Source organism: Pseudooceanicola sp. HF7 (genome assembly GCF_011806405.1).
Lineage (GTDB): Bacteria > Pseudomonadota > Alphaproteobacteria > Rhodobacterales > Rhodobacteraceae > Pseudooceanicola.
Window position 1 is genome coordinate 1 of sequence record NZ_JAATOW010000029.1, and the last position, 54,456, is coordinate 54,456.

Genomic DNA, 54,456 nt, shown 5'->3' on the forward strand with positions numbered 1-54,456 from the left:
GTCCGTCGCCAGCCCCTCGAGCGCCGTCAGAAGCTGGCCGCGCAGCGCGGCAACCCGCACCCATGTGCCAGAGGTCAGCTTGAAATCTTCAGAGATGCGGCCATCGAAAGCCAGCCCACGGTCCGGGTCCTCGGGATCGACGAAGCGCACCGCGTCGCCCGTGATCAGCCAGCCCTCTGCATCGAAGCTTTCGGCCGTCTTCTCCGGATCGCCCAGGTAGCCGGGCATGATGTTGGGGCCCTTGCAGCGCAACTCGTAGCGCCCTTCGTCTTCCGGGATCAGCTTCACTTCCGCCCCCGGCACCGGCACGCCGATGATACCGGAGCGATTGACCCGCTCGTGCACCACAACCGTGCAGGGCGAGGTTTCCGTCATCCCCCAGGAAGAGATGAACCAGGGGGCCTCTCCGGTTTCTTCACGGCCCATGTCCTCAAGCCCCTGCCAGACCTCCTGCGGCAGGGAGGCCCCGGCGTAGAACAGGAATTCCAGCCCCTCGAAGAAGCTTTCGCGCAGGGCCTTGTCCGCCTTCATCGCGTCCAGCAGCCGGGCATAGCCCACGGGGACGTTGAAGCTGAGCGTGCCGGTGACCATGCGCAGGTTCTCGATGGTGCGCGGGAACAGCTTGTCGGTGGGCTTGCCGTCATCGATGTAGAGAGCGCCGCCATTGGCCAGCATCATGTTGAAGTTGTGCGAGCCGCCAAAGACGTGGTTCCAGGGCAGCCAGTCGACAAGCCGATGGACCTTCTGGCTCAGGACCGGGAAACAAGCCGCAAGCTGCGCCTGGTTCACGCACATCATCTTGTGCGTCGTCATCACCGCCTTGGGATGAGAGGTCGAGCCGGAGGTGAACAGCACCTTCGCCAGCATGTCCCCGGTCAGCTGCGCGCGCGCGGCATCCGCCGCCTCGGGCGCGTGGGCCATGGCCTCCGCCACCGGGGTGACGCCCGTGGCCCGTGGATCCGTGGCCAGGACATGGGTGCCCTGCAACACGGGCAGCGCCAGGGCGCCGGCGTAGCGATCCGCGTCATCGACCCAGACCAGCACCGGCTTCGCCGTCTCTATCACATGGGCCAGGCGCTCATGCGCGCCGGGGATCAGGCTGTATTGTTCCGCGATGGAGGTCGAGGCAAGGCCGACATACTGCGCCGCCAGCACCAGCAGCCCGTGGTCCACCGAATTGGCTGAAAGGCAGGCGATGATATCGCCCTTGCCGAAGCCCTGCGCCAGCAGCCAGGCGCCCATGCGGCGCACCGCGTCATGGGCCTGCGCATAGGTCACCTCGCGCCAGCCCTCGCCCTGGCGTTCCGCCAGGAAGACCCGGTCAGGCGCAATTTCGGCCCAGTGATCCAGCCAGTCCGCCGTTACCTCGGCCACCGGGCCAAGCGCGTTCTGGCTGCGCATCAGGACCGCGCCTTCGGTTTTCTCAAGTGTCACCGCATGTGGGGCAAATCTTGCTACATCACGCATTCCGGTTTCCTCCCTCCGGATGTTCCGGGCTTTCTGCTGCGGTCTCCATCCGCCGCAGAAGCCGGGTCAGTACGGCCCGTTCCTCGTCCGTTATGCCGGCCATGATCCGGTCTTCGTGCACGTCCAGCGCCCGGGTGGCCCTCTCCCACAGCTCCCGTCCCGCAGCCGTGGCCCGCAGCGCATAGGAGCGCCGGTCCTTGGGCACCTTGTGGCGCTCGATCAGCCCGGCGTTTTCAAGCGCATCGATCACCACCACGGTGTTGGACCGCTCGATCCCAAGGATCTGGGCCAGCTGGCTCTGGCGCAGGTCCGCGTTGTCGCAGATCACCGAGAGCGCCGAATAGGTCGACAGCCGCAGCCCGAAGCCATCCAGCACGCGCATCGCATCGGACTGGAAGCAATGGTAGGCGCGCTTCAGGCTGTAGCCCATGAAGGCGCGCAGCTGGCGGTCGCCCAGGTCCGGGGCCTCCGGCGCATCGGGCGCGCTGACGGAACCCGACCCGGCCATCAGCGGAACTCCGGCGCCCGTTTTTCAAGAAAGGCCTTCAGGCCTTCCTCGGCATCGGCACTGGTCTGGGCAATCGCGGCGGCCAGGCTTTCCGTGAAAAGGCCATCCCCGCGCGACATGTCCGAGATCCGCGAGATCGCGTGGATCATGACGTAGTTCGACAGGCTGGCGTTGCGGGCGATCTTGCCCGCCAGCTCCATGGCCATCGGCAGGGCCTCGCCCTCGCCCACGGCGTAGTGACACAGCCCCAGCCGCTGCCCCTCTTCAGAGCCGTACTTGCGCCCGGTCAGCATCATCTCGACCATGCGGTCCGGCCCAAGGATGCGCCCCACGCGCACGGTCGCGCCGCCGCCCACGAAGATCCCCCGCCGCCCTTCGGGCAGCTGGAAGATGGTTGAGGGTTCGGCGATCCGCACATGGGTAGAGGTCGCAAGCTCCAGCCCGCCGCCGATCACCGCGCCGAACAGGGCAGAGACGACTGGCAGGCCCGAATACTGGATCTTCTCCATCACCGCGTGCCAGCCACGGGAGTGTTTCAGCGTGCCTTCGGCATCGCGCGCCACGTGTTCCGACAGGTCCAGGCCAGAGCAGTAATGCCCCGCCGTCCCGGTCAGCACCACGACCTTCACGCCCTCGGGCGGGGCCGAAAAGAAACCATCCAGCGCCGCCAGCAAGCTGTCGTTCATCGCGTTGCGCTTGTCCGGGCGGTACATGGTCAGGATCGCGATGGGTCCTTCCACCTCGATCCTCAGGGCATCCTCGCTCATCGGGTCTTCCTTATTTAGGTGGCAGGCGCACCGCGCCGTCCAGGCGGATGACCGTGCCGTTCAGCATGGGATTGCGGATGATCTCCGCGGCAAGGCTGGCGTAATCCTCCGGATCGCCGAAACGCGACGGGAAGGGGATGGTGGCGGCGATGCTTTCCTGCGCCTCGCGCGGCAACCCCTCCACCATGGCGGTGTCGAACATGCCCGGGGCGATGGCCATGACCCGGATGCCGGCGCGGGCCAGTTCACGCGCCGCCGGCAGCGTCATGGAGGCAATACCCCCCTTGGACGCAGAATAGGCCGCCTGCCCGATCTGCCCGTCCTGCCAGGCCACGGAAGAGGTGTTGATGATCACGCCGCGCTCGTTGTCCGCACCCAGCGGTTCAAGCGCCTGCATGGCACGCGCCGCCGTGGCCAGGCAGATGAAACTGCCCGTCAGGTTGACCGCCAGCGTGCGCCGGAAGCTTTCGATCGACAGCTCGCCCTCGCGGTTCACGATCCGCGCGGCGGTTCCGATCCCGGCGCAATTGATCAGGATCCGCGGGGCGCTGCCGTGCCATTCGGCAAAGGCATCGAAGCCCTCGCCAACCATGCGCTCGTCAGAGACATCGGCCCGCACGGCCAGCCCCCCGATATCCCGCGCGATGCGCTCCGCCGCTTCAAGGTTGAAATCGAAGATCGCAACCTTCGCGCCCCGCGCCGCAAGGTCCCGTGCCGTTGCTTCGCCCAGACCGCTGCCGCCGCCGGTCACGACTGCGCCGATGCCCTCGATATCCATGCTGCTCCTTCCGATGCCAAAACCGCATCTTCAATAATTGATATATTTCATAACAAACTCGATGGCCGATTCATACCCCCGCCACGCCGCGCCTCAGTAGAAGAGGCGCAGCATGCCAAGCGTGATCACCGGGAAGATCACCATGAGTGTCACCCGCACGATATCAGAGGCCACGAAGTACATCACCGCCGCATAGGTCTGGCTGATCGGGGTCTCGCGATCCATCGAGTTGATGACGAACAGGTTCATGCCCACCGGCGGCGTGATCAGGCCCACCTCGACCACCACCAGGACGATGATACCGAACCAGATCGCGAATTCCTCTGCGCCCATGCCGAAATCCAGGATGGAGACGATGGGGAAGAAGATCGGGATCGTCAGCAGGATCATCGACAGGGAATCCATCAGGCAGCCCAGCAGCAGGTAGAGCACCAGGATGATGACCAGCACGGTCCAGGCGTTGAAGCCCTGGGCGACAACCCAGTTGGACAGCTCCTGCGGGACCTGGGTCAGCGCCAGGAAACCGTTGTAGAAGCCCGCGCCCAGCACGATGAAGAAGATCATCGCGGTAGAGCGCGCCGTGGCGTAGAAACTGTCGAACCAGGCCCGGCCCCGCAGCCCGCCGTTGACGAAGGCGATCAGCCCGGTGCCGAAGGCCCCCACGGCCGCGCCTTCCGTCGGGGTGAAGATCCCGGCGTAGATGCCCCCGACAACCGCGATGAAGACCAGCAGGACAGGCCAGACATCGACCAGCGCCCGCATCCGCTCGGGCCATGGCACGGGGCTGCGCACGCCGGCACTGTCCGGATGCAGCCGCACGTAGATGGAGATCGTCAGGATATAGCCGATCGCGGCAAGGATGCCGGGGATGAAGGCCGCCAGGAACAGCTTGGCGATGTTCTGCTCCGTCAGGATGGCATAGATCACCAGGATGACCGACGGCGGGATCAGAATGCCCAGCGTGCCGCCCGCGGCCAGCGTCGCGGTGGAAAAGCCCCCGGAATAGCCGTAGCGCTTGAGCTCCGGCAGAGCGACCTGGCTCATCGTGGCCGCGGTGGCCAGCGAAGAGCCGCAGATCGCGCCGAACCCGGCACAGGCGCCCACGGCGGCCATGGCCACCCCGCCCTTGAGGTGCCCCAGGAAGCTTTCGGCGGCCTTGAACAGCGCCTGGCTCATGCCGCCCAGCGTCGCGAACTGCCCCATCAGCAGGAACATCGGCACGATGGACAGGGAATAGCTCGAGAAGGTCGAATAGGTTTCGGACTTGAGCTTGGCGAAGGCGATGATCGTGCCCCCGGATACCCAGCTCAGCCCCACGAAGCCGACGGTGAACATCGCCAGGCCAATGGGCATCCGCAGGAAGATCAGCAGCAGAAGGGCCGGAAAGGACAGCAGCCCGATAACAAAGTCACTCAATGTCCTGCTCCTTCGCCCACGGGCAGGATCGCACGGGCCAGCACCAGCTCCGCCACGCGCGCCGCGGCGACGTAGATCGTGACGATCGCCGCCACCACCGCCGCCACCAGGGAGGCCGCATAGGCCCACCAGACCGGGAACTGCAGCAGGAAGGTGGTTTCGTTATATTGCATCTTGTTCAGCATGCCTTCGTAGAGCCGCCAGGCGATGATCACCATCACGACGGCAAAGACGACCTCCCAGAGGGCGATCAGGAAACGGTTCGCCGCGCGCGGAATGGCAGAGGTGAAGATATCCACCACCGCGTGGGATCCGGTGATCTGCGTCAGCGGCAGGAAGGAGAAGATGGTGAAGGCGATCCCCGCCTCGACCAGCTCGAAATCCCCCACGATCGGCCCGATACCCGCATCCAGCAGGTTCTGTGCCAGTCCCGGAAACAGGCTTTCGGCAATCCCGGAATGCAGGAAGGTGTTCATTGCCCGCCCCGCCACAGAGACCACGATCAGCAGGACCAGCGCAGACAGCACCAGCCCGCCTAGAACCGCCATGGCCCTGGACAGGAACAGGAAGAAGGCATGAGGTCTCATGGACGTCTCCCCTTGAGCGGCGCGCGGGCCCCGAAAGCCCCGCGCGCCGGGTATGTTATTGGGTGGAGTGCTTCTTGATCAGCGCCTTGGCCTCTTCGACCATGGTCGCGCCATCGATGCCCTTGCCGTCCATCTCTTCGATCCAGGCGGCTTCGACCTCGGCACCGACCTCTTTCCAGGGGGCGATCTGCTCCGGCGTCAGCTGGATGATGTTGTTGCCGTTCTCGACCGCCAGCGCGCGGCCGATCTCGTCGCCCTCGGCCATCACCTCGCCGAAGAAGGCAGAGGTCTCAAGACCGGAGTTGGCGTCGATGATCGCCTTCAGGTCGTCGGGCATCTTGTCATAGGCCCGCTGGTTCATCGCCATGATGAAGGTCGCCACGTAGAGCGATTCATCGGGGAACTCGGTGTGGTTATTGACCAGTTCCGGGATCTTGAGAGAGGTGGTGACCTCCCAGGGGATCACGGTGGCGTCGATAACACCCTTGGACAGGGCTTCCGGCACGGCCGGCACCGGCATCCCGATGGGCGTCGCCCCCAGATCAGAGAAGAACTGGTTCGTCACCCGGCTGGGCGCGCGCAGCTTGACACCGTTCAGATCCTCGACAGAGGTCACGGGGTCCTTGGAGTGGATGATGCCCGGCCCGTGGACCCAGAGCGCGATCATCTTCATGCCGCGGAACTCGTCTTCCATCATGTATTTCTCGCCCAGCTCCCAATAGGCCTTGGACGTGGCCACGGGATCACCGGCGATGAAGGGAAGCTCGAAAACCTCGGTAGAGGGGAAGCGGCCCGGCGTGTAGCCCGGCAGGGTCCAGATGATATCGGCCACGCCGTCGACCACCTGGTCGGCCAGCTGCGGCGGGGTGCCCCCAAGCTGCATCGAGGGGAAGCGCTGGATCTTGATCCGGCCTTCGCTTTCGGCCTCGACCTTGTCCGCCCAGACATTCAGGCCCAGCTTGGGCACGATGGCCTGCTCGGGCAGCATGTAGTGCATCTTCAGCGTGACGTCCTGTGCCAGTACGGCCATGGACGACCCGGCCAGGATGGCACAGGCGGCAACTCCGCGAATAGCGGTCTTGAAAAGTGTCATGTCTATCCTCCCTATGGGCGGGCCTGCTGGAACACTCCCCCTTCCTTCCCGTACGGCTTCTGAGAGTTTTCCCGAAAGCCGTCCCCCAGGGGGTGCATGCCCCGTCGCCACTGGCGCCGCGCAAGGGCACGATGCACGGGCCGAAGCGACCTGTCAAACATTGTTATGAGACATAGCAAACTTTATCGCCCCACCCAGGGGCGGGTCAGCCGGCCCTAGCGGTCCGGCTGCGCAAGGCTCAGGCCTTGTCGATCAGCGCCACCGGCGCTTCCTCGTCCTGCTGGAAGTCGAGCGGCGCCGTGTCACGGCTGGCGGTGGCGCGCTTGAACTCGTAGCGCATCTCGCCGTCTTCCTCGGCTGCTGCGACGATCAGGCATTGCGCGATCCGCTTGGGACCCTCGTAAAGGTCGACCAGACCGCGCAGATGCGGCGCGCCCTCGGCATCTACGGAGAAGCCCGTGCTCCAGTGGCGCAGCACGCTGAACTTGAGTCCATCGGCCTCTACCCGCAGACGAGAGGCTTTCGCCATCGCCAGTTTGCGGGCCTCGTGAAGGCCATCCGAAAGCTCCTTGGGCAGATAGGTGGTCATGGCAGCCTCGATTCGCAGCAGTGTCGGATCTTCAGGTTAACCTATTGAGGGCCAACCGCTTACCGTCAAGTTAACCTATCTTGTCCGCCGCTCGAAAGAGATTGATTTGCATCACCCTTTTGCCGCCACCGGGCGTAGCACATGGGGCACAGCCGGGTCATAGAGCGCGGAATCCTTGAAATCCTTGACCTCTCCCAAGACCGGGCCCACCAGGATCAGCGCCGTGCGGGTGATCTTTTCCGCCCGCACCTTGCCGTGGATGTCCGCCAGGGTGCCCCGGATGAAAGCCTGGTCGGGCCAGCCGACGCGATAGGCTACCACCACCGGGCAATCGGCCCCGTAATAGGGGGTCAGCTGGCGCTCGATCTCGCGCAGGTTCCGCACGCCAAGGTGAATGGCCAGGGTGGTGCGGCTGCGGGCGAAGTTTTCAAGCGTCTCGTGCTCCGGCATGGAGGTGCTCTTCATGCTGACCCGCGTCAGCACGATGGACTGGGCCACCTCCGGCACCGTCAGCTCCTGGCCAAGCGCGGCGGCGGCGGCGGCATAGGCGGGCACGCCCGGCACGATCTCATAGTCGATCCCGTCGGCGCGCAGGCGCCGGATCTGTTCCGCGATGGCGCCGTAAAGCGACGGATCCCCGGAATGCACCCGCGCCACGTCCTGCCCCCGCTCCCGCGCGGCCAGGATCTCTGCATGGGTGTCCTCCAGCGTCATCGGCGCGGTATCCATGACCCGCGCCCCCTCCGGCGCACAGGCCACGACCTGCGGCGGCACCAGGCTGCCGGCATAAAGACAGACCGGGCATTCGCCGATGATCCGCTGTGCCTTCAGCGTTAGAAGCTCCGGATCGCCCGGCCCTGCTCCGATGAAATAGACCTTCATGTCATCCCCTTGCCGCCGGGCGGCCTGTTCATTCCTGTTTCAACTGTCCCGCGGGGGCCTGGCCCGCCGGGGCCCCTTCCGAAAGGTCCCCATCGATCCGCCGGGCATAGCCCCTTGGCGTGAACATCCGCGGCCCCTCGCCCAGCTTCGCCAGGCGGGAGTTGGACGATCCCACCAGCACCACGGTCAGCATGTCGACCTCGTCCACCTGCAATGCGTCCAGCCGCCGGTAGACGATCCTTTCCTCCGGCCGGCCCAGGTTACTGGCCAGCATGACCGGCGTATCCGCGGGCCGGTGCTGCAACAGCAGGTCGCGCGCCTCTGCCAGCAGGGTGCGGCGGGTCTTTGACACGGGGTTGTAGAAGGCGATCACGAAATCGCCCTCCGCAGCCGCCTTCAGGCGCCGGTGGATATCGGCACGCGGAGTCAGCAGATCCGACAGCGAGATCGCGCAGAAATCATGCCCCAGCGGCGCCCCGGCGCGCGCGGCCGCCCCCTGCAGCGCAGAGATCCCCGGCACGCAGACGACCTCGGCCCGGCGCGCGTCATCGCTGACGCCCTTCTCGCCTTCCGGCCTGTCAAGCAGTTCAAAGACCAGCGCCCCCATGGCGTAGATCCCCGCATCACCCGAACAGACCAGCGCGACGTTGCGCCCCTCGCCCGCGCGTTCCAGCGCATAGCGGCAACGCGCCTCTTCCCCGCCCAGGGGGAAATCGCTGCGCTGCTTGCCGGCGGCCAGCGGCCCCAGCAGATCGATGTACAGCCCGTAGCCCACCAGTTCGTCGGCCTCCGCGATCAGGCGCGAGGCCTCTGGCGCACGCCAGCTGGCCTGCCCCGGTCCGATCCCGACGACCGAAAGCCGCCCGCGGGCCCGCCCGCGCAGCTCCGTGATCACCTGCGGGGCCAGGGCCAGCGCGCAGGTGGCATGTTCCGTCTTGCGCTTCACCACGGCCAGCTGCGCCGCGGGCCCCGCGCCGGCCAGCGCGGCGCCCTCGGCCACGCCATGGCAGCCGGTCTCTGCGAAGACCACGTCAGAGGGGGTCGCCAGACGGTCCGCCTCGGCCTCCAGCTCCGCGCCGGTGAAGACCCGCATGGGCAGGCCAAGATCGCGCGCCAGCTGGGTCACGGCTCGCTCGTCGGCCTTCAGATCGATGGAAAAGACACCCCGCAAGGCCCCCGGCGCCACGCCAGCCTCTGCCAGAACCTCGCGCACCAGTGCGGCCAGTTCCTCGGGCGGGCAGTTGCGCGACGCCCCGACGCCAAGCGCATATTTCTGCGGGTGAAAGGCCAGCACACCCGGCGCGGCGGGCGCAACGCTCGCCGCGATCGGCACCGGCGCGCCCTCACCCGATTGCGGCAGATCGGCCAGCCAGGCGGCCTCTGCCAGCGCCTCGCCCGACAGATGCGCCGGTGCGCCCGCCAGCAGGCCCGCCATGGCGCCCTGCGCCAGCTCCGGCGTGCCCAGCACCCAGCCTTCGGGTGGTGCATCCAGCGCCAGGCCCAGCGTGACCTCTCCGGCCGTGGTCAGTGCCGCAACGCCCCCGAGCAGGTCCGACAGGCCCTGCGCCATCCGGTTCGCGCCCCGGTGCCCGCCCAGCAGCGGCACCACGACGGAGCCGTCATCGCTGACGGAGATCACCGGCGGCTCACCGCGCTTGTCCCCCAGAAGCGGCGCCACGGCCCGCACCAGGATCCCGCTGGCACAGACACCGATCACGGGCCGCCCGGCAGCAAAGGCCTCGCGCGCGAAATCCAGCGCATTGGCAAAGCTCTCGTCCGCGCCGGAAACCCGGCCCTCCCGCCCATGCAGCGGCACGCCCAGGTGATCGGCAATGCGGCGGGCAATCGTGGCGCCCGCGCCGGAAATACAAAGAACGACAGGTGTCACAGCCATGGATCCTCTCCCTTGGTCAGGAGGATGAGTGAGAAATAGGGCGCGGGGTCCGGCGCCTCGGCAAGCGGCAGGATGCGCTCCTGCGCCAGGGTCGCTCGTTCGATGTAGAGGGCGCGCTCCAGCAGACCCATCCCGGCCAGTACGGCGCGGATGCGCCCCAGGTGGCGGCCCAGCTTCATGATCGCCACGCTTTCCGCCTCCGAGATCCGCGCCCGCAGCTCCCCGTCGGACAGCGGCCCGGGCAGAACGGCCACCCGTTCGTTGCGCGCCGAAAGCGGCCGCCCCGCCCGTGCAGAGGCGGCAGAGACCGATGTGACCCCTGGCACGACCTCGACCGCGAAACGCGCCGACAGACGCGCATGAAGATACATGAAGGAGCCGTAGAAAAATGGATCGCCCTCACACAGGCAGACCACGTCACGGCCGGCAGCAAGCACCTCCGCGATCCGCGCCGCGCCCGTGTCGTAGGCGGCCTGCGCCGGCCCCCGCGCGGGGGTCATCGGCACATCCATCACGATCTCCTCCACGCCGGCCGGGATCAGCCCGGCGGCGATAGAGCGTGCGAAACTCGGCTCACCGGGCCGCGCGGGATAGGCGATCACCTCTGCGGACCGGATCACCTCCGCCGCCCGCAGGGTGACAAGGCCGGGATCCCCCGGCCCCAAGCCCACACCATATAGTCTGCCCGCGCTCACGGCTGCCCCTTCTTCTTGCCTGGAAAACTCCCGCCGGAGGCTCCCGTCCCCGCCCCGCGCACCAACCGTCCGCTCATCGCTTGATCATGCTCCATTGCAGGACCGGCATCGCCGGCCGCCAGCCGTGCAGGCCGCCAATCGGCGCGGCCCGCTCGACAGAGACCCGTACCAGCTCGCCGCCATATTCCGCATGCAGGGCCAGCATCAGCGCCTCGCTTTCCAGCGTCACCCCATTGGCCACTAGCCGCCCGAGGGGCTTGAGCGCCGCCCAGGCGATGTCGAAGCTTTCCCGGCTCAGCCCGCCCCCGATGAAGACGGCATCCGGCGCGGGCAGGTCCGCCAGCGCCTCCGGAACCCGGCCTTCGACCAGCCGCAGGCCCGGCGCCCCCAGTTCCAGCGCATTGCGCGCCGCCAGGTCGCGGCGGTCCGCCCGTGCCTCGATCCCGATGGCGCGCGCATCCCGCGCCGCGCGCATCCATTCCACCGCGACGGAGCCGCAGCCGCAGCCGATATCCCACAGCAAGGCGCCCCGCATGGGCATCAGCTTGGCCAGGGTCACCGCGCGCACCTCGCGCTTGGTCATCGTCCCATCGCTGGCAAAGACCTCGTCCGGCAGCCCCGCGACACGGGGCAGAAGTGCGGCATCCGGTCCGGCCAGGCATTCCACGGCCATGATGTTGAAGGCCGGCACCGCGTGATCCCAGGACTCCGCGATCCCGTCAAAGCGCGCCTCGCCCGGCGCGCCCATCTCTGCCAGCACCGTGATGCGCGAGGGCTCATAGCCATTGGCCACCAGCAGCCGGGCGATCTGGCCCGGCGTTTCCCCCCCGGTTGTCAGGATCAGCAACCTTGCCCCCGGCGTCACATAGGGCAGAACCTGCTCTGCCGGGCGGCCATGGGCGGTCAGCGTCTCAAGATCCGCAAGCGACCAGCCCATGCGCACCGCCGCCAGCTGGAAAGCCGAAAGCTGGGGATGAAAGCGCAGGCCCTCCGGGATCTCCCGCGCGATCCGCGCACCGACGGAGTACCAAAGCGGATCCCCGGTGGCGAGCACGACGACCCGCCGCCCCTCAAGCTGTTTCAGCTCCGATATCAGCGCATCGAAAGGCGAGGGCCAGGCGCGCCGCTCGGCCTTCAGCCCCTCGGTCAGCGCGTGGTGACGCGCCCCGCCCAGGATCACCTCCGCGCTTTCCAGCAGCGCCTGGACTGCCGGCGAAAGAGAGGCCATGCCCTCTGCGCCAATCCCGACGATATGCAGCCAGGGCTCAGCCATCCCTGAGGCTCACCGCCAAGGCGTTGACCGCGGCCGAGGCCATGGCCGATCCGCCCCGCCGCCCCCGCAGGGTGACGAAATCGCAGCCGCGCGGCCGCTCGGCCAGTTCTGCCTTGCTCTCCGCCGCCCCGACGAAACCCACCGGGAAGCCCAGGATCAGCGCCGGTTTCGGCGCGCCGGCCTCCAGCGCCTCGAGCAGGTGGAACAGCGCGGTCGGTGCATTGCCGATCGCCACCACGGCCCCCTCAAGGTGCTCCTTCCACAGCTCCACGGCCGCGGCGGAACGGGTCGTGCCCAGCTCCTGCGCCAGCCCCGGCGTCTGCGGATCGTTGAGCGTCACGATCACCTCGTTGCCCGGCAGGAACCGCCGGATGATCCCCGCGCCGACCATCTCGCAATCGCAGAGCACAGGCGCGCCGGCCTTCAGCGCGGCCCGGCCGGCCGGAAAGGCCGCCTGGGAAAAGGCCAGCCGGTCCGCGACCTCCACCATGCCGCAGGAATGGATCACCCGTTCGGCCAGCATGTCGAGCCCGTTGGGAAACCGCTCCAGCCGCGCTTCGCGGCGGACCGTTGCGAAGCTTTCTGCGTAGATCGCAGCGGGGTCTTTCAGGTAGGGGCGCATGATCGGGCCTTTGGAAGGGCGGCGGGGGCGGGAGCCTCCGGCGGGAGTTTAACGGCAAGAAGAAAAGGCGGTCAGTCCGGTTTGCGCCGCGCGCTCTCGGGTCCATGCGGGTGTTTGGCATGGGGGTACTCGGGGTGGTGATGGTCATGCTCGTGGGAGTGGCCATGCGCATGACCGTGATCATGGGAATGCCCATGGTCGTGCCCATGGTCGTGGTCGTGCCCGTGATGGTGATTATGCCCATGGTCGTGATCATGGTGGTGATGGTGCCCCGCATCCAGCCGGCATTCGCCGGTGCAGAAGCTGTCGCACAGCACGCAATCCTCCACGTTGGAGCCGGGGGCGGATGCGCCCTGGCCTTCGACGTGGTGGTGGTGGCTTTCCTGGGGCGCGCCGACCTCGGCCTCGAAGCCCAGGACCTGGGTGCGATACTTGCAGGTGGCGCAATTGGGCGGCGGGATTTCCCCGACCTGTTCGGTCACGCGCTCCGCGAAGGTGGCCAGCACCTGCGGGTGGTCGTTGAGGTAGCCGGCCTTGACGAAGCTGATCTGCGGATGAGCCTCCGCCACGCGGTCGGTGAAACCGTAGATCCGGTCGATCAGGATGCCGGTGAACAGGAAGTAGGGGAAGACGAGGATCCGCTTGTAGCCCAGCTTGGCCGCATGGGTCAGGCAGGGTTCCACCAGCGGGAAGGTCACGCCGGAATAGCCCACCTCCAGCCAGCCGAAGCCCAGGCCTTCCTGCAGCATCCGCGCTACTTTGGCGACATTGCCATTGGCATCCGGGTCAGAGGCCCCGCGCCCGATGACCACCAGGCAGGTTTCCTCGTAGGGAACGACCTCCTGCTTGTCGGCTTCGGCCATGGCGATCTGCACCCGGTCGGCGGCGGCGGCGATCATCTTGGGATCGACGCCCAGCTCCCGGCCATAGGTGATCTCTATCCCGTGCTTGGCGGCATAGGTGTTGAGCACCGTGGGAATGTCGTTCTTGGCGTGCATGGCCGCGAAGAGCATCCCCGGCACCGCCAGGATCCTTTCGCAACCCGCATCGCGCAGCCGGTCCAGCCCGTCGCGGATCACCGGGTTGGCGAATTCCAGATAGCCATAATCCACCGGCCATTCCGGGGGCAGCAAACCCGGCAGCTTCTGTGCCAGTACCGCGAACTCATCCACTGCCGCCTGGCTGCGCGAGCCATGGCCGCAAATCATAACGCCCGTCTTCATGCCGGTCCTCTTTCCTTGATCTTTGACGCCCCGCGGGATCCGGCGGGCGGCCTGGGGGTCAGGCCCCGGTCAGCTGCTCTTTGCAAAGTTCTTCGCCCGCTTCTTCCTTGCGGCGCCCCTTCATGGCCTTCAGCGCGGAAAGCGCGATGGCCGCGGCAAGCGCAGCGACCCCCAGCCAGTGGCTGTGCCCCGCGACATCGGCCAGATGGCCCGGATGCGCTGCTGCCGAAAGCGGAAGCAGTGCAAGCGCAAGCCCGGCGCAAAGATATGCTGGCATCGATCCCTTGTCCTTTCCTGTCGGTCCTGGCCCGGCGCGAGAGGAAAAAAGACAGGGGGCCGCCTCTGACGGGCGGTCTCTCCGACGATGCGCCCCCGGCCCCCGGTCTGGGTCGGCCTTCGGACGCACTTCTTTCCGGCCTCATGCGGGCTCGTCTCCCTATTCCTTAGCGAAGCCGCCTGCGCCATGCAATGCGCTGCATCCGCGCGATCCGCCGCGGCCGGGCCGCCCCCGAACAGCCCGCCCGATCTGCACGGGCTTTGGCCCCCTGGGCCGCCCATGTGCACCCCCGCACCATCCCCCTGCATGAGCTTGGATTTTACAGCGTCGCCGCACGGCCTATCTATAGGCGCAACAGACGGTATCCTCCGTCATCACGAAAGGAACACGCATGGGACTTCTCGTAGACGGGAAATGGGTCGACAAATGGTATGACACCGAAAAATCGGGCGGCGCCTTCGAACGCCAGGCCTCCCAGTTCCGCAACTGGGTGACCGCGGACGGCAGCGCCGGCCCCAGCGGCGACGCGGGCTTCAAGGCGGAAAGCGGGCGCTATCACCTTTATGTCTCCTACGCCTGCCCCTGGGCCCACCGGGCGCTGATCTTCCGCGCGCTGAAGGGGCTTGGCGATCACATCTCCGTCTCTGTCGTGCATCCCCACATGCTGGACGAGGGCTGGACCTTCGACACGGATTTCGACGGCTCCACCGGCGATACGCTCTTCGGGCTCGACTACCTGAGAGAGATCTACCTGAAGGCGCAGCCCGATGCCTCCACCCGCGTGACGGTGCCCGTGCTCTGGGACAAGAAGACCGGCACCATCGTGTCGAACGAAAGCGCAGAGATCATCCGCATGTTCAACAGCGCCTTCAACGACATCACCGGCGACAGCACGGATTACTACCCCGAAGAGCTGCATGACGATATCGAGGCGCTGAACGACCGGATCTACGACACCGTCAACAACGGCGTCTACAAATGCGGCTTCGCCACCAGCCAAAAGGCCTATGACGCGGCGATCACGCCGCTGTTCGACAGCCTGGACTGGATCGAGGACATCCTGCAGCGCAACCGCTACCTGGCCGGCTCCAGGCTGACGGAAGCGGACTGGCGGCTGTTCACCACGCTCATCCGCTTCGACAAGGTCTATCATTCGCACTTCAAGACCAACCTGAAGCGCGTCGTGGATTACCCGGCGATCTGGGGCTACGTGCGGGAACTCTACCAATGGCCCGGCGTGGCCGAAACGGTCCACTTCGACCATATCTGCCACCACTATTACTACAGCCACGACACGATCAATCCGCACCGGATCGTGCCGATCACGGCAGAGCTGGCGCTGGACAGCTCGCATGGGCGCTCAGAGCTTCCGGCGGAAAGCTGACCGCGCCCCGGGCCGAAAGTTGAGCCTACTTGAGGCGCGCGTTCTGCTGGCGCGCCTCGGCTCCGAAATGCTCCACCATGGCGGCGATGTCAGAGGGCGGCGCCTTGGAGTTCATCAGCGCGCAGGCGTTCGTCGCGTGCTGGAAGATCGAGCCGTCCGAGAAGAAGCTGGTATTGGTGACAAAGATCACCCTGGTTGAGGGCTGTCGGTAATTGGCGAAATCCGCGATTGCCAGGGCAGAGCCCTCGGTCAGCACCAGGTCCAGCACGATCACGTCATAGGTTTCGTTGCGCAGGCATTCGATGGCCGCTTCCTGGCCATGCACCAGCCGCGCCGCGCTGCCGTGACGATCGAAATGGCGTTTCCAGATCCAGCCCAGCTGGGTTTCGCTTTCCACGATCAGCACCCGCATGGGGCTGACGGGCTCTTCCTCTGGCCCGGCATTCGACAACGGTTCGGACCGGTCGTCCGGGGCGGCCTCCGGCTGGTCTTTGCCGCCGGGAACCGCGGTCAAGTTCGCACCGGGCGGCGCCTCGTCGGGGGCCTCCATACGGTCATACCTACGGCGAAACCCGATCAAGAGAGGACTCCTTCCAGGCGGCCTGCCCGGCGCGCGGTTACGATTTGTTAAATCACTATGCGCCCCAATGGATAACAAAGTCTTAACGCGCCCGGTCCGAAAGGGGTGCTGCGTTAATGATTTGCAATTTTGCGCCACCTGCGGTGAATGGGCGCCGATGCGGCCCGCAAAGGGCCCGAACTCAGGCCCTGGATAGGAACGCGCATGACCACCTGGATCACGATCTGCGACACCTGCAAGCAGGAAGGCTGGGTGGCCGATGGCCGCCCCACCGATGGCGAAGCCCTGGCCGATCTGCTGGAACCCCTCGCCGCAGAACGCGGCATCCGCACGCGGCGGACCTCCTGCCTGATGGGCTGCACCCATGGCTGCAACGTCGCCGTCCAGGCAAATGGCAAGCTTTGCTACACGCTGGGCCGCTTCGGACCCGAGGCCGAGGATGCAGAGGCCATCGCCGATTACGCCCTGCTCCACCAGCAAAGCGACACGGGCCAGGTGCCCTACCGGCAATGGCCGCAGGGGGTAAAAGGCCACTTCGTGACCCGTCACCCGCCCCTGCCGGAGAACGATTGATGACCGCGCAGCCCGCGACCGCCCAACGCGATCACGGCGGCAACCTCGATGCCGCGATTGCGCGCTTCGGCGGGGCGCGGGCCGATTGGCTGGACCTTTCCACGGGCATCAACCCGGTGCCCTATCCGCTGCCTCCCCTGGCGCCCGAAAGCTGGGCGGCCCTGCCCGACCGCGCCGCGCAGGACGCGCTGATCGCCGCCGCAAGCGCCTTCTGGTCCGTGCCGGAGGGCGCCGCGGTGCTGGCCGTGCCCGGGGCCTCTGCGGCCATCGCGCATATCCCCCTGCTTGCGCCCGCGGCATCCGTCCACGTGCCCGGCCCCACCTACAATGAACATGCCGCAGCCTTCCGCCGCTGCGGCTGGCAGGTCACGGAAGATCCGGCCGGCACCACGGCGCGCGTCCTGGTCCACCCCAACAATCCCACCGGCACCCTGCATCCCGCCCCCGATGCGGCGGGTCTGAGCGTGATTGACGAAAGCTTCTGCGACATCGCGCCCGGTGCCTCTCACGTCGCGCTGGCCAACCGGCCCGGCACGCTGATCCTGAAAAGCTTCGGCAAGTTCTGGGGCCTGGCCGGTCTGCGCCTGGGCTTCGTGATCGGGGATCCGGCGCTGGTGGCACAGCTTCAGGACATGCTTGGCCCCTGGCCGGTGGCCGGTCCGGCCCTTCAGATCGGACGGGCGGCCCTCAGGGATCCGGACTGGGCCGCAGGGACCCGCGCGCGCCTGGCAGAGGATCGCGCCCGGCTTGATCGCGCCCTCGCCCCGCATGCCCGTAGCCTTGGCGGCACCGATCTTTTCCGGCTTTATGAATGCGACGACGCCGCGGCGCTTCAGACCCGGCTGGCCCGGCATCGCATCTGGTCGCGCATCTTCCCCTATTCCACCCGCTGGCTGCGCCTGGGCCTGCCCGCGCCCCAGGACTTCCCCCGGCTTGAGGACGCCCTGTCATGAGCCACGCCGCCGTGCTTTTCCTTGCCCTGCTGCTCGATGCCGCCCTGGGAGAGCCGCGCTGGCTCTGGGCGCGCTGGCCCCATCCGGCGGTGCTGATGGGGCGGCTCATCCAGCGGGCCGAAGACCGGCTGAACCAGGGCGCGGCGAGACGGCTCAAGGGCGCGCTGCTGGCACTTGCGCTTGTCCTGCTCGGGCTGGTGCTGGGGGGCGCGATCGCGGCCCTCGGCTGGCTGCCCCAGGTGCTGGTGGCGGCGATGCTCCTGGCCCAGCGGTCGCTTGTCGATCATGTCCGCACGGTGGCCGATGGCCTGCGCATGTCCCTGACGGACGGGCGCCGCGCCGTGGCCCGGATCGTGGGCCGTGACACCGCCCCCATGGATGGCCCCGCCGTGGCGCGCGCGGCCATCGAAAGCGCGGCAGAGAATGCCTCTGACGGGGTCATCGCCCCCGCTTTCTGGTTCCTGGTCGCCGGCCTGCCCGGCCTGCTGATCTACAAGCTGGTCAACACCGCCGATTCCATGATCGGTCACCGCACGCCCCGGCACGAGGATTTCGGCTGGGCCTCGGCCCGGCTCGACGATGTGCTGAACCTCCTGCCGGCCCGGCTGACCGCCCTGCTCATCGCGCTGGTGGCTGGGCAGCTGCCACGCTGGCAGGAAATCGCCGCCGACGCGCGCCGCCACCGCTCCCCCAATGCCGGCTGGCCAGAGGCCGTCATGGCCCGTGCCCTCGACACCGCGCTGTCCGGACCGCGCGCCTATCATGGGCAAATGAAGGACTTCCCCTTCATCCACCCCCAGGGCGACCGCGCGCCCGGACCCCAGCGGATCGAGGCGACCTGTACCCGGCTCTGGCAGATCTGGGCGGTCTTTCTTGCCGGTACGGCGCTCCTTGCGATCCTGTAATTTGCCACCGCCCGCCAGCCTGCTACCTTCGCCCCAACCCTGAAGGAGAGCCCCCATGACCATCCGCCCCCTGATCGCCAGCCTTGCCCTGCTGACGCCGCTCCCGGCGCTTGCCCAATCTTGCGGCGGCTCCTTTGGCAGCTTCGTCCAGGGGCTGGCCGACGAAGCCGTCCAGCGCGGCCATTCTCCCGCCACGGTGCAATCCTTCTTTGCTTCCGTCGCCCAGGATCCCAAGGTCATCGCCGCCGATCGCCAGCAGGGGGTCTTCCAGCTGGATTTCACCACCTTCGCGCGCCGGCTCATCTCCCAGAACCGGATCCAGAACGGGGCGGCCAAGGCCGGGCAATATGCCTCCACCTTCAACACGATCGAACAGCGCTACGGCGTGCCCCGCGGCATCCTGCTGGCCTTCTGGGCGTTCGAGACCGATTACGGCGGCTTCCAGGGCGATTTCAACACGCTCAACGCGCTGGTGACCCTGTCCCACGATTGCCGCCGCCCCTCGCTGTTCCGCCCGCAGGTCTTTGCCGCGCTGGAGCTCTACGAGAAGGGCGATTTCTCTCCCACAAGCACCACCGGCGCCTGGGCCGGAGAGATCGGGCAGGTGCAGATGCTGCCCGGCGACATCCTGAAAAACGGCGTGGATGGCGACGGGGACGGGCATGTCCGGCTCAAGACCTCCGCTCCGGATGCGCTGATGTCTGGGGCCAACATGCTGCGCAGCCTGGGCTGGCGCCCGAACGAGCCCTGGCTGCAGGAAGTGCGTGTCCCCGACCAGATGGACTGGTCCCGGACCGGCCTCAACCATAGCATGACCGCGCGGGAATGGGCGCAGATGGGCGTGCAGCCGCGGTCAGGCCAGTGGCAGGCCTCGAACCTGCCGGCCTCCATCCTGCTGCCGCAGGGCCGCAAGGGGCCCGCCTTCCTGGCCTACCCGAACTACTCGGTGCTCTTCGAATGGAACAAGAGCTTCGTCTACGTGATGACCGCAGCCTATTTCGCCACCCGCCTCTCCGGCGCGCCGGTGTTTGATCCCGGCAACCCCGATCCCGCGCTGTCCAGCGAGCAGATGGTCTCGCTTCAGCGCAAGCTGACCGCGATGGGATACGATGTGGGCGCGATCGACGGCATCCTGGGCAAGCTCACCCGCGAATCCGTTCAGGCCGTGCAGCAACGCCTTGGCCTGCCGGCCGATGCCTGGCCCACGCGGGATCTGCTGAACCGTCTGTGAAGCGGAGGGGCCTTGCCCCTCCCGGACCTTCGGTCCTCCCACCCCAAAGTATTTTCAGCCAGGTGAAATGGAGGCGGGCTTCCTTCATCTGGCCGGAAATACTTCGGGGGAGTCGCGCGCAGCGCGGCGGGGGCTGGCCCCCTGGCCGGCCGGTCCAGGGCGAGCGTCGTCAGGCGACCAGGGCCTCGGCTTTCTTGAGGTCGACGGAAACCAGCTGGCTCACGCCCTGTTCCTGCATCGTGACGCCGAACAGCCGGTCCATGCGCGCCATGGTCACCGCGTGGTGGGTGATGATCAGGAAGCGCGTGTTGGTGCGGCGGCACATCTCGTCCAGCAGGTCGCAGAAGCGGGTCACGTTGGCATCGTCCAGCGGCGCGTCGACCTCGTCCAGCACGCAGATCGGGGCCGGGTTGGCCAGGAAGACAGCGAAGATCAGCGCCATCGCCGTCAGGGTCTGTTCCCCGCCCGAGAGCAGCGAGAGCGTGGAGAGCTTCTTGCCCGGTGGCTGGCACATGATCTCAAGTCCGGCTTCCAGCGGGTCGTCGCTCTCCACCAGCACCAGGTTGGCCTCTCCCCCGTTGAAGAGATGCCGGAACAGGGTGGAGAAATTGGCATTCACCTCTTCGAAGGCGGCCAGCAGGCGTTCGCGGCCCTCGCGGTTCAGCCCCGCGATCCCGTTGCGCAGCTGGCGGATCGCCTCTTCCAGGTCGGCCTTTTCGCTGACCAGCGCCTCGTGTTCCTCGCGGACCTCGCGGGCGTCTTCCTCTGCCCGCAGGTTCACCGCCCCCAGGGCGTCGCGCTGGCGTTTCAGCCGGTTCACATCCGCCTCGATCTCATCGGAGGGGGGCATGTCCTCGGGATCGGCCTCAAGGCTTTCCAGGAGCTGCTTGGGCGTCATCTCCTGCGCCTCGGCGATCCGTTCGGCCGCATGGGTGACGGCTTCGGCGGCGGCATCGGCGCGGGCCTCGGCACGTGCGCGGGCCTCGCGCGCTTCGGAGGCCAGGCGCGCCGCCTCGCGTTCGCTGGCCACCGCTTCGCGCAGGGCTGCCTCCGCCCCGGTCAGCTTGTCCGTGGCCTCGGCCTTGCGGGCCTCGGACTTGTCGATCTCCGCGTTCAGCTCCTCGCGCTTGGCTTCCAGTTCCTCCGGCGCGGCCATGGCCTCGTAAAGCTGGTCCTCGGCCTCTTCCCGGCGCTCGTCCAGCTCCGCGATACGTCGGTCCGCGCTTTCAAGCCGGTGCCGCCAGCCGGAGACCTCCTTGGTGATTTCCTGGCTGCGCCTGGTGCGCGCCTCGCCCTCGCGGCGGATCTCGTCATGGCCGGCGCGGCGCGACATCATCGCCATGCGCGCGGCTTCCACCGCCATGCGCAGCTGTTCGATCCCGGCGCGGGCCTCGTCCAGGTCATCCAGCCCGGCCACGGCGGCCTCGGCCTCCTTGACCTGCTTGCGGGCTGCCATGGCCTCTTCCTCGTGGCGGGTGACGGCCAGGCCCAGCGACTCCAGCTTCGAGGCGGAAAGGTTGCGCTCTGCCTCTGCGCGCGACAATTGCCGCGCGGCCTCTGCCACGGCGCGGTCCGCCTCCGTCCGGGCGGCGCGGGCGGCCTTGTCGGCAGCCGTCAGATCCGCCAGCCGGGCCGAAAGCGCCTCGTGGTTTTCCCGTGCCACCTCTGCCTTTTGCCGAGCCTCGTCGAGCTCGGAGCGCATTTCCTGCAGGCGGTTGAGCTGTTGCAGGCGCAGCGCCGCGGCAGAGGGCGCATCCTCCGCCCAGGCGCGATAGCCATCCCACCGCCACAGGTCGCCATCCTGCGTCACCAGCCGCTGGCCGGGCTGCAGCAGGGGCTGCAGCGCCGCGCCCTGTTCGGCACTGACGAGGCCGATCTGCGCGATCCGGCGGGCCAGGACCTCGGGCACATCGACGTGATCGGCCAGCGCCACCGCGCCCGCGGGCAGCGGCTGCGCCGCATCGTAGCCCGGCAGCGCAAGCCAGCCGGAAGGGCCGTCGCCCGACACCACGGGCGCTTTCAGATCATCGGCCAGGGCCGCGCCAAGCGCCTTTTCATAGCCCGGATCCACCCGCAGACTGTCCAACACCTGCTTGCCGTCCCCGGCATCGCGCTCCACCAGGCGGGCCAGCGCCTTGACCTGGGCCTCCAACGCGTTGACCTCGCCCTCTGCCGAAGAGCGCGCGGCGCGGGCATCGGATTCCAGCGATTGCCCCTCTGCGCGGGCCTCCTCGGCACCCGCCAGCGCCTCTTCGGCGCCTTCGGCGGCCTCGCGGGCCATTTCCTCGGCCTCGATCGCCGTTTCGAAGGCGGCAGAGGCCTCTTCGGTCTTTTCGCGTGCCGCGGCCACGGCGGCGCGGGCCTCGACCGATTGCGCCTCGCTGCGGGCCAGGGTCTTGCGGCTGTCCTCAAGCAGGCGATGGGCGGATTGATGGCGGGCCGACAGGCGCGCGACATCTTCGGTCAGCTGGGACAGGTCGGACTCGCGCTCGGTCAGGACAGAGGCCGCTTCCTGGGACAGTTCCGCGGCCTCTTCCAGCCGGTCGGCGTGGCCTTCATGGGCCTTGGCGATCTCCCGGGCTTCCCAGTCCAGCCGTTCGATGGTTTCGCCGGCGTCCTTGTTCAACCCGGCCTCGCGTTCGCGGTCGCGCGACAGCTGTTCGATCCGGGATTTCAGGGTGACGATGGTCTGGTTGGCGCGCTCCTGCTGCTCCGTCAGGGAATCCCGCTCCACGATCAGCCTTTGCAGGATGGCGGCGGCGATGGCCTCCTCTTCCCGCAGGGGCGGCAGAAGCTCTTCTCCGCTGGCGCGCTTGGCCTCGGTCTCCCGGGCGAACCGCTCGGCCTCGGACGCCTGGGAAGAGCGCCCGCGCAGCTCTGCCAGCGCGCTGTTGCGGGCCTCGTCGGCCTCCTTCCAGCGCCGGTAAAGCAACATGCCCTCGGCCTTGCGCAGGTCTGTCCCGATCGCCCGGTAACGCGCCGCCTGCCGGGCCTGGCGTTCCAGCGTGGCCAGCTGCTGGGCCAGCTGCTCGATCACGTCATCGACCCGCAGCAGGTTCTGCTCGGCCCCCTTCAGCTTCAGCTCCGCCTCGTGCCGCCGCTGGTACAGGCCGGAGATCCCCGCCGCTTCCTCCAGGATCCGGCGGCGGTTCTTGGGCTTGGCGTTGATCAGTTCCGAGATCTGGCCCTGCCGCACCAGCGCCGGGGAATGCGCCCCCGTCGAGGCATCGGCAAACAGCATCTGCACGTCGCGCGCCCGCACGTCCTTGGCATTGGCTTTGTAGGCGCTGCCCACGTCGCGGGTGATCCGGCGGACGATCTCGATCTGGTCCTCATCGTTGAACCCCGGCGGAGCCAGGCGATCCCGGTTGTCGATATGCAGGCTGACCTCGGCAAAGTTGCGCGCCGGCCGCGTCGCCGCCCCGGCAAAGATCACGTCCTCCATACCGCCGCCACGCATGGCGGTCGGGCGGTTCTCCCCCATGACCCAGCGCAGGGCTTCCAGCAGGTTCGACTTGCCGCAGCCGTTCGGCCCCACCACGCCGGTCAGGCCGGAATGGATCAGCAGATCGGTCGGATCGACGAAGCTTTTGAAGCCGGTAAGCCTGAGACGGGAAAAGTGCAAAGCCTGGGCCTTTCGCTGAAGGGGATGATTCCGGTCCGTCCCGGAAGTCTGGGCGCCCCGGCCTCACCTGTCAACGAAAGGACCGCAGGATATGGCGGGGTGCACAGGGTTTTCCACAAGATATATGCTGCACCACAAGCCTTACTCAACGGCCGCAGGCCAAAACGCCAGCCCTGCCCGCTATGCGCGCCCCGCGATTCGTCTTGACGCAGCGGGTCCGGATGGGCACGACTATCGCTGTACGGTTCCCCCGTTGGGGCGCAAAGCGCCAAGGGGGTGAAACGGGAATGCGGAGCGGGTGACCCAAGTAGGGGCCCGTCAGCCGCAGCCGCCCCCGCGACTGTGACGCGGCAAGCCGGTCCATCCACGCCACTGGAGAGCGCTCCGGGAAGGCAGGACCAGCGCCAGAGCCGTCAGCCAGGAGACCGGCCGTGCATGACATGAACCTACACGAACCGTCGGGTGTGACGGTCAAGGAGAACGCAATGCATATCGAACCCGGTCTGATCAGCGGTGCCAAGATGGTGCTGTCCTATGCCACCGCCGCGGGCGCGGCCCTCTACACGGTCCGCCTGGCCGCGGACAGCCTGACGGAAAAGGGTCTCGGCTCCTTTGCCGCCCGGATCGCCATGGGCACCGCCGCCGTCTTCAGCTTCTTCCAGGTCCTGCCGCATTACCCGGTCGGCATCTCCGAGGTGCACTTCATCCTGGGCTCCACGCTCTTCCTGCTGCTGGGCGCGGCCCCGGCCGCCCTGGCGCTGGCGCTTGGCCTGCTGCTTCAGGGCCTCTTCTTCGCCCCCTTCGACCTGCCGCAATACGGCGCCAACGTGACCACCCTGCTGGTGCCGCTCTTCGCGATGAAGGCCATCGCGGACCGGATCATCCCGCGCGACATGGCCTACGTGGACATCAGGTACCGCGACGCGCTGGCGCTTTCGACCGCCTACCAGGGCGGCGTGGTGGCCTGGGTGGCCTTCTGGGCCTTCTACGGCCAGGGCTTCACCGCGACCACGGCGACCTCGGTCTTCACCTTCGGCGGCGCCTACATGCTGGTCGTCCTGATCGAGCCCCTGGTGGACCTGGCCGTGCTGGCGGCCGCGAAATCCGCCCGTGGCCTGTCGAAAACCGGCCTGATCACCCCGCGTCTCTTCAACGCCTGACGGAACGCCCGATCGCACGGGGGCCTGACCAAGGGCCCCCGGACGTCTGCCCGCCCGCCTTACAAGACAGGCGAACCTGCGCCGGGGGCCCAGCCCCCGGCCTCTGCCATGGCAAAACCCGCGCCCGCATCGAACGGCGCAGCACCGCCATCACAAGACCCAAATCCCAAGACCCTTCCGGAGGCTCCCATGCCCGCCAAGATCCCTGCCACGATCATCACCGGCTTCCTCGGTGCCGGCAAGACCACCCTGGTCCGCCACATGCTCTCCAACGCCGGCGGCCGCCGCATCGCGCTGATCATCAACGAATTCGGCGACCTCGGCGTCGATGGCGACATCCTCAAGGGCTGCGGCGATGAAACCTGCCGCGAAGAGGACATCATGGAACTGTCCAACGGCTGCATCTGCTGCACCGTGGCAGAGGATTTCATCCCCACCATGGAAGCCCTGCTCGCCCGCCCGGACAAGCCCGACCACATCGTGATCGAAACCTCCGGCTTGGCCCTGCCCCAGCCGCTGGTGCGCGCCTTCAACTGGCCCGGCATCTCGACCCGCGTCACCGTGGATGGCGTCGTGACCGTGGTGGACGGCAAGGCCGTCACCGAGGGGCGCTTTGCCCATGACGAAACCGCCGTCGCCGCCGCCCGCGACGCCGATGACAGCATCGACCACGAAACCCCGCTCTCCGAGCTTTTCGAAGACCAGCTTGCCTGCGCCGACATGATCGTGGTGAACAAGTCCGACCTGCTCTCGCAGGCAGAGCTGACAGGCACCATGGACAGCCTGCGCAAAGGCGCGCGCCCCTCGGTCCAGATCGTCTCTTCCGCCATGGGCGTTCTGCCCGCGGATGTGCTCCTAGGCATGGACATGGGCGCAGAGACCGACATGGCCGCACGTCACGAGGTGCATCATCATCACCACCACGACGATGAGGACGATCACCCCGAGGGCGATGACGATCACAGCCATGAACACGAACACGGGCATGACGAATTCGAAAGCTTCACCGTCACGCGCTCCGAAATCGCCGACCCGGCGGCCTTTGCCGAACAGGTCTCCGCGATCATCCGCGAACATGACATCCTGCGGCTCAAGGGCTTCGCGGCGGTCACCGGCAAGCCGATGCGCCTGACCATCCAGGCCGTCGGCCCCCGGATCGACAGCTATTTCGACCAGCCCTTCGGCAGCGCCCCGCGCGAAACCCGCCTCGTGGTCATCGGCCAGTCCGGCCTTGACCGCGCCGCCATCGAAAAGGCGCTGGCGGCCTGATCCCGCCATCGCCCTCGCCAAGACCACCCCGGACCTGACGCCACCATGACCCAGACCACGCCCCTCACCATCACCATGGCCAGCCCGACCCAGCCAGAGGCCGTGCGCCTGCTGGATGCCTCCCAGGCCCTGATGAAGCGCCTCTACAAGCCAGAGGAAAACAACTTCCTCAGCCACGAGGCCCTGGCGCGGCCCGATATCCGTTTCTTCCTCGCCAAAAGCGGGGAGGAAACGCTGGGCTGCGGCGCCTTGCAGGTCAAGCAGGGCTACGGAGAGGTCAAGAGCTTCTACACCGACGAAGCCGCCCGCGGTCGCGGCGTCGGCTCCGCCCTGCTGGCCCGGATCGAAGCCCAGGCGCTATCTGAGGGGCTGACAATGCTGCGCCTTGAAACCGGCGATGCCCTGGCCGCCGCCTGCCGCCTCTACCAGGCAAAGGGCTTCACCCGCTGCGGCGTCTTCGGCGATTACGCGGACAACGGCGTCTCCGTCTTCATGGAAAAACCCCTGACAGGTGACGCCGCCCAGGCAGGCTGAACAGGCGGGCTGACCGCCCGCCCTGCACCCGCCCCCGCCCTTCGCACGCCCCCGCCCTTCACCTGGCCCAAAATACTTCCGCCGGAGGCATCCCGCCCCCTCAGCCGCCGCCGCGCCCCGATCCGGCGCACGACGCTCCCCCGGACCCGCTCCGGCACCAGCCCCGGAAAGGCCCCGCCCATGCATCTCCTCGCCGCCACCCCCGGCCGGATCGAAGACGGAAACGAGGCCGTGGACCTCGGCCAGACCCCGGCCGACCTGCTGGTCCTCTCCGCCGCCGATACGGAACTCGCCGCGCTCTCCACCGCCCGCGCCGCCCTGCCCGATGCCCCCTCGCTGCGGCTGGCCCGGATCACCGACCTGTCACACCCGATGTCGGTGGACCTGCACCTGGACACCTGCGCCACGGGCAGCCGGCTGGTCGTGGCCCGCGTCCTGGGCGGCACCGGCTACTGGCGCTACGGGGTCGAACAATATGCCGCCCGCCTCCATGCCGCCGGGGTCCCCTTCGCGGCCCTGCCCGGCGACGACAAGCCCGATCCGGAGCTGCGCGCCCTCTCCACCGTGACCGATGCGGATTACGATGCGCTCTGGGCCTACCTGGTGGAAGGCGGGCCGCAGAACAGCACCCGCTTCCTGCAATATTGCCGCGCGCTTCTCGAGGATACGGAGACACCCGGCCCGGCAGCCCCTCTGCTGCGCGCCGGCCTCTACTGGCCCGGCGAAACCGCACCGGATCTTGCCGCGCTCGCCCGCCACTGGACCCCACAGGCCCCCGTGGTGCCGCTGGTCTTCTACCGCGCGCTGCTCCAGGGCGCGGGCCTTGCGCCCATCGACGCCCTCATCGCCGCGCTGCGCGACCAGGGCCTCAACCCGCTGCCGGTCTTCGTCGCCTCGCTCAAGGATCCGGTCTCGGCGGCCACGCTGGACGGGCTCTTTGAAGAATGCCCGCCCCAGCTGATCCTGAACTGCACCGCCTTCGCCACCGGCACCCCGGGCGGTGACGGGCAGGACAACCCCTTTACCCGGCCCTCGGCCTGCAATGCTCCCTGCTTCCAGGTGGTCCTCGCCTCCACCGCGCAAGAGGCCTGGACCGAAAGCACCGCCGGCCTCTCGGCCCGCGACATCGCCATGCACGTGGCCCTGCCAGAGGTCGACGGCCGCATCCTGACCCGCGCCGTGGGCTTCAAGGGATCGGACCACTACGACCAGGCCACCCAGTGCAACATCGCCCGCTACGCGCCCCGCGCCGACCGGGTGGACTTCACCGCCCGCCTCGCGGCCAACTGGTGCCGCCTGCGCAACACCCCCCCGGAGAGGCGCCGCGTCGCCCTGATCCTGGCCAATTACCCCAACAAGGACGGCCGCCTCGCCAATGGCGTCGGCCTCGATACCCCCGCCGCCACGGTCCATGCCCTGAACCTGCTGGCCCAGGCGGGATACGGCATCACGGACGCGCCGGACACGGCCGATGACCTGATGGCCCGCATCCTCGCCGGCCCCACCAACTGGCTCACCGACCGCACCCGCACGGAAGGCGGAGAGGTCCTGCCGCTCGACACCTACCTGACCCATTTCAACCGCCTCCCCGAATCAACCCGGGAAGAGGTCACGGCCCGCTGGGGCGCTCCGCAAGACGATCCCTTCTTCTTGCCCGGAAAACTCCCGCCGGAGGCAGCCGCCGCAGGCGGCTTCACCCTCTCCATCCTGCGCTTCGGCAATGCGGTTGTCGGCATCCAGCCCGCCCGGGGCTACAACATCGACCCCGAAGAAACCTACCACGCGCCGGACCTCGTCCCCCCGCATGGCTACCTGGCCTTCTACATCTGGCTGCGCGAACACTTCGGCGCCGATGCGCTGGTCCACATGGGCAAGCACGGCAACCTCGAATGGCTGCCCGGCAAGGCCCTGGCCCTGTCGGACGCCTGCTACCCCGAGGCCGTCATGGGCCCGCTGCCCCATGTCTACCCCTTCATCGTCAACGACCCCGGCGAAGGCTCCCAGGCCAAGCGCCGCACCTCTGCCGTCATCGTCGACCACCTGACCCCGCCCCTGACCCGCGCGGAAAGCTACGGGCCGATGCGCGACCTCGAGGCGCTGGTCGATGAATACTACGAGGCCGCCGGCGTCGATCCCCGCCGGATCACCCACCTGCGGACAGAGATCCTTGCCCTGACCTCGGCCACCGGGATCGGGGCGGATGCGGGCTTTACCGGGGATAGCGACGGCGACCTCGCGAAACTCGACGCCTTCCTCTGCGAGCTGAAAGAGGCACAGATCCGCGACGGCCTGCACATCTTCGGCCAGACACCGCAGGACCGGCTGTTCCGCGACCTGCTGCAGGCGCTGGTGCGCATCCCGCGCGGCGACGGCAAGGGCGGCGATGCCTCCCTGCCCCGCGCACTGGCCGCTGACTTGGACCTCGGCTTCGATCCGCTGGACTGCGACATGGCCGGGGCCTGGGAGGGGCCGCGGCCAGAGATGCTGGCCGGGCTCACCGAAGACAGCTGGCGCACCAACGGAGATACCGTGGAGCGGCTGGAGCTTCTCGCGGGGGACCTTCTCACGGACCTCCTGCGAACCGATGACAGCCCCCGGCCTCAGCGGCCTGACGCCCCCGGCCCGCAATCCGCAGCCGTCCTCACGCAGATTGAAACCCGGATCGCCCCCACCCTCGCGGCCTGCGGCCCGGCCGAAGGATCGGGCCTCCTCACCGCCCTTTCAGGGCACTTCCTCGCCCCGGCGCCCTCCGGCGCGCCCACACGGGGCCGGCTGGACACCCTTCCCACCGGGCGCAACTTCTACTCGGTCGACAGCCGCGCGGTGCCCACACCCACCGCCTGGGCGCTTGGCTGGAAATCGGCCAACCTGCTGATCGAACGCCACCTGCAGGACCACGGCGACTGGCCCCGCACGATGCTGCTGACCGCCTGGGGCACCGCCAACATGCGCACCGGGGGCGATGACATCGCCCAGGCCATGGCGCTGATGGGCGCGAAACCGCAATGGGACAGCGCCAACCGCCGCGTCACCGGGTTCGAGATCCTGCCGCTGTCGATCCTCGACCGCCCGCGCGTCGACGTGACCCTGAGGATCTCCGGCTTCTTCCGCGATGCCTTCCCCCAGCTCATCGCGCTCTTCGACAGCGCCGCCCGCGAGGTCCAGGCGCTGGAGGAACCGGCGGACATGAACCCCGCCGCCGCCCGCGCCCGCGCCGGAGAGGCCCAATCGCGCATCTACGGCGCCAAGCCCGGTGCCTATGGCGCAGGCCTGCAGGCGCTGATCGACGAACGCATCTGGAACGACCGCGCCGACCTGGCCGCGGCCTACCTCGAATGGGGCAGCTACAGCTACGGCGCAAGGGACGAGGGCACCCGCGACACCGAAGGGCTGAAGGCGCGGCTGACCCAGACCGAGGCCATCGTGCAGAACCAGGACAACCGCGAACACGACATCCTGGACAGCGACGATTACTACCAGTTCGAAGGCGGCGCGGCCGCTGCCGTCGCCACCCTGAAAGGCGCGGACGTGCCGCTTTACCACAACGATCACTCGCGCCCCGAACGCCCGGTGATCCGCACCCTGGACGAGGAAATCTCCCGCGTGATGCGCTCCCGCGTGGTGAACCCCAAGTGGATCGACGGGGTGAAGCGCCACGGCTACAAGGGCGCCTTCGAGATCGCGGCAACGGTCGATTACCTCTTTGCCTTCGCCGCCACGACCAGCGCGGTGAAGCCGCATCACTTCGACCTCTGCCACGAGGCCTTCCTGGAAGACGACGACACCCGGGAGTTCATCGCAGCCCATAACGCCCCGGCCCTGGCGGAAATCGCCCAACGCCTGCAAGAGGCCATCGACCGCGGCCTCTGGCAGCCGAAGTCAAACTCCGCCCGCGCCCGCCTCGAAGCCCTGGCCGCCGGCCCGGCGAAACCCTGACCAGCGCCCGGAGGCCCCCATGCACAACCGCGAAAGCCCCCCAACCGGCGCGCGCCGGAAAACCCCGCGCCAGCGGGCGGCCCCGCAAATGACCCCGATCCGCCTCGGCCCTGACAGCCCGCAGCTGCCCGCCACCCTCTCCCTGCTGCGCGACAGCTTCGCTTTCATGGCTGCGCGCATCGACCCGCCCTCCTCGCTGACCCGCATGGACCTGGCCGCGCTGGCACGGGAGGCGGCGGAAAAGGAACTCTGGATCCTCCCCGCGCCAGACGCGCCCGACACCGAAGCCCCCCACGCCGACGCCCCTCTGGCCTGCGTGATACTCACCACCCAGCCAGATGCGCTCTACATCGGCAAGCTCGCAGTCGCGCAAACCGCGCGCGGACAGGGCCTGTCCCGCCAGCTCCTCACCCTGGCAGACACCCGCGCCCGGGCCCACGCCCTGCCGAAACTGCGCGTGCAAACCCGCGTCGAACTGACGGAGAACCAGGCGACCTTCACCGCCCTCGGCTTCGTGGAAACCGCCCGCACCTGCCATGCCGGCTACCCCCGCCCCACCTCGATCACCTATGAACGCCCGCTGAACACCTGACCAAAAGGACCACACCCCCTTTCTTCTTGCCCGAAAACTCTGGGGGGAACGGCCGCCAGACCCCGCGGAGGGGGCTGACGGCCGTGGGGGGCAAAGCCCCCCGGCGCCCAGATCACCCCGGGGGCGGCCCCCCTTGCCCCTCACGCATGGCCGCCCTGACTTCCCCAAACACGCGCGGCGCGGTAGCCCTTGAAGCACACAGACGGAGAGCGCCATGATACGTCCCTTCTTCCTGATCCTCTGCTTCCAGCTTGCCGGTGAGGTCATCGCCCGCGGCTCCGGCCTGCCCCTGCCCGGCCCGGTGCTCGGCATGGCGCTTCTGGCTGCCAGCTTCCTCGCCTGGCCCGCGCTCTTCGCGCGCCTCCGGGACACCGCCAACGGCCTGCTCGCGCATCTGCCGCTGCTCTTCGTCCCGGCGGGCGTGGGCTACATCCAGTACCTCGACCTACTGCGCACGGACGGCTGGCGCATCATGCTGGTGCTCGTCGCCTCCACCGCGCTGGCCATCGCGGCCTGCGCGCTGACCTTCCAATGGCTCCTGCGCCTGACCCGCACGGAAGAGGACACCTCCGCATGATCACCGATATCTGGAGCTATCTCACCGAAGGGTCCCTCGTCTGGCTGGCCATGACCGTGGGCGCCTATGTCGGGGCCGAACGGCTCTGGCAGCTGAGCGGGCGCAAGGCCTGGGGCAATCCGATCATGGTGGCGATCCTCACCGTCTCCGGAACCCTGCTGATCACCGGCACCAGCTACCAGACCTATTTCGAGGGCGCGCAATTCGTGCACTTCCTGCTCGGCCCGGCCACCGTCTGCCTGGCCGTGCCGCTTTACACCAACCTCGGCAACCTGCGCAAAACCGCCCTGCCCCTGCTCGTGGCGCTGGTGGTGGGGGCGCTGGTGGCCATGCTCTCGGCCCTGTTGCTGGCCAAGTGGCTCGGCCTGGAAGGAGAGCTGCTGATCTCCCTCGCGCCCAAGAGCGTCACCGCCCCGGTGGCCATCGGCATCTCCGAACGGATCGGCGGCCTGCCCACCCTGACCGCCGCCATGGTGCTGATCACCGGCGTGATCGGCGCGCTGATCGTGACCCCGCTGCTCAATGCCATCGGCGTGCGCGACTGGCGCGCCCGGGGCTTTTCCGCCGGGGTCGCGGCCCATGGCATCGGCACCGCCCGCGCCTTCCAGGTCCACCGCACCGCCGGCGCCTTCGCCGGCATCGGCATGGCGCTGAATGCCTTGCTTACCTCCGTCCTTGCCCCCTATGTTCTGGCCCTGATCCAGTGAAAGGCCCCCCATGACCTCCACAGCAAACGATGACCCCGCCCGCCACGCCAGCAAGATGGCCAAGAAGAAGGTCGCCCGTGACAAGATCATGGCCACCAAGACCGATGAGAAAGGCCTGATCGTCGTCCACACCGGCAAGGGCAAGGGCAAGTCCACCGCCGCCTTCGGCATGATCTTCCGCTGCATCGCCCACCAGATGCCCTGCGCCGTGGTGCAGTTCATCAAGGGCGGCATGTCCACCGGCGAACGCGACCTGATCGAAAGCCGCTTTTCGGATATCTGCCAGTTCCACACCATGGGCGAAGGCTTCACCTGGGAAACCCAGGACCGCGACCGCGACGTCGCCATGGCCCAGGCCGCCTGGGAAAAGGCCAAGGAGCTGATCCGCGACCCCGCCAACCGCATGGTCCTGCTGGATGAGATCAACATCGCCCTGCGCTACGATTACATCGACGTGGCCGATGTCATCACATTCCTGGAAGAGGAAAAGCCGGAGATGACGCATGTCGTCCTGACCGGGCGCAACGCCAAGGAAGAGCTGATCGAGATCGCGGACCTCGCCACGGAGATGGAGCTGCTCAAGCATCCCTTCCGCTCCGGCATCAAGGCCCAGATCGGCGTCGAATTCTGACGCCTTGCCCCGGCCTGCAAGCGGTCATAAAATCTGACCAATCCAGTGCCGGAGCCATGATGCCTTTCCAACCGATCCAGCCCGAAAAACGCGCCGACGCCGTGGTGCGCCAGATCGAGCGCCTGATCCTACGCGGCATCCTGCGGCCGGGGGAAACCCTGCCGCCGGAACGCGAGCTGGCCGAACGACTCGAGGTGTCGCGCCCCTCGCTGCGCGACGCGCTCTCCCAGCTCCAGGACCGCGGGCTGCTGGACGCCCGCGCAGGCTCCGGCGTCTATGTCTCCGACCAGCTGGGGATGCAGGTCGCCCCGGCCCTCGTCGCCCTGCTCCAGCGGCACGAGGAAGCCGTGCTGGATTACCTCTCCTTCCGGCGCGACCTGGAAGGGCAGGCCGCCGAACGCGCCGCGCGCAATGGCTCTGATACCGATCTCAGGCTGATCGCCACGGTGATGGACAAGATGCGCCGCGCCCATGAGGCCGCCGACCCCGCGCAAGAGGCGCGGCTGGACGCGGATTTCCACATGGCCGTGCTTGAGGCCAGCCATAACACCGTCCTGCTGCACATGATGCGCGCCATGTTCGGCCTGCTGCGCGAAGGGGTGTTCTGGAACCGGCAGGTGATCTTCGCCACCGCCACCACGCGCGATGCCCTGCTGGCCCAGCACGAAGCCATCGCCGCCGCCATCGCTGCGCGCGCGCCCGCCGCCGCCCGCAAGGCGGTCGAGGATCACCTGGATTACGTACGCGCCGCCCATGCGGCGAAACTGGATGCCGACCGGCGCGAAGAGGTCTCGCGCGCCCGGCTTCTGCGGGAAGAAGAGCGGGACTGACCTACGGCCCCCGGGCCCGCCGGCCTCTACTGGCGCCCACCGCGCCTCCGGGACGGAGGCGCCAGCATCGCTTGCGCCGCAGGCGCGCCGCTGGATCACGCCCCCTCGCCCGGGGGGACAGCGCCGGCAACAGCCCCTCAACACCCCCAAAAACGAAAAGACCCGGCCGGGGCCGGGTCTGTCCGAAATCGGTCGTGAAGGGTCAGGCTCAGTTCAGCCGCGCCTTCACCTCTTCGATGGAGCTGTCGATCATGCCGGCAGCCTTGGCGCCATCCATCTGCTTCTCGATCACGTCACGGGACGCGGCGATGGCAACGGCGATGGCCCGGTCACGGACTTCCCGCACGGCGGCCTGCTCGGCATTGGTGATCTGCTCTTCGGCAGCCTTCAGGCGGCGTTCGATGGTCTTCTGCAGATCCAGCTTGGCCTGTTCGGCCGCTTCGTCGGCTTCGCCCTTGGCATTGGCGACGATGCGGTCGGCCTGTTCCTGGACTTCCTTCTGCTTGCGCTCGTAAGAGGCCAGCAGACCCTGGGCGTCTTCACGCAGCTTGCGTGCCTCGTCCAGCTCGGAACGGATCGTGCTGGAGCGCTTGTCCAGAAGGCCGCCGATCAGGCCGGGGACCTTGAAGAAGACCAGGATGGCAAGGAACAGGATGAAGGCCAGCAGAACGATGAAGTTCGTGTTGGTCAGCGAAAAGAACGGGCCGGTTGCGGCCATCGCCGGGCTTGCGGCCAGCGTTGCCAGACCTGCGGTCAGAATGGTGGGCAGAGCAAACTTGCACATCGTCCTCATCCTTTCATCCGCTCGGAGACCGCTGCATCGACGTCCGCACCATCGGTGCTGAACCCCAGGGCAGAGACGATCTCGGCTGCGGTGTCCTTGGCCACGGTCTCGGCGGCTTCAAGCGCACCGGCGCGGATCTCGGCAATGGCTTTCTCGCCTTCGGCCACCTTCTCCGCGATCTCGGCATCAGCCTTGGCGATCGCGGCATCAAGATCCTTCTGGATCTCTGCGCGGGTGGATTCGACGATCTTGTGTGCTTCGGACCGGGCGTCGGCAAGGGCCTTGTCGTAGGCGGCTTCCGCCTCCTTGGCCTTTTGCTTCAGCTCTTCGGCCTGGGCAATGTCGTTGGCGATCGTTCCGGCCCGGTCGGCGAGCACGGCACCCAGGCGCGGCAGGGCCACGCGGGACAGGATGAGGTACATCACGACCAGCGTGACGATCAGCCAGAAAATCTGGTTGCCCCAGGTCGAGAAATCGAGCTGCGGCATACCGGCGGATTCCGCGGCGTGACCAGCAGCTTCGGCAGCGTGACCGGCGGCGTCTTCGGTGATTGTGGCCATCTTGCCTCTCCCGGGAACTGGATCTGGTAGTCAGTTTACCACGGGTGCGCCCGCAAGGGACGCACCCGGCGTAAGGATCTGTTCCGGCAGTCTTAGACGGCGAACATCAGCAGCAGAGCGACGAGGAACGAGAAGATCCCCAGGGCTTCTGCGAATGCCATGCCGATGAAGAGCGTGGCGGTCTGGGATGCAGCGGCGGAGGGGTTGCGAAGCGCGCCGGACAGGAAGTTGCCTGCCACGTTGCCCACACCCATTGCGGCGCCGCCCATACCGATAGCGGTCAGACCAACACCGATGTATTTGCCGAGTTCTGCGATATCGCCTTCCATCTCGTTTTCTCCTTACGTTGGAAATGGCTAGATTAGGATTGCAGGGTGCGTGCGGACACGCACCTCACAACGTTCGTTTCAGTGCGCCGGATGCAGGGCATCCTTCAGGTAGACGCAGGTCAGGATCGTGAACACGTAGGCCTGGATGAAGGCCACGAGCAGTTCCAGCCCGTACATGCCGGTGATCGCGATGACAGAGATCGGGCTCACAGCGGCGATGGCCGCGAAGCCTGCGAAAACCTTGATCACCGCGTGGCCGGCCATCATGTTGCCGGCAAGCCGGATGGAATGGCTGACGGGGCGCACGAAGTAGGAAATGATCTCGATCAGGGCCAACAGCGGGCGCAGCACGAGCGGCGCGGAAGAGACCCAGAAGAGACCCAGGAAATGGGTGCCGTGCAGGACGAAGCCGGTCACGGTGACGGTCAGGAAGACCGCCAGTGCCAGGACGATCGTCACGGAGAAGTGCGAGGTCGGCGTGAAGGCCATGGGCAGCAGGCCCAGCAGGTTGGCCAGCACGATGAACATGAACAGCGTGAAGACATAGGGGAAGAAGCGGATCGCATCCTTGCCCGCAACGTCCTCGACCATCTTGTAGACGAAGCCATAGGCCATCTCGGCAATGGACTGCACGCGGGACGGCACCCGGTTGCGCCCGGAGGTGCCCAGCACCATCAGCAGCAGCACGACGACCACGGCGATCGCCATCCAGAGCGTCGCGTTGGTGATCGTGTACCAATGCACTTCGCCATCGCCGAACAGCGGCTTGACGATGAACTGGTCCATCGGGTGGAAGACCAGGCTGCTCTCTTCGGCACCATGCGCTTCAGTCGCCATCTTTGTCCCTCGTCTCGTTCCCGGCCTTGTCTGCGCCGGGCGGTTCCGCAGTCATGTCCCGTGCCGTGCCCAGCATCACCTTGATGCCCGCGGCAAAGCCCAGAAGGGTGAACAGGATCATCATGACGGGCGCGATGCCCAAGACCCAGTCCAGCCCGTATCCTATCGCAAAGCCGATCAGCAGACCGGCTACAAGCTCGGTGACCATCCGCCAGCCCGCTTCGGCTGACCCCAGGCCCCCGCCCTGCGAAGACGTGTCCTTCGGCACCCCCTTGGCCTTCGCGATCCGGGCTTCCAGATCGGCCATTTGGGCGCTGTGATCGTCCGGTGTATCGCCGGGTCGATCGGGCTCTGCCATGTTGGACGTCGCCTCCGCTTGGTTACTGGTTTGCTAAGGCGCCCCCCGCCCCGAGTCAAGCAACCGTGAACGCGCGGGATCGCGGCGCCAAGTCCTTGTAATTCAACACCTAATTCGCCACCTTATTCCTGTAAAATCATCCGGATTGCCGCCAAGAGCCGGGAAACCGACCCTCAAACCATCCTCAACCTTTCGGTTGAACATGGAATTCCCAGCCCCACCAAGCCCCTGCAAAGCCGCGAAAGCTCAACTGTCCGGTTGAGCGTTCCAGTTGACGCCGCCCCCGCGCCGGACCTAATTGGGGCCATGGCTCCAACCCTCGATCACGTCTTCGCAGCGCTCAGCGACCCGACCCGCCGGGCGATCCTTGCCATGCTGCTGGAAGACGACATGGCGGTGACCGATGTCGCCGATCCCTTCGAGATGTCGCTGGCCGCGATCTCCAAGCACCTGACGATCCTGGCCACCGCCGGGCTGATCAGCCAGGAAAAGCGCGGGCGGGTCAAATGGTGCAAGCTTGAGCCGGCCGCCCTGCGCGAGGCCTCGGTCTGGATGCAGGGCTTCGGCCAGTTCGAGGCGGTGAACCTGGACGATTTCGAGCGCTTCCTGGCCGCCGAACTGGGCGAAGCGCAGGACGGCCAGCCCGATGACATCAATGACGGTGCCGCCGATGATGCCAGCGACCCCGAAACCCAGGACGACCGCAGCAGGGCCTAGTCCTTCAGCAGGACGAGCAGCGCGATGATGGTCAGGGCGACCCCGCCCAGGATGATCGCCGGCGGCAGACCCCGGCCCAGCGCGACCTCGTACAGGATCACCCAGCTTGGCACGAGGTAGGTATAGGCCATGACCTTGGCCGACTTCAGCCGCAGGCTGGCGAATTGCAGCAGCACGCCGGTGATGGCAGAGGCCACGATCGCCGTGTAGACCAGCGTGAACCAGACGATCCCCGGCAGGGCCAGCCAGTCCGTCGCGCGGATCTGGGGCCAGAACCAGGCGCACAGCAGCACGGCCCCGGCGCTCAGCGTGCCGAAGGTGAAGACCAGCGGCGCCTCGCCCCGGTTCAGCCGGGGCACCAGCGGCGCGTAGATGGCATGGGCCAGGCAGCCGAAGAAGTAGATCCGCTCGCCCCGCCCCAGCTCGAACCGGGCCAGCGCGCCCAGATCCCCCTGGAAGATCACCCAGACCGCCCCGGCCGCGCCCACCGCAAGGGCCAGCGCCATGCGCCGGGTGGTGACCTGGCGCATGATCAGCCAGCCGAAGCCGGCGGACATCAGCGGCACCAGGGTGAAGACCGCGGATTGCGACACCGGCGCGGCGGTGCGCAGCCCCTCGAACATGGTGACGAAGTATATGGTGAAGATGCCGCCCAGCAGCAGGTAGCGCCAGGGCGCGCGGAACTGCGCGCGGTTCAGCCCCGACATCGCCGCCAGCACGCCCAGCGCCGCGGCGGCCACGACGAAGCGCAGCGCGGTAAAGGCACCGGCATCCACGTAGGGCATCGCCAGGGCCCCCAGGATGAAACTGCCCGCGACCAGCCCGGAAAAAAGCAGCATGGCCAGATGGCCCCGGGCCTCTTCCCGCGGGCCGGCGGCAGCGGCTGCCCTCAACGGTGGGCATCCCGCATATGGGCGGTGTGATCCTTGAGGAAGTTCAGGAAGGCCTGCACCTTTGTCGTGCGGTGCAGGTCCATGTGGGTGACCAGCCACAGGCGGCTGTCCCATTCATCCAGCGGCGGATGGACCTCCACCATGTCGCTGTTGTTCTCCAGCTCATAGGTGCCCAGGAACCCCATCCCCACGCCGGACAGCACCGCCTGCCGGTTGGCGCGCGGATCGCCGGAGCGGAAGACGACCTGGTGGGCCGGGATGTTCTCGCGCATCCACTGGGCGAAGGGGGCGCGGCTGGTGGGATCGTCCATCCCAACGAAGCGGTGCCCGGCCATCTTGCCGGGGATCTCCGGCATGCCGTTGCGGGCGATGTAATCCTTGCTGCCGTAGATCGCGCTGCGCAGCCGCAGGAAGGGCTGCACCACGTTGTCGGGCTGCTGCGGCGGACTGCCGGCGCGGATGGCCACGTGTGCCTCGCCGTATTCCAGCCGGAACAGCCGGGCCGAGGTCAGATAGCGCAGCTCCACGTCCGGGTAGGCCTCCTGGAACTCGGCAAGGATCGGCACCAGAAGCTGGCTCAGCCCGCCGATGGTGGTAACGACAAGCTCTCCGGACACCTCGTTGCCGCGGCCCTTGATGCGGGCGGACAGCTGGCTGAACTGGTCATCGGTGGCCTGGGCCACCCGCAACAGGTCCTGCCCGGCTTCGGTGGCGGTATAGCCGCGCGTGTGCCGCTGGAACAGCTTCACCCCCAGCCGGCGCTCAAGCGCGTCGATATGGCGGATCACCGTGGCATGGTGAACCCCCAGCACATCCGCCGCCCCGGAGACCGTCCCCAGACGGGCCACCTGGTAGGCGGTGCGGATCTCATCCCAATTGTCCATGGCTGGCCTGTGCGCAAGAAAACTTCAACCACGGAACAATGCGGCTTTCGTGCGCAGATGCAAGTAAGAAGCCGCATTTCGCCGTCAGGTTGCGTCACAGGAACAATCCTCGTGCCGGCGCGTTGATCTCATAGATATGCAGACACAGAAAATCCCGCTCCCTCAGAGGACCCGCAAAACCATGGCCTACAACCTTCCCAGCTTCACGCCCGCCGGCATCCTAGGCCTTGGCCTTGCCGCGACCGGCGCGCTTGTCGCTACCGTGCTGCTGCGCGATCGCATGAACCGCGCGCCCAAGCGGCTGCCGCTCCGCCGCGCGCGCAGCTTCTCCGAACCCTCCTCCGATCCGCTGCAGGACCCGATGCACGGCGCCCGCCCCGGGGTGGTGATGTCCAGCGCCCATTCCGGCGACGATCCCGATCCGGTGACGGAAGAGAACTCCGATACCTCCGACAGCGGCGAGAAGAAGGACAAGTCGAAGTCCCGTGACGACAAGGCCACGCCGCCCGACAAGGCAGAGCCGATCGTGGAACACAACCACGACAAGAACTGACACGACTGTATGAGCGGGCCTGTCCCCCGCTCAAATGGGGCGCCAATCGCCCCTGCCCGAGCGTTTCGAAAGGCCTAATCCGGCGGTCGGAGCGCACCGACGTGATACCGACGTCATACCGACACGATACAGACGTTGTACCGACGCGCCTTTCGGGGCACGTTCGGCACCCGTCGCCCGGGGCGGCCCCATGCCCCCTTTCGGTTGACTCACCCCCTCTTCAAGCGTAGATGCAAGCCTGAATTTCCGGAATCCGTGACGATTCCGGTCCCATCGCCTTTGCGGGGATCGCCACCAGTCAGCGCGTTGCGCCCACTGGTGTATTTGGTCTTTGTCCGGCAATGGTTGCGGCTTTAACCTCCCCCACCCAAATTGGGGGTATCATTTGGCAAAAGGTCTTAGGAGGGCCGGGGCATGTTTGAAAATCTATCCGAACGCCTCTCCGGCGTCTTCGATCGTCTCACCAAGGCAGGCGCGCTGTCCGAAGACGACGTGCGCACCGCCCTGCGCGAAGTGCGCGTCGCCCTGCTTGAGGCGGACGTCTCTCTGCCGGTGGCCCGCAACTTCATCAAGTCGGTTGAGAAAAAGGCGACCGGTCAATCGGTTACCAAGTCCGTGACCCCCGGCCAGCAGGTCGTGAAGATCGTCCATGACGAGCTGATCGCGACCCTGGCGGGCGAAGGCGACCCCGGCAAGCTGAAGGTGGACAGCCCGCCCGCGCCGATCCTGATGGTGGGTCTGCAGGGCTCGGGCAAGACGACGACGACCGCGAAACTGGCCAAGCGCCTGAAGGAGCGGGACGGCAAGAAGGTCCTGATGGCCTCGCTTGACGTCAACCGCCCGGCCGCCATGGAACAGCTGCAGATCCTCGGCGCGCAGATCGGCGTGGACACCCTGCCCATCGTCAAGGGCGAGTCCCCCGTTGCCATCGCCAAGCGCGCCAAGACCCAGGCGGGCCTGGGGGGCTATGATGTCTACATGCTGGACACCGCCGGCCGCCTGCACATCGACGAAGAGCTGATCCAGCAGGCCGCCGATGTCCGTGACGTGGTCACTCCGCGCGAAACCCTGCTGGTGGTCGATGGCCTGACCGGCCAGGATGCCGTCAACGTCGCAACGGAGTTCGACGACAAGATCGGCGTCTCCGGCGTGGTGCTGACCCGGATGGACGGCGACGGCCGTGGTGGTGCGGCGCTCTCGATGCGCGCGGTCACCGGCAAGCCGATCAAGTTCGTCGGCCTTGGCGAAAAGATGGACGCGCTCGAAACCTTCGAGCCAGAGCGGATCGCGGGCCGGATCCTTGGCATGGGCGATATCGTCGCCCTGGTCGAGAAGGCGCAGCAGACGCTGGAGGCCGAACAGGCCGAGCGCATGATGAAGCGCTTCCAGAAGGGTCAGTTCAACATGAACGACCTGAAGTCCCAGCTTGAGCAGATGCAGAAGATGGGCGGCATGGAAGGCATCATGGGCATGATGCCCGGCATGGGCAAGATGGCCAAGCAGGTGCAGGAAGCCGGTTTCGACGACAAGGTCGTCAACCGCCAGATCGCCCTGATCCAGTCCATGACCAAGAAGGAACGCGCCAACCCGCAGATCCTGCAGGCCTCGCGCAAGAAACGCATCGCCGCCGGTTCCGGCCAGGAGGTCAGCGACCTCAACAAGCTTCTGAAGATGCACCGCCAGATGGCGGATATGATGAAGAAGATGGGCAAGATGGGCAAAGGCGGCATGATGAAACAGGCCATGAAGGGCATGTTGGGCAAGGGCGGCATGCCCGGCGGCATGGATCCTTCGCAGATGGACCCCAAGGCGCTGGAAGAGGCCGCGAAGGCCATGGGCGGCAAGGGTGGCCTGCCCGGTCTTGGCGGCGGCGGCCTGCCCTCCGGCCTGTCGGGGTTCGGCAAGAAGAAATGAAGCTGAACGGGATCATAACCCCTCGGGCCCGCCCCCGGGCCGCCGCGATGACCGCCGCGATGCAAATCGCGCGCGGCCCCATGGCGGCTGGCCTCATGACGGCACGGCCTTCGGAGGTGCTGCAATGATCCCCACGGCCCCCGCCTTCCCGACCATCGAGACAGAGCGCCTGCGCCTGATCTCTCCTGCCGCGCCGGAATTCGACGCGGTGGCGGCCTATCTCATGCCCGGTGCCCGCCCCTTCGTGGACCAGCACCCCGATGAGGAAGCCGCCTGGTGGTCCATCGCCACGATCATCGGTCACTGGCACCTGCGTGGCTTCGGCCATTTCGCCGTGATCGAGAAGAGCACCGGCATGAACTGTGGCCTTGTCGGCCCCTGGTTCCCCCGTGGCTGGCCTGAGCCGGAGCTGTCCTGGCAACTGCTGGACGGCGCAGAAGGGCGCGGCATTGCGACCGAATCCGCCCGCTGCGTGCTGGACTGGCTGTTCCAGGAAAAGGGCTGGGCCTCCTGCATCTCCCTGGTGGATCCCGCCAATGACCGCTCCGTGGCCATGGTCGAACGCCTGGGCGCGCGCGCCGAAGGCATGTTCTTCCACCACATGACGGGCGATCTGCGGATCTGGCGCCACTTCCCCAAGACGGCCGCCGGCCGCAAGCTGCTGGAGGGGTTGGCATGAGCGATCTGCACGCCATCCCGCGGCTTACCACCGAACGGCTGACCCTGCGCGCGCCTGCGTCCGGGGACATGGAGGCCCTCTGTGCCTTCTACGCCTCTAACCGCTCGCGCTTCGTGGGCGGCCCGCTGACCCGCGAACAGACCTGGCGCCAGCTGGCCACGGAAATCGGCCACTGGACCCTGCGCGGCTATGGCCGCTGGATGGTGGACGTCACCGAAACCGGCGCGACCGTCGGCATGGTCGGCCTGTGGAACCCCGAGGGCTGGCCCGAACCGGAAATCGGCTGGGATCTCATGAACGGCCATGAGGGCAAGGGCTATGCCACCGAAGCCGGCGAGGCCGCGCGCGCCTATGCCTATGACATCCTGGGCTGGTCCACCGCGATCAGCCTGGTGAAGCCGGAAAACCTGGGCTCTGCCCGCGTGGCCCTGCGCCTCGGCGCCTGGCTTGACGGCGAATATGCCCACCCGCGCTTCGGCAAGCTCGATATTTACCGCCACCCCGCGCCCGACACGCTGGTGAACGGCGGCGCAGAGGCCTACGCATGACCGCTCTTGGCCCCCGCACCAACGACCTGCCGATCCCCGTGATCGAGACCGAGCGGCTGATCCTGCGCGGTCCCGAGCCGCAGGATTTCGAACCGCTCTGCGCCTTCAACAGCGATGCGGACCGGATGCGCTATCTCGGCGGGCCGGTGACGGATGCCGATACCGTCTGGCGCGGCTTCCTGACCGGCATCGGCCACTGGATGTGGCGCGGCTACGGCATGTGGACCCTGCAAGAGAAGGCCAGCGGCCAGACCGTCGGGCGCGTCGGCGTGATCAACCACCTGATGTGGGATGAACCGGAAATCGGCTGGCACATCTTCGCGGACCACGAGGGGCGCGGCTACGTCACCGAAGCCGCCCTTGTCGCGCGCCGCTACGCCGCCGAAAGCTGGGGGCTGGACCGCCTGATTTCCTACATCGATCCGGCCAACACGCGCTCTCGCGCCGTGGCCGAACGCCTGGGCGCCACGGTCGAACGCGAACGGCCCGAATTCTTCGGCAGCACCGTGCTGGTCTACCGCCACCCCTCGGTGGCAGGAGGCTCCGATGGCCGTTGATATCCCCGTCATCGAAACCACCCGCCTTGTCCTGCGCGGACCGGAGCCCGAGGATTACCCGAACTTCCGGGCGACCTTCTCCTCCTACCGGTCGCGCTTCATGGGCGGGCCGCTGACGGCCTATGAAACCTGGATGCTCTACGCCGCGGAAATGGGCCATTGGCAGATCCGCGGCTACGGCATGTGGATGATCCACGACAAGCAGACCGACAAGCCCCTGGGCATGGCCGGCGGCTGGAAACCCGCCCAGTGGCCAGAGGCAGAGCTGGCCTGGATCATCTGGCCCGAAACCGCCGGCAAGGGCTATGCCCTTGAAGCCACCCATGCGGCGCGCGGTTATTTCTACGACACCCTGGGATGGGAAGGGGCGGTGTCCTACGTGGATCCCAAGAACCTCGATTCCATCCGCCTCGCCGAACGGCTCGGCGCGGTGAAGGACAGCGCGGCACAAAGCGTGGATGGCAACGACGTCTGCTATCGCCACCCCTCGCCGGCCGTGCTGCGCGACAGCCAGATCGCGGACGGGATCGAGATGGAGATCCGCTCCTACCAGGATCCGCTCTTCCAGCCGAAAGGATATGCCCTTGACTGAGACCCTCGATCCCGTCGCCCGCGCGGCTGTTCTGCTGAAAGAGCACCGTCAAAGCATCGACCGGCTGGACGCGATCCTCGTCTATACGCTGGGCGAAAGATTCAAGCACACCCAGGCCGTGGGGAAGCTGAAGGCCGAAAACGACCTTCCGCCCTCCGACCCGGACCGCGAGGCGGCGCAGATCGCCCGCCTCGAAGACCTCGCGACCCAGGCCGACCTCGACCCGGACTTCGCGAAGAAATTCCTGAATTTCGTCATTCAGGAGGTGATCCGGCATCACCGGCAACACCAATCCTGAGGGGATCCGCAAGGCCCCCTCACCAAGAGACCGGCGGCCCTGCCCGCCGACACGACTGACCGGCGGCAAAGCCCGCCAGACCAACGCCATTCAAAGGAGATAACCCAATGGCCATGAAAATCCGTCTTGCCCGTGGTGGCTCGAAAAAACGCCCCTTCTACCGCGTCGTCGCTGCTGACAGCCGCATGCCGCGCGATGGCCGCTTCATCGAGAAGCTGGGCACCTACAACCCGCTGCTCCCCAAGGACAGCGAAGAGCGCATCAAGCTGGACCTCGACCGGATCAAGTACTGGATCGAGCAAGGCGCACAGCCGACCGACCGCGTTGCACGCTTCCTCGAAGCTGCCGGCGTGACCGAGAAGAAAGAGCGCTCCAACCCGAAAAAAGGCACCCCGGGCAAAGCTGCCCAGGAGCGTGCAGAAGCCAAGGCCGCCAAGGCTGCCGAAGCTTCCGAAGAAGCCGCTGCCGAGTGATCGCAGCCTCCCCCGGTGCCAGCCTGCTGCTGCCGGGGGAGACCCTTCTGACCGGAGATCCCCTTGCTGCTGCGCCCCTTCCGCCTGATCTTCATGCTAGGCGCCGCTTTCGTGGCCGGGATGCTCTATGAACACGAACGCCAGCAACAGGCCTGCGAAGCCGATGCCGGCCTTCTCGCGGACGCCCTTTGCCAGTAGGCTTCCCTCCAGCGACCACTGCCACGTTCATGCTGGCAGCAGTCCTTTTCTGACAGTGCATTTGCGCCGGCGGCCTTCCGGCTCCGGCCATTCTTATCGGGATGACCAAGGTGAGCGAAACTGAGACCCCCGACCCCGAAGACACCGGCCTGATCTGCGTTGGTGCCATCGCCGGCTCTTTCGGCGTGCGCGGAGAGGTGCGGCTGAAAAGCTTCTGCGCCGACCCCGAAGCGATCGGCGATTACTCTCCCCTGTCGGATGCCACGGGCAAACGGTTCTGGACCCTCACCCTGACCCGTCCGATCAAGAACGGTTTCTCCGCCCGCCTCAGCGACGTTGAAACCAAGGAAGAGGCCGACGCCCTGCGCGGTCAGCGGCTTTATGCGCCGCGCGATCGCCTGCCCGCCCTTCCCGATGACGAATTCTACCATGCCGACCTGATCGGCCTGACGGTGCTGGACACCGGCGGGACAGAACTGGGCCGCGTGAAGGCCGTGATGGACCACGGCGCCGGCGACCTGCTGGAAATCACCGGACCCGGTCTCAAGACCGCCGTTCTGCTGCCCTTCACCCGCGACGCCGTTCCAACCGTCGATCTTGAGGCAGGCCGGATCATCGCCGATCCGCCAGAGGGCCTGTTCTGACATGCCTCCCCGGCTTGTCCTGCATGCCGGTTTCCACAAGACCGGGACAACCTCTGTCCAGCAGGTGCTGGACCTTGACCGCCGCCAGATGCGCCGGGTGCTGCGCCCCCTCGTGAAACGCGACATGGCAGCGCTTTGCGCCGCGACGCGCGCTCACGGCGCCAACCCCGGCCCCGTCAGCCTGAGCCACGTGGTCTATGAAGCCGCCCGCCTTTTCGAGGGGCTGGATGCTCAGGACCCCCGCCCGGTGCTTTTGTCCAGCGAGGACCTCTCCGGCGCGATCCCGGGCCGCAAGGGGCGCTGCCTTTACCCCAGTGCGCCAGAGCTGCTGACAACGCTGGTCGATACGGCGGCCGCGGTCTGGAGCGCGCGCCCAGAGGTCGCGATCCACTTCACCACACGCGCGCCGCAGGGCTGGATCCTCAGCTGCCATGCCCAGCACCTGCGGGCCGATCGCTTCACCATGAAAGAGGCGGAGTATACCGCCTGGCAAGCCGATCACGCGGATCTGTCAGTGCCCGTCGCCGCCGTGGCCGCCGCCCTGCCCGATGCAGAGGTCACCGCGCTGGACCTCGACGCGGCGCAGGCCCTGCCCCATGGGCCGCTGACGCCGCTGCTGGATCATGCGCGGGTGCCGCCCCGCGTGCGCGCCCGCCTGCGCCCCATTCCCCATGCCAACCGGAAGCTGCCCGCCGACATCCGCGCCAGCCTCCTTGACCTCAACCGCTCCGATCTGACGGAGGCAGAGCTGAAGCGCCGGAAACGCGCGCTCCTTGCCTCCACGGTGCAAGACATTCCAAGCGAGGACCGATGATCCCGAAATCCCATGGTCGCAAGAGCATTACCGCCAGCCTCAAGCCGCGCAGCCTGATGGATGAGGCCCCCCGCCTGGCCGGGGTCTGGCAGGCGCAGATCATCACCCTGCTGCCCCAGGCCTTTCCCGGGATCCTGGGCGAAAGCCTGACCGGCAAGGCCCTGCAGGAAGGGCTGTGGCAGATGTCCACCACGGACCTGCGCCCCTATGGCGCGGGCAAGCACCGCAACGTGGATGACACCCCCGCCGGCGGTGGCGCGGGCATGGTCCTGCGCCCCGACGTGATGGGCAGCGCGATCGAGGACGTCTTGCGCAGCTCGCGCGGCAATGCACCGCTGATCTACCTCAGCCCGCGCGGGCGGCGCTTTGACCAGCAGATGGCCAAGACCCTGGCGCGCGCCGATGGCGTGAACCTGATCTGCGGCCGCTTCGAGGGGCTCGATGAACGGGTGCTGCAACACTACGGCGTGATGGAGGTCTCGCTTGGGGATTTCGTCATGACCGGCGGAGAGATCGCCGCGATGGCCATGCTGGACGCGGTGGTGCGCCTGCTGCCCGGCGTGCTGGGCAACGCCGCCTCCACCGAAGAGGAAAGCTTTTCCGACGGGCTGCTGGAACATCCCCAGTATACACGCCCGGCAGACTGGCAGGGCCGCGCGATCCCGGACGTGCTGATGTCCGGCCACCATGGAGAAATCGCCAAGTGGCGCCAGGCCATGAGCGAACAGATCACCCGCCAGCGCCGCCCGGACCTGTGGTCCGCCGCCCGCGCCGGGCTGCTGGACGATGCCGTCGCCGGGGTGCATGACGCCGAAACGCTCGCGCTCTTCCTGGAACGCCACGGGGTAGAGGGGGCCGGCCCCGCCCTGCTCGATCTGCTGCGCGGCAAGGGGGCAGAGATCGGGCTGCCCGCCAACCCCTGGCAGGCCGCGGCGCAGCTGTTCTGGCTGGCGCGCGGCTAGGTCCCGCGCCGGTCGCGTCGCTCCCGCGAAAAACAGGCCCGAAACCCTTGCAGGACAGGGCAATCGGGGCCGAAATCTCTTGTGGGGTATGCCGAATTGGCTTATAGCCCGCTCGTCCGGGGCCGGAATCGGCCAACCGGACCGGTTTTTCATTGCCTGTGGCCTGTCTTCTTCGGCGGGTTGGGGCGGCGGAAGACCGTCACAAGACAGTCGACCTGTACTCTCCTGCGGGCTGCGCCGATGTTTCGGTGGCGGGACCCGATGAAGACCGGAGCTCTGAGGCGGAAACCACCTTCGCGGAACAACCGCGGGCAGATAGGAGAATAGCGATGGACATTATCGCACAGCTCGAGGCGGAACAAATCGCCGCTCTCGGGAAGACCATCCCCGATTTCAAGGCCGGTGACACGATCCGCGTCGGCTTCAAGGTGACCGAGGGCACGCGCTCCCGGATCCAGAACTACGAAGGCGTCTGCATCAGCCGCAAGAACGGTTCGGGCATTGCCGGCTCTTTCACCGTTCGCAAGATTTCCTTCGGTGAAGGCGTGGAACGTGTGTTCCCGCTGCATTCGACCAACATCGATTCCATCGAAGTCGTGCGCCGTGGCCGTGTCCGCCGCGCCAAGCTGTACTACCTGCGTTCGCGCCGCGGTAAATCCGCCCGTATCGCAGAGCAGTCCAACTACAAACCCAAAGCACAAGCCTGAGGAGCGGCGTCATGAAAGCGGATACCCACCCCGACTACCACTTCATCGACGTCAAGATGACCGATGGCACCATCATCAAGATGCGCTCGACCTGGGGCAAGGAAGGCGACACCATGTCGCTCGACATCGACCCGACCGTGCACCCGGCCTGGACCGGCGGCAACTCGCGCCTGATGGATGCCGGCGGCCGTGTCTCCAAGTTCAAGAACAAATACTCCGGCCTGGGCTTCTAAGCCTTTCGCCAGATGTGACGTCAGAATGCCGCAGCGCTCCGCGCTGCGGCATTTTTCGTTCCGGGATTTCCTTCTCCCCGCTTTGGGTTAGATAACGGGGCGGCAGCCACAGCCGCGCGTTGAAAAAGGCCCCGCAGCATGTCCGACATCCTCAGCCCCGTTTCCCTGCTGGTCCTGCTGGCCACCGTGGTCATGGGCGGGCTGCTCTTCCTGCCCCGGCTGCGCGGCTCTGCGCTCTGGCGGGCAACGGTCACGCCGCTGGCCTCCATCATCGGGTCGGGCTTCCTGGTGCTGGGACCGATCCTGGCCCATCACTACGGCTGGCTGGCCCCGGTCATGATGGCCGCGCTCTGCCTTGGCGCCTGGGGCTTCGGGGCCGCGATCCGGGAAAACATCGCCCGGCTCGGCCAGGACGAGGACCGCTCCCGCCCCGAGTCCCTGGCCTCGGCCATGCTGTCGCTGGCCTATGTCATTTCGGTGGCCTACTACCTGAACCTCTTCGGCGCCTTCTTTGCCCAGATCACCCCCTGGCCCGGCCAGCCCACCGGGCGCATCGTGACCTCGCTCGCCTTCCTGCTGGTCTTCGTGCTGGGCTACGGCAAGGGCTTCAAGACGCTGGAGCGGGCCGAGTATTTCACCGTCGGCATCAAGCTGGCGATCATCGCCGGGCTGCTGGCCGGTCTTGCCATCTTCATGGCCGGCGCCCTGCAACGGTCCGAGGTCTTCCTGCCGGAAATCCGCATCCAGGGCTGGCCCGCCGTCACCCTGGCCTTCGGCCTGCTGGTCACCGTCCAGGGGTTTGAAACCGCGCGCTACCTCGGCTCCACCTACGACGCGCCGACCCGCATCCGTGCGATGCGGCTGGCCCAGCTCGTGGCGGCGGCGATCTACATGCTCTACGTCTTGCTGCTGGTCTACGCCCATGAGGTCCCCGATGGCGAGCTGACGGAAACCTCGATCATCGGGATGATGGGCAATGTCTCTCCCATCCTGCCGGTGATGCTGATCCTGGCCGCGCTGGCGGCCCAGTTCAGCGCGGCCGTGGCCGATACCAGCGGCGCGGGCGGCCTGGTGCAGGAACTCACGCGCGGCAAGATCAGCGCGCGGCAGGGCTATGCGCTGCTCTGCGCCACGGGGCTGGTGCTGACCTGGACCTCGGACGTGTTCAGCATCATCGCCTATGCCTCGCGCGCCTTCGCGCTTTACTACGCCGCCCAGGCCGGGATCGCGGCCCGCTACGCCACGGGCACACGGCGCCTGCTTTGGATCGCCATGGCGCTTCTGGGGCTTGTGATCGCCATCTTCGGCATTCCGGCAGAGGGCTGAGGCCCCTCGAACGCGCCCCAAACCCGGGCCGATCCAGAAACGCACCGGCACTGCAACAACAGGCACCGGAATTCGCCCTTGATCGGCACTCCGGCGCTTTTCCTCGATTCCCGCGCAACCTATAGTGCCCCGGCACAGGCGCCGCAGAGCGCCGTTGATACGAGGGGCTGAGCATGGCGCATATCATCGTCGTCGGAAACGAAAAGGGCGGCGCGGGCAAGTCCACCGTCTCCATGCATATCGGCACGGCCCTGGCCCGCATGGGCCACCGGGTTGCCGTCATGGACATGGATTTGCGGCAGCGGACCTTTGCGCGCTACGTGACCAACCGCAAGCGCACCATGGAACAGGAAGGGCTGACGCTGCCCTCTCCGGTGTTCCACGAACTGCCCGAGGTCGCACCGACAGAACTTGCCCCGGGCGAGAACATCTTTGACAAGCGCCTCTACCGCGCGCTCGAGGAGCTGGCGCCGGTATCCGATTTCATCCTGATCGATTGCCCCGGCTCCCACACCCGCCTCAGCCAGGTGGCGCATTCGCTGGCCGATACGCTGATCACGCCGCTGAACGACAGTTTCATCGACTTCGACCTGCTTGCGAATACCGATAGCGAGGGCAACAAGATCCTTGGCCCCTCCGTCTATTCCGAAATGGTCTGGTCCGCCCGCCAGCTGCGCGCCCAGACCGGCATGAACCCGATCGACTGGGTGGTGCTGCGCAACCGCCTGGGGACCCAGGCCATGGTCAACAAGAAGAAGATGGAATCGGCCATCAACCGGCTGTCCCAGCGGATCGGCTTCCGCGTGGTGCCCGGCTTCAGCGAAAGGGTCATCTTCCGTGAGCTCTTTCCGCGCGGCCTGACCCTGCTGGACCTCAAGGACCTTGGGATCACCAGCCTGAACATGTCCAATATCGCGGCCCGCCAGGAACTGCGCGACCTGCTGAAGGCCTTGCAATTGCCCGACGTGGACGTGAACTTCTGATCAGGCGCATCTTCCGCGCCTGCCAGAGGTGCCCTGATGCAAGATCCCTGCAAACCCTACCGCCTGATGGCCCTGAACAACGCCTGGGCCAATGCCACGCTGCTCTCGGCAATGGCAGGCCTGGATGATGCGGCCTTTGCGGCAAAGCGCCCCGGCTTCTTCCCGTCGCTGAAGGCCACGCTGAACCATGTGCTGCAGGTCGATCTTTACTACGTCGATGCGCTGAAGGAGGGCGGCAAGGGCCAGGCCCTGCGCGCCCTGCCCGATCACGCCAGCGTCGCCGCGCTGGCCGCCGCCCAGGCAGACAGCGACCTTGCCCTGGCCCGCTTCTGCCAGGGGCTGACGCCGGAGATGCTGGGCGAAAGCCGGATCACGCAGCGCCCGGACGGCGCCCAGCCAGAGCAGGTAGAGAGGCTTCTGCTGCATCTCTTCCAGCACCAGGTGCACCACCGCGGCCAGGCTCATGTGCAGCTGCAGTCCGCCGGGATCGCCCCGCCGCAACTGGATGAGTTTTACCTCGACTATGACCGCGCGCCCTCGGCCCGGGCCTATTTCGGCTAGGGCTCAGACGGTGCGGCGTATCGCTCCGGCCAGGCTGGACAGTGCAAAGATCGCGGCGGCCACGCAGACGATGCTGGGCCCCGTCGGCGTGTCGAAGATCAGCGACATCTGCAAGCCCCCCAGGGCAGAGACCCCGCCGATCACCGCCGCCATCACAGCCATACGCTCGGGCGTCGCGGCAAAGGGGCGCGCGGCGGCGGCCGGCACGATCAGCATCGCGGCGATCAGCAGCGCGCCCACCACCTTGATGGCCACCGCCACCACCAGCGCCAGCGCCACGGTCAGCACCATCTGCTCCCGCTTGGGATCAAGACCGGAGGCATAGGCCAGGTCCGGGCTCAGCGTGGCGGTCAACAGCGCCTGCCAGCGCCAGACCACCAGCACCAGCACCAGGGCCGCGCCGCCCCAGATCACCGCCAGGTCCGCCTTGCCCACGGCAAGAATGTCGCCAAAGAGATAGGCCATCAGGTCCAGCCGCACGCCATGCAGGAAGGACACCGCGACCAGGCCCACGGCAATGGCCGAATGGGCCAGCACCCCCAGCATCGTATCCATCGCCTGCCCCCGCCCCGACAGGGCAGAGACGGTCAGCGCCATGGCCAGGGCCACCACCAGCACGCCGGTAAAGACCGACAGGCCGAAGCCAAGCGCCAGCGCCACGCCCAGCACCGCCGCATGGGCCGTTGCATCCCCGAAATAGGCCATCCGCCGCCAGACGACCAGGCACCCCAGGGGGGCCGCCGCCAGCGCCACGCCCAGCCCGGCAAGGGCCGCGCGCACCAGGAAATCGTCAAGCAGCATCAGGAGGCCTCCCGGTGATCGTGGTCGTGGTCAGGGTCGGGCGCCGGGCCGTGCCCATGATCGCAATGCGCGTCATGGCTGTGATTGTGCTCATGCCGGTAGAGCGCCAGCGCCCCGCCGGTGCCGGTGCCGAAGAGCGCCCGGTATTGCGGCGCGCTGGCCACGTGCTCCGGTGCGCCCTCGCAGCAGACATGGCCATTCAGGCAGATGACCCGGTCAGAGGCCGCCATCACCACGTGCAGCTCATGGCTGACCATCAGCACGGCGCAGCCAAGCTCCTGCCGCAGCTGCTCGATCAGCCGGTAAAAGGCGGCCGAGCCCTGCTGGTCCAGCCCCTGCGTCGCCTCGTCCAGGATCAGCAGATCCGGCCGCGTCAGCAGCGCGCGCGCCAGCAGGACGCGCTGGAACTGTCCGCCCGACAGGCCCGCCATCGGGCGATTGTCCAGCCCCGTGGCCTCCACCTGCTCCAGCGCCGCCTGTGCCTCGCGGTCCGAAACCCGGCGCGGCAGGCTCAGGAAGCGGCGCACGTTCATCGGCAGGGGCGGTTCGATATGCAGGCGCTGCGGAACATAGCCGATGCGCAGCCCCCGGGCCGGGGTCACCGTGCCTTCCGTGGGACGGATCGCGCCGATGATCGTCCGCATCAGCGTCGACTTGCCAGAGCCATTGGGGCCCACGACGGTCACGATCTCTCCGCGGTCGATCGCGAAATCGACCTTCGACAGGGCCAGGTGCCCGCCCATGCGGATGGAGACGCCCTTCAGGGACACCAGGCTCATGCGGCTGCGCCTTCGCGGCAATCGGGGCAGAGCCCCTCGGCCTCGACGACGGCGCGCTCGATCAGGAAGCCCACGCTGGCCGCCGAACGGCCCAGCATGTCGCTGGCCGGATCTGCCTCTGCCTCGGCAACCTTGTCGCACTTGCGGCAGATCAGGAAGGCCGGCGAATGGCTTTCCCCGGGATGGGCGCAGGCGACAAAGGCGTTGAGCCGTTCGATCCGGTGGGCAAAGCCGTGCTTCACCAGGAAATCCAGCGCCCGGTAGGCGACAGGCGGCTGGGATCCCAGCCCCTCAGTGCGCAGCACGTCCAGGATGTCATAGGCGCCAAGCGCCTGGTGCTTTTCCAGCAGGATCTCAAGCACCCGACGCCGCACCGGCGTGAAGTGCAAACCGGCATCGGTGCAGACGGCCTCTGCCGCCGCCACGCCTTCGCGTATGCAGGTCCCGTGATCGTGTTTTTCGAACCCCGGCAGGTCCATGGCTGATCTCCTGGCTGATCGGCTGCGCAATTTCGCCCTTGATATGTTATATAGTTACCACTATCAAGCGGCGGAATGTTATACTATCACATAGGATACTCCATGCGCCGCCTCTCCCTGCTTGCCGGCACTGCCGCGCTGTCCCTCATGGCCCTCTCCGCCCGCGCGGAGGCCCCGAAAGTTGTCGCCGATATTGCCCCGGTCCAATCCCTGGTCGCCCGCGTGATGACCGGCGTCGGCACCCCGGATCAGATCCTGCCGCCCGGCGCCTCTCCGCATGGCTATTCCATGAAGCCCTCCGAAGCGCGCAACCTCAGCCAGGCCGACCTGGTCGTCTGGATTGGAGAGGCCCTGACCCCCTGGATGGAAACGCCGCTCGACAGCCTGGCCGGCAATGCCCGCGTGATTGAGCTGATGGAGGCCCCCGGCACCACCATCCTGCCCACCCGCCATGCAGATGATTTCGCCCTGAACGGCGCCGCGCTGCAGGACGCGGCAGGGCATGACCATGACGCGGATCATGACGATCACGCGCATGAAGATCATGACCACGACCACGAAGACCATGCCGGCCACGATGACCATGATCATGAGGCGCATGATCACGACGGGCACGACCACGACGCGCACGAGCACGAGCACGAGCACGAGCACGAGCACGAGCACGAAGATCATGCCGACCACGATCATGACGACCATGATGATCACGACCACGCAGGCCACGACCACGACGACCACGGGCACGAAGGTCACAACCACGGCCCGACCGATCCCCATGCCTGGCTGGACCCGGAAAATGCCGCGACCTGGACCACGGTCATCGCCGAGGCCCTGTCAGAGATCGATCCGCAGAACGCCGAAACCTACGCGGCCAATGCAAAGGCGGCTCAGGCCGAACTGGCAGAGCTGGACGCCCGCATCAGCGCAGAGATCGGCGATGCCGGTCAGCTGAGATTCGTGACCTTCCACGATGCCTACCAGTACTTTGAAAACCGCTACGGGCTGACCTCTTCCGGCACCCTCTCCGGTGTCGACGCAACGGCCCCCGGCGCCGCCCATGTGGCAGAGCTGCGTGACCGGATCGCAGAGCAGGGAATCACCTGCGTGCTGACGGAACCGCAGTTCAACAGCGGGCTGGTCGAATCGGTCTTCTCCGAAGGGGACGTGACCCTGGGGGTCATCGATCCGCTGGGCACCGGGCTGGAACCGGGCGCGGCGTTCTACCCTGCCCTGCTGGAAGGCGTCGCCAACCAGTTCTCCGCCTGCAAGAAGTGACGACGGGGCGCGCTGCCGGACCGGGCGCCCCCCGCCCGGATCAGCAGCGCGTGCCCTCCACCAGCTTCATGGCGGTCCGGACGCTGTCCAGCTCCGTCGATCCGCTTTTCTGCTCTTTCTGGTTTTCCACTAGGCGCTTGACCAGTTCGGCATACATGAT

The 54,456-nt window shown here is 67.2% G+C and carries 60 protein-coding genes, 1 pseudogene and 1 riboswitch (1 of these 62 only partly in view); of the genes and pseudogenes, 33 read left to right on the forward strand and 28 right to left on the reverse strand.

Annotation, left to right across the window (positions count from 1 at the left end):
- The 15 genes from HCZ97_RS14820 to HCZ97_RS14890 all read right to left on the reverse strand — a co-directional run.
- On the reverse strand, positions 1–1,434 hold a 1,434-nt coding region (locus tag HCZ97_RS14820; protein WP_217701795.1), incomplete at its 3' end, for an AMP-binding protein.
- Positions 1,435–1,459: 25 nt separating this feature from the next.
- Positions 1,460–1,975, reverse strand: a complete 516-nt coding sequence (locus HCZ97_RS14825) for a MarR family winged helix-turn-helix transcriptional regulator (protein ID WP_167689506.1) — start codon at positions 1,973–1,975, stop codon at positions 1,460–1,462.
- The gene (locus HCZ97_RS14830) at positions 1,975–2,742 is read right to left on the reverse strand and encodes a crotonase/enoyl-CoA hydratase family protein (RefSeq protein ID WP_167689508.1); all 768 of its coding nucleotides are present in this window, start codon (positions 2,740–2,742) and stop codon (positions 1,975–1,977) included. The genes HCZ97_RS14825 and HCZ97_RS14830 overlap by 1 nt, the downstream gene beginning before the upstream one ends.
- A 10-nt stretch (positions 2,743–2,752) precedes the next feature.
- Entirely contained in the window at positions 2,753–3,520 is a 768-nt protein-coding gene (locus HCZ97_RS14835) for an SDR family NAD(P)-dependent oxidoreductase (protein WP_167689510.1), read from the reverse strand.
- Between the two features lie 93 nt (positions 3,521–3,613).
- On the reverse strand, positions 3,614–4,936 hold the full coding sequence (locus HCZ97_RS14840; protein WP_167689511.1) for a TRAP transporter large permease: 1,323 nt from the start codon (positions 4,934–4,936) through the stop codon (positions 3,614–3,616).
- Positions 4,933–5,523, reverse strand: coding sequence for a TRAP transporter small permease (locus HCZ97_RS14845; protein ID WP_167689513.1), 591 nt, complete (start codon positions 5,521–5,523; stop codon positions 4,933–4,935). Before HCZ97_RS14845 ends, HCZ97_RS14840 begins: the two co-directional genes overlap by 4 nt.
- A 55-nt stretch (positions 5,524–5,578) precedes the next feature.
- Positions 5,579–6,616: a TRAP transporter substrate-binding protein gene (locus HCZ97_RS14850; protein ID WP_167689515.1), complete on the reverse strand. Its 1,038-nt coding sequence runs from the start codon at positions 6,614–6,616 to the stop codon at positions 5,579–5,581.
- 238 nt (positions 6,617–6,854) lie between these two features.
- Positions 6,855–7,205 (reverse strand): hypothetical protein, encoded by a 351-nt coding sequence (locus HCZ97_RS14855; RefSeq protein WP_167689517.1) that lies wholly within the window; start codon positions 7,203–7,205, stop codon positions 6,855–6,857.
- A gap of 111 nt (positions 7,206–7,316) precedes the next feature.
- A complete protein-coding gene (gene cobM / locus HCZ97_RS14860; protein WP_167689519.1) occupies positions 7,317–8,087 on the reverse strand; it encodes a precorrin-4 C(11)-methyltransferase in 771 nt (256 codons plus the stop codon).
- 28 nt (positions 8,088–8,115) lie between these two features.
- On the reverse strand, positions 8,116–9,981 hold the full coding sequence (gene cobJ / locus HCZ97_RS14865; RefSeq protein ID WP_167689521.1) for a precorrin-3B C(17)-methyltransferase: 1,866 nt from the start codon (positions 9,979–9,981) through the stop codon (positions 8,116–8,118).
- Positions 9,972–10,676 carry a precorrin-2 C(20)-methyltransferase gene (cobI, locus tag HCZ97_RS14870; protein WP_167689523.1) on the reverse strand — a complete coding sequence of 235 codons (705 nt, stop codon included), beginning with the start codon at positions 10,674–10,676 and terminating at the stop codon, positions 9,972–9,974. The genes cobJ and cobI overlap by 10 nt, the downstream gene beginning before the upstream one ends.
- A 73-nt stretch (positions 10,677–10,749) precedes the next feature.
- A complete protein-coding gene (gene cbiE, locus HCZ97_RS14875) occupies positions 10,750–11,949 on the reverse strand; it encodes a precorrin-6y C5,15-methyltransferase (decarboxylating) subunit CbiE (protein ID WP_167689525.1) in 1,200 nt (399 codons plus the stop codon).
- Entirely contained in the window at positions 11,942–12,571 is a 630-nt protein-coding gene (locus HCZ97_RS14880) for a precorrin-8X methylmutase (RefSeq protein WP_167689527.1), read from the reverse strand. Before HCZ97_RS14880 ends, cbiE begins: the two co-directional genes overlap by 8 nt.
- Before the next feature lie 71 nt (positions 12,572–12,642).
- Positions 12,643–13,794 carry a sirohydrochlorin chelatase gene (locus HCZ97_RS14885; RefSeq protein WP_167689529.1) on the reverse strand — a complete coding sequence of 384 codons (1,152 nt, stop codon included), beginning with the start codon at positions 13,792–13,794 and terminating at the stop codon, positions 12,643–12,645.
- A gap of 58 nt (positions 13,795–13,852) precedes the next feature.
- On the reverse strand, positions 13,853–14,071 hold the full coding sequence (locus HCZ97_RS14890) for a DUF6732 family protein (RefSeq protein WP_167689531.1): 219 nt from the start codon (positions 14,069–14,071) through the stop codon (positions 13,853–13,855).
- Positions 14,072–14,462: 391 nt separating this feature from the next.
- On the opposite strand from HCZ97_RS14890, the gene HCZ97_RS14895 reads away from it, so the two are divergent.
- Positions 14,463–15,455, forward strand: coding sequence for a glutathione S-transferase family protein (locus tag HCZ97_RS14895; RefSeq protein ID WP_167689532.1), 993 nt, complete (start codon positions 14,463–14,465; stop codon positions 15,453–15,455).
- A gap of 25 nt (positions 15,456–15,480) precedes the next feature.
- On the opposite strand, the gene HCZ97_RS14900 is transcribed toward HCZ97_RS14895, so the two are convergent.
- Complete coding sequence (locus HCZ97_RS14900) at positions 15,481–16,035, reverse strand: hypothetical protein (RefSeq protein ID WP_368484382.1); 555 nt, start codon at positions 16,033–16,035, stop codon at positions 15,481–15,483.
- A 204-nt stretch (positions 16,036–16,239) separates the two neighbouring features.
- Here HCZ97_RS14900 and HCZ97_RS14905 point away from each other — a divergent pair, with 204 nt between their 5' ends.
- From HCZ97_RS14905 to HCZ97_RS14920, 4 genes are read left to right on the forward strand one after another with little or no spacing between them, the layout of a single operon-like run.
- Entirely contained in the window at positions 16,240–16,608 is a 369-nt protein-coding gene (locus HCZ97_RS14905; protein WP_167689534.1) for a DUF1636 domain-containing protein, read from the forward strand.
- Positions 16,608–17,561, forward strand: coding sequence for a threonine-phosphate decarboxylase CobD (gene cobD / locus HCZ97_RS14910; RefSeq protein ID WP_167689536.1), 954 nt, complete (start codon positions 16,608–16,610; stop codon positions 17,559–17,561). Before HCZ97_RS14905 ends, cobD begins: the two co-directional genes overlap by 1 nt.
- Positions 17,558–18,466, forward strand: a complete 909-nt coding sequence (gene cbiB / locus HCZ97_RS14915; protein WP_167689538.1) for an adenosylcobinamide-phosphate synthase CbiB — start codon at positions 17,558–17,560, stop codon at positions 18,464–18,466. The genes cobD and cbiB overlap by 4 nt, the downstream gene beginning before the upstream one ends.
- A gap of 55 nt (positions 18,467–18,521) precedes the next feature.
- Positions 18,522–19,697 (forward strand): lytic murein transglycosylase, encoded by a 1,176-nt coding sequence (locus HCZ97_RS14920; protein ID WP_167689540.1) that lies wholly within the window; start codon positions 18,522–18,524, stop codon positions 19,695–19,697.
- Positions 19,698–19,866: 169 nt separating this feature from the next.
- On the opposite strand, the gene smc is transcribed toward HCZ97_RS14920, so the two are convergent.
- Entirely contained in the window at positions 19,867–23,322 is a 3,456-nt protein-coding gene (smc, locus tag HCZ97_RS14925; RefSeq protein WP_167689542.1) for a chromosome segregation protein SMC, read from the reverse strand.
- Between the two features lie 225 nt (positions 23,323–23,547).
- Positions 23,548–23,771, forward strand: a riboswitch (cobalamin riboswitch).
- A gap of 36 nt (positions 23,772–23,807) precedes the next feature.
- Here smc and HCZ97_RS14930 point away from each other — a divergent pair.
- The 9 genes from HCZ97_RS14930 to HCZ97_RS14970 all read left to right on the forward strand — a co-directional run bounded on the left by HCZ97_RS14930 (position 23,808) and on the right by HCZ97_RS14970 (position 33,558).
- A complete protein-coding gene (locus HCZ97_RS14930; protein ID WP_167689544.1) occupies positions 23,808–24,482 on the forward strand; it encodes an energy-coupling factor ABC transporter permease in 675 nt (224 codons plus the stop codon).
- A gap of 189 nt (positions 24,483–24,671) precedes the next feature.
- The gene (cobW, locus tag HCZ97_RS14935) at positions 24,672–25,751 is read left to right on the forward strand and encodes a cobalamin biosynthesis protein CobW (RefSeq protein WP_167689546.1); all 1,080 of its coding nucleotides are present in this window, start codon (positions 24,672–24,674) and stop codon (positions 25,749–25,751) included.
- A gap of 45 nt (positions 25,752–25,796) precedes the next feature.
- Positions 25,797–26,285, forward strand: a complete 489-nt coding sequence (locus HCZ97_RS14940) for a GNAT family N-acetyltransferase (protein WP_254871551.1) — start codon at positions 25,797–25,799, stop codon at positions 26,283–26,285.
- A 180-nt stretch (positions 26,286–26,465) separates the two neighbouring features.
- On the forward strand, positions 26,466–30,221 hold the full coding sequence (cobN, locus tag HCZ97_RS14945; protein ID WP_167689548.1) for a cobaltochelatase subunit CobN: 3,756 nt from the start codon (positions 26,466–26,468) through the stop codon (positions 30,219–30,221).
- 88 nt (positions 30,222–30,309) lie between these two features.
- Positions 30,310–30,813: an N-acetyltransferase gene (locus tag HCZ97_RS14950; RefSeq protein WP_167689550.1), complete on the forward strand. Its 504-nt coding sequence runs from the start codon at positions 30,310–30,312 to the stop codon at positions 30,811–30,813.
- Between the two features lie 214 nt (positions 30,814–31,027).
- Positions 31,028–31,390: a CidA/LrgA family protein gene (locus HCZ97_RS14955; RefSeq protein ID WP_167689552.1), complete on the forward strand. Its 363-nt coding sequence runs from the start codon at positions 31,028–31,030 to the stop codon at positions 31,388–31,390.
- Complete coding sequence (locus HCZ97_RS14960) at positions 31,387–32,097, forward strand: LrgB family protein (RefSeq protein WP_167689554.1); 711 nt, start codon at positions 31,387–31,389, stop codon at positions 32,095–32,097. Before HCZ97_RS14955 ends, HCZ97_RS14960 begins: the two co-directional genes overlap by 4 nt.
- 10 nt (positions 32,098–32,107) lie before the next feature.
- The gene (gene cobO / locus HCZ97_RS14965; protein ID WP_167689556.1) at positions 32,108–32,728 is read left to right on the forward strand and encodes a cob(I)yrinic acid a,c-diamide adenosyltransferase; all 621 of its coding nucleotides are present in this window, start codon (positions 32,108–32,110) and stop codon (positions 32,726–32,728) included.
- Between the two features lie 59 nt (positions 32,729–32,787).
- Positions 32,788–33,558, forward strand: coding sequence for a FadR/GntR family transcriptional regulator (locus HCZ97_RS14970; protein WP_167689557.1), 771 nt, complete (start codon positions 32,788–32,790; stop codon positions 33,556–33,558).
- Between the two features lie 208 nt (positions 33,559–33,766).
- Here the strand turns inward: HCZ97_RS14970 and HCZ97_RS14975 are convergent, their stop codons facing one another.
- The 5 genes from HCZ97_RS14975 to HCZ97_RS14995 form a co-directional block, all read right to left on the reverse strand.
- On the reverse strand, positions 33,767–34,342 hold the full coding sequence (locus HCZ97_RS14975; protein ID WP_167689558.1) for a F0F1 ATP synthase subunit B: 576 nt from the start codon (positions 34,340–34,342) through the stop codon (positions 33,767–33,769).
- Between the two features lie 5 nt (positions 34,343–34,347).
- On the reverse strand, positions 34,348–34,902 hold the full coding sequence (locus HCZ97_RS14980; RefSeq protein WP_167689559.1) for a F0F1 ATP synthase subunit B': 555 nt from the start codon (positions 34,900–34,902) through the stop codon (positions 34,348–34,350).
- Positions 34,903–34,994: 92 nt separating this feature from the next.
- A complete protein-coding gene (locus HCZ97_RS14985; protein WP_010142019.1) occupies positions 34,995–35,231 on the reverse strand; it encodes a F0F1 ATP synthase subunit C in 237 nt (78 codons plus the stop codon).
- Between the two features lie 78 nt (positions 35,232–35,309).
- Positions 35,310–36,068, reverse strand: a complete 759-nt coding sequence (locus HCZ97_RS14990) for a F0F1 ATP synthase subunit A (protein ID WP_167689561.1) — start codon at positions 36,066–36,068, stop codon at positions 35,310–35,312.
- Positions 36,058–36,426, reverse strand: a complete 369-nt coding sequence (locus HCZ97_RS14995) for an AtpZ/AtpI family protein (protein WP_167689563.1) — start codon at positions 36,424–36,426, stop codon at positions 36,058–36,060. The genes HCZ97_RS14990 and HCZ97_RS14995 overlap by 11 nt, the downstream gene beginning before the upstream one ends.
- Before the next feature lie 306 nt (positions 36,427–36,732).
- On the opposite strand from HCZ97_RS14995, the gene HCZ97_RS15000 reads away from it, so the two are divergent.
- Positions 36,733–37,143: a helix-turn-helix transcriptional regulator gene (locus tag HCZ97_RS15000; protein ID WP_167689565.1), complete on the forward strand. Its 411-nt coding sequence runs from the start codon at positions 36,733–36,735 to the stop codon at positions 37,141–37,143.
- Here HCZ97_RS15000 and HCZ97_RS15005 read toward each other — a convergent pair.
- Complete coding sequence (locus HCZ97_RS15005) at positions 37,140–38,036, reverse strand: DMT family transporter (protein WP_303048722.1); 897 nt, start codon at positions 38,034–38,036, stop codon at positions 37,140–37,142. The genes HCZ97_RS15000 and HCZ97_RS15005 overlap by 4 nt on opposite strands.
- The gene (locus tag HCZ97_RS15010) at positions 38,033–38,920 is read right to left on the reverse strand and encodes a LysR family transcriptional regulator (RefSeq protein WP_167689568.1); all 888 of its coding nucleotides are present in this window, start codon (positions 38,918–38,920) and stop codon (positions 38,033–38,035) included. The genes HCZ97_RS15005 and HCZ97_RS15010 overlap by 4 nt, the downstream gene beginning before the upstream one ends.
- A gap of 181 nt (positions 38,921–39,101) precedes the next feature.
- Between HCZ97_RS15010 and HCZ97_RS15015 the strand changes: the two genes are divergently transcribed.
- The 17 genes and pseudogenes from HCZ97_RS15015 (at position 39,102) to HCZ97_RS15090 (ending at position 50,962) form a co-directional block, all read left to right on the forward strand.
- Complete coding sequence (locus HCZ97_RS15015; RefSeq protein WP_167689570.1) at positions 39,102–39,473, forward strand: hypothetical protein; 372 nt, start codon at positions 39,102–39,104, stop codon at positions 39,471–39,473.
- A gap of 414 nt (positions 39,474–39,887) precedes the next feature.
- Complete coding sequence (gene ffh / locus HCZ97_RS15020; RefSeq protein WP_167689572.1) at positions 39,888–41,387, forward strand: signal recognition particle protein; 1,500 nt, start codon at positions 39,888–39,890, stop codon at positions 41,385–41,387.
- A 124-nt stretch (positions 41,388–41,511) separates the two neighbouring features.
- Complete coding sequence (locus HCZ97_RS15025; RefSeq protein WP_167689574.1) at positions 41,512–42,066, forward strand: GNAT family N-acetyltransferase; 555 nt, start codon at positions 41,512–41,514, stop codon at positions 42,064–42,066.
- A complete protein-coding gene (locus HCZ97_RS15030; RefSeq protein WP_167689576.1) occupies positions 42,063–42,614 on the forward strand; it encodes a GNAT family N-acetyltransferase in 552 nt (183 codons plus the stop codon). The genes HCZ97_RS15025 and HCZ97_RS15030 overlap by 4 nt, the downstream gene beginning before the upstream one ends.
- Positions 42,611–43,171 (forward strand): GNAT family N-acetyltransferase, encoded by a 561-nt coding sequence (locus HCZ97_RS15035; protein WP_167689578.1) that lies wholly within the window; start codon positions 42,611–42,613, stop codon positions 43,169–43,171. Before HCZ97_RS15030 ends, HCZ97_RS15035 begins: the two co-directional genes overlap by 4 nt.
- On the forward strand, positions 43,161–43,763 hold the full coding sequence (locus tag HCZ97_RS15040) for a GNAT family N-acetyltransferase (protein ID WP_167689580.1): 603 nt from the start codon (positions 43,161–43,163) through the stop codon (positions 43,761–43,763). The genes HCZ97_RS15035 and HCZ97_RS15040 overlap by 11 nt, the downstream gene beginning before the upstream one ends.
- Positions 43,750–44,061 carry a chorismate mutase gene (locus HCZ97_RS15045; RefSeq protein WP_167689582.1) on the forward strand — a complete coding sequence of 104 codons (312 nt, stop codon included), beginning with the start codon at positions 43,750–43,752 and terminating at the stop codon, positions 44,059–44,061. The genes HCZ97_RS15040 and HCZ97_RS15045 overlap by 14 nt, the downstream gene beginning before the upstream one ends.
- Positions 44,062–44,168: 107 nt before the next feature.
- The gene (gene rpsP / locus HCZ97_RS15050) at positions 44,169–44,534 is read left to right on the forward strand and encodes a 30S ribosomal protein S16 (protein ID WP_167689584.1); all 366 of its coding nucleotides are present in this window, start codon (positions 44,169–44,171) and stop codon (positions 44,532–44,534) included.
- Positions 44,535–44,597: 63 nt separating this feature from the next.
- Positions 44,598–44,732, forward strand: coding sequence for a hypothetical protein (locus tag HCZ97_RS20760; RefSeq protein WP_303048723.1), 135 nt, complete (start codon positions 44,598–44,600; stop codon positions 44,730–44,732).
- 101 nt (positions 44,733–44,833) lie between these two features.
- Entirely contained in the window at positions 44,834–45,376 is a 543-nt protein-coding gene (gene rimM, locus HCZ97_RS15055; RefSeq protein ID WP_167689586.1) for a ribosome maturation factor RimM, read from the forward strand.
- A 1-nt stretch (position 45,377) separates the two neighbouring features.
- Positions 45,378–46,190, forward strand: coding sequence for a hypothetical protein (locus HCZ97_RS15060; protein ID WP_167689588.1), 813 nt, complete (start codon positions 45,378–45,380; stop codon positions 46,188–46,190).
- Positions 46,187–46,948: pseudogene (trmD, locus tag HCZ97_RS15065) on the forward strand (tRNA (guanosine(37)-N1)-methyltransferase TrmD); the annotation flags it as partial. The gene HCZ97_RS15060 and the pseudogene trmD, both read left to right, overlap by 4 nt.
- A 533-nt stretch (positions 46,949–47,481) precedes the next feature.
- On the forward strand, positions 47,482–47,859 hold the full coding sequence (rplS, locus tag HCZ97_RS15070; RefSeq protein WP_167689592.1) for a 50S ribosomal protein L19: 378 nt from the start codon (positions 47,482–47,484) through the stop codon (positions 47,857–47,859).
- Positions 47,860–47,870: 11 nt separating this feature from the next.
- Positions 47,871–48,092, forward strand: a complete 222-nt coding sequence (rpmE, locus tag HCZ97_RS15075) for a 50S ribosomal protein L31 (RefSeq protein ID WP_167689594.1) — start codon at positions 47,871–47,873, stop codon at positions 48,090–48,092.
- A 138-nt stretch (positions 48,093–48,230) separates the two neighbouring features.
- Positions 48,231–49,418 (forward strand): hypothetical protein, encoded by a 1,188-nt coding sequence (locus HCZ97_RS15080; RefSeq protein ID WP_167689596.1) that lies wholly within the window; start codon positions 48,231–48,233, stop codon positions 49,416–49,418.
- Between the two features lie 173 nt (positions 49,419–49,591).
- Positions 49,592–50,401, forward strand: a complete 810-nt coding sequence (locus HCZ97_RS15085; RefSeq protein ID WP_167689597.1) for a division plane positioning ATPase MipZ — start codon at positions 49,592–49,594, stop codon at positions 50,399–50,401.
- 36 nt (positions 50,402–50,437) lie between these two features.
- Positions 50,438–50,962: a DinB family protein gene (locus tag HCZ97_RS15090; RefSeq protein ID WP_167689599.1), complete on the forward strand. Its 525-nt coding sequence runs from the start codon at positions 50,438–50,440 to the stop codon at positions 50,960–50,962.
- A 3-nt stretch (positions 50,963–50,965) separates the two neighbouring features.
- On the opposite strand, the gene HCZ97_RS15095 is transcribed toward HCZ97_RS15090, so the two are convergent.
- Genes HCZ97_RS15095 through HCZ97_RS15105 form a run of 3 tightly spaced genes read right to left on the reverse strand, consistent with a single transcriptional unit; the run spans position 50,966 to position 53,021 of the window.
- The gene (locus HCZ97_RS15095) at positions 50,966–51,763 is read right to left on the reverse strand and encodes a metal ABC transporter permease (protein ID WP_167689601.1); all 798 of its coding nucleotides are present in this window, start codon (positions 51,761–51,763) and stop codon (positions 50,966–50,968) included.
- On the reverse strand, positions 51,763–52,542 hold the full coding sequence (locus tag HCZ97_RS15100) for a metal ABC transporter ATP-binding protein (RefSeq protein WP_167689603.1): 780 nt from the start codon (positions 52,540–52,542) through the stop codon (positions 51,763–51,765). The genes HCZ97_RS15095 and HCZ97_RS15100 overlap by 1 nt, the downstream gene beginning before the upstream one ends.
- Positions 52,539–53,021 (reverse strand): transcriptional repressor, encoded by a 483-nt coding sequence (locus HCZ97_RS15105; protein WP_167689605.1) that lies wholly within the window; start codon positions 53,019–53,021, stop codon positions 52,539–52,541. The genes HCZ97_RS15100 and HCZ97_RS15105 overlap by 4 nt, the downstream gene beginning before the upstream one ends.
- A gap of 102 nt (positions 53,022–53,123) precedes the next feature.
- On the opposite strand from HCZ97_RS15105, the gene HCZ97_RS15110 reads away from it, so the two are divergent.
- Entirely contained in the window at positions 53,124–54,296 is a 1,173-nt protein-coding gene (locus HCZ97_RS15110) for a zinc ABC transporter substrate-binding protein (protein WP_167689606.1), read from the forward strand.
- Positions 54,297–54,336: 40 nt separating this feature from the next.
- On the opposite strand, the gene HCZ97_RS15115 is transcribed toward HCZ97_RS15110, so the two are convergent.
- On the reverse strand, positions 54,337–54,456 hold the end of the coding sequence (locus tag HCZ97_RS15115) for a hypothetical protein (protein WP_167689608.1). The gene runs 543 nt beyond the window's last position; the window shows 120 of its 663 coding nt (coding positions 544–663); its start codon lies off the right edge, out of view; its stop codon occupies positions 54,337–54,339.

Coding starts and splice junctions, on each gene's coding strand:
- HCZ97_RS14825 (WP_167689506.1), bottom strand. CDS start 1,975: ATGGCCGGGTCGGGTTCCGTCAGCGCGCCCGATGCGCCGGAGGCCCCG.
- HCZ97_RS14830 (WP_167689508.1), bottom strand. CDS start 2,742: ATGAGCGAGGATGCCCTGAGGATCGAGGTGGAAGGACCCATCGCGATC.
- HCZ97_RS14835 (WP_167689510.1), bottom strand. CDS start 3,520: ATGGATATCGAGGGCATCGGCGCAGTCGTGACCGGCGGCGGCAGCGGT.
- HCZ97_RS14845 (WP_167689513.1), bottom strand. CDS start 5,523: ATGAGACCTCATGCCTTCTTCCTGTTCCTGTCCAGGGCCATGGCGGTT.
- HCZ97_RS14850 (WP_167689515.1), bottom strand. CDS start 6,616: ATGACACTTTTCAAGACCGCTATTCGCGGAGTTGCCGCCTGTGCCATC.
- HCZ97_RS14855 (WP_167689517.1), bottom strand. CDS start 7,205: ATGACCACCTATCTGCCCAAGGAGCTTTCGGATGGCCTTCACGAGGCC.
- cobM (WP_167689519.1), bottom strand. CDS start 8,087: ATGAAGGTCTATTTCATCGGAGCAGGGCCGGGCGATCCGGAGCTTCTA.
- cobJ (WP_167689521.1), bottom strand. CDS start 9,981: ATGGCTGTGACACCTGTCGTTCTTTGTATTTCCGGCGCGGGCGCCACG.
- cbiE (WP_167689525.1), bottom strand. CDS start 11,949: ATGGCTGAGCCCTGGCTGCATATCGTCGGGATTGGCGCAGAGGGCATG.
- HCZ97_RS14880 (WP_167689527.1), bottom strand. CDS start 12,571: ATGCGCCCCTACCTGAAAGACCCCGCTGCGATCTACGCAGAAAGCTTC.
- HCZ97_RS14885 (WP_167689529.1), bottom strand. CDS start 13,794: ATGAAGACGGGCGTTATGATTTGCGGCCATGGCTCGCGCAGCCAGGCG.
- HCZ97_RS14890 (WP_167689531.1), bottom strand. CDS start 14,071: ATGCCAGCATATCTTTGCGCCGGGCTTGCGCTTGCACTGCTTCCGCTT.
- HCZ97_RS14895 (WP_167689532.1), top strand. CDS start 14,463: ATGGGACTTCTCGTAGACGGGAAATGGGTCGACAAATGGTATGACACC.
- HCZ97_RS14905 (WP_167689534.1), top strand. CDS start 16,240: ATGACCACCTGGATCACGATCTGCGACACCTGCAAGCAGGAAGGCTGG.
- cobD (WP_167689536.1), top strand. CDS start 16,608: ATGACCGCGCAGCCCGCGACCGCCCAACGCGATCACGGCGGCAACCTC.
- cbiB (WP_167689538.1), top strand. CDS start 17,558: ATGAGCCACGCCGCCGTGCTTTTCCTTGCCCTGCTGCTCGATGCCGCC.
- HCZ97_RS14920 (WP_167689540.1), top strand. CDS start 18,522: ATGACCATCCGCCCCCTGATCGCCAGCCTTGCCCTGCTGACGCCGCTC.
- HCZ97_RS14930 (WP_167689544.1), top strand. CDS start 23,808: ATGCATATCGAACCCGGTCTGATCAGCGGTGCCAAGATGGTGCTGTCC.
- cobW (WP_167689546.1), top strand. CDS start 24,672: ATGCCCGCCAAGATCCCTGCCACGATCATCACCGGCTTCCTCGGTGCC.
- HCZ97_RS14940 (WP_254871551.1), top strand. CDS start 25,797: ATGACCCAGACCACGCCCCTCACCATCACCATGGCCAGCCCGACCCAG.
- cobN (WP_167689548.1), top strand. CDS start 26,466: ATGCATCTCCTCGCCGCCACCCCCGGCCGGATCGAAGACGGAAACGAG.
- HCZ97_RS14950 (WP_167689550.1), top strand. CDS start 30,310: ATGACCCCGATCCGCCTCGGCCCTGACAGCCCGCAGCTGCCCGCCACC.
- HCZ97_RS14955 (WP_167689552.1), top strand. CDS start 31,028: ATGATACGTCCCTTCTTCCTGATCCTCTGCTTCCAGCTTGCCGGTGAG.
- HCZ97_RS14960 (WP_167689554.1), top strand. CDS start 31,387: ATGATCACCGATATCTGGAGCTATCTCACCGAAGGGTCCCTCGTCTGG.
- cobO (WP_167689556.1), top strand. CDS start 32,108: ATGACCTCCACAGCAAACGATGACCCCGCCCGCCACGCCAGCAAGATG.
- HCZ97_RS14970 (WP_167689557.1), top strand. CDS start 32,788: ATGCCTTTCCAACCGATCCAGCCCGAAAAACGCGCCGACGCCGTGGTG.
- HCZ97_RS14975 (WP_167689558.1), bottom strand. CDS start 34,342: ATGTGCAAGTTTGCTCTGCCCACCATTCTGACCGCAGGTCTGGCAACG.
- HCZ97_RS14980 (WP_167689559.1), bottom strand. CDS start 34,902: ATGGCCACAATCACCGAAGACGCCGCCGGTCACGCTGCCGAAGCTGCT.
- HCZ97_RS14985 (WP_010142019.1), bottom strand. CDS start 35,231: ATGGAAGGCGATATCGCAGAACTCGGCAAATACATCGGTGTTGGTCTG.
- HCZ97_RS14990 (WP_167689561.1), bottom strand. CDS start 36,068: ATGGCGACTGAAGCGCATGGTGCCGAAGAGAGCAGCCTGGTCTTCCAC.
- HCZ97_RS14995 (WP_167689563.1), bottom strand. CDS start 36,426: ATGGCAGAGCCCGATCGACCCGGCGATACACCGGACGATCACAGCGCC.
- HCZ97_RS15000 (WP_167689565.1), top strand. CDS start 36,733: ATGGCTCCAACCCTCGATCACGTCTTCGCAGCGCTCAGCGACCCGACC.
- HCZ97_RS15010 (WP_167689568.1), bottom strand. CDS start 38,920: ATGGACAATTGGGATGAGATCCGCACCGCCTACCAGGTGGCCCGTCTG.
- HCZ97_RS15015 (WP_167689570.1), top strand. CDS start 39,102: ATGGCCTACAACCTTCCCAGCTTCACGCCCGCCGGCATCCTAGGCCTT.
- ffh (WP_167689572.1), top strand. CDS start 39,888: ATGTTTGAAAATCTATCCGAACGCCTCTCCGGCGTCTTCGATCGTCTC.
- HCZ97_RS15025 (WP_167689574.1), top strand. CDS start 41,512: ATGATCCCCACGGCCCCCGCCTTCCCGACCATCGAGACAGAGCGCCTG.
- HCZ97_RS15030 (WP_167689576.1), top strand. CDS start 42,063: ATGAGCGATCTGCACGCCATCCCGCGGCTTACCACCGAACGGCTGACC.
- HCZ97_RS15035 (WP_167689578.1), top strand. CDS start 42,611: ATGACCGCTCTTGGCCCCCGCACCAACGACCTGCCGATCCCCGTGATC.
- HCZ97_RS15040 (WP_167689580.1), top strand. CDS start 43,161: ATGGCCGTTGATATCCCCGTCATCGAAACCACCCGCCTTGTCCTGCGC.
- HCZ97_RS15045 (WP_167689582.1), top strand. CDS start 43,750: ATGCCCTTGACTGAGACCCTCGATCCCGTCGCCCGCGCGGCTGTTCTG.
- rpsP (WP_167689584.1), top strand. CDS start 44,169: ATGGCCATGAAAATCCGTCTTGCCCGTGGTGGCTCGAAAAAACGCCCC.
- rimM (WP_167689586.1), top strand. CDS start 44,834: ATGACCAAGGTGAGCGAAACTGAGACCCCCGACCCCGAAGACACCGGC.
- HCZ97_RS15060 (WP_167689588.1), top strand. CDS start 45,378: ATGCCTCCCCGGCTTGTCCTGCATGCCGGTTTCCACAAGACCGGGACA.
- rplS (WP_167689592.1), top strand. CDS start 47,482: ATGGACATTATCGCACAGCTCGAGGCGGAACAAATCGCCGCTCTCGGG.
- rpmE (WP_167689594.1), top strand. CDS start 47,871: ATGAAAGCGGATACCCACCCCGACTACCACTTCATCGACGTCAAGATG.
- HCZ97_RS15080 (WP_167689596.1), top strand. CDS start 48,231: ATGTCCGACATCCTCAGCCCCGTTTCCCTGCTGGTCCTGCTGGCCACC.
- HCZ97_RS15085 (WP_167689597.1), top strand. CDS start 49,592: ATGGCGCATATCATCGTCGTCGGAAACGAAAAGGGCGGCGCGGGCAAG.
- HCZ97_RS15090 (WP_167689599.1), top strand. CDS start 50,438: ATGCAAGATCCCTGCAAACCCTACCGCCTGATGGCCCTGAACAACGCC.
- HCZ97_RS15095 (WP_167689601.1), bottom strand. CDS start 51,763: ATGCTGCTTGACGATTTCCTGGTGCGCGCGGCCCTTGCCGGGCTGGGC.
- HCZ97_RS15100 (WP_167689603.1), bottom strand. CDS start 52,542: ATGAGCCTGGTGTCCCTGAAGGGCGTCTCCATCCGCATGGGCGGGCAC.
- HCZ97_RS15105 (WP_167689605.1), bottom strand. CDS start 53,021: ATGGACCTGCCGGGGTTCGAAAAACACGATCACGGGACCTGCATACGC.
- HCZ97_RS15110 (WP_167689606.1), top strand. CDS start 53,124: ATGCGCCGCCTCTCCCTGCTTGCCGGCACTGCCGCGCTGTCCCTCATG.